Here is a 54,910-nt window from a genome sequence, read left to right on the forward strand (position 1 = left end):
GCTGGAGCGGCTCGGGCAGGGCATGGAGCACGCCCGCCGCGACATCGGGATCGAGCTGGACAAGCAGCACGGCGAGCGCCTGCGGATGTTCGCCCTGCACCAGTGGAACCAGCGCATGCGGTGTGAGCCAGCGTGCGAGTTCAAGGCTGGAGCCGGGGCGCGGCGCATCGGGGGCGATGCGCTGCATGAGGTTGTCCGCCTTGAAATCGCCGACAGCGCTGGTCATCAGCTGGCGCACCTGATTGACGCGATCAGTGGCGCCGATGGTGACGGCAGCAGCATTGTCGACGAAGCCCTGCAGTGCCTGCGTGATCGCATCGGCGTCGATCTCGCCGATCTCGCACATCTTCGCGCCGAGCAGCCGCAGCTCGGCGGGTTCGAGCTGGGAAAGCAGCGTGGTGGCGAGCTGATCATCGAGCAGCATCATCATGACTGCGGCACGAGTGGGGCCGCTGATCTCGGGTGGGGCCTCGGTGGTCATTCCAGTCCCTCGGGCGCGGGTTCGTTGAGGAGCTGGCGCAGCGCGTTGAGCGCCGAATCCGGCTGTTCGACGACGATGCGCTGGGCGACACCGACCTGGCGGCTGAGCGCATCGGGATCGATTTCGCCGGTTTCGGGATCAATGATCGGCTCGATCTGCTGGATCTTCTTGCGGCGGCGGCGGACGGGGGTTTCCTCGCCGTTCTCGTCGATCTCGCCTGCTTCGCCGGCCTGGTTCTCCGCAGTCTCCTCAGTGTCCTTGACGACAACGGGGGCCGGGTCGCGCTTCAGTGCCTTGATCAGCGGGCGCACGCCGAGCAGCAGGGTCAGCAGCACCGCGAGCAGCGCGACGACATTGCGCACGATCATCGCGAACCACGGCGTTTCCCAGAAGGCGGGCGGGGTGACCGCGACCGGGCTGAAATTGCGGACGACCACCGCGACCTGATCACCGCGGGCGGTATCCGCGCCCACCGCGGCGGCGACGAGCTGCTTGATCTGGTCGATCTCGGCGGGCTTGGCCTTGGCCATGATCGCGCCTGACAGCGCGACGGCGACGGAGAGGCGCTTGATCTTGCCGGGCGTCTGGTTGGTGACGGCGACTTCGCGGCCGAGTTCATAGGTGCGCGCGGAGGAGCTTTCGCCGGCGGCTGGCGTGGCACTCGGGGACGGAGTCGGAGCGGGCGTGGGCTGCGCGCCGGGGGCGCCGGGCTGGGCGGTGGTCGGCGGCGGCGGCGTATTGGAGAGCACGCCGGGGACGCCCACGGCGGACGCCGCACCTCCACCCTGCGAGGCTGACTGCGTTTCCGAGCGGACCACGCCCTGCTTGTCATAGCTTTCGCGCGCGGAGGTCAGCTGGTCCATGTCGAGATCGACCTGGATCTCGCTGGAGAAGTTGCCTTCGCCGAGCATGGGGGTGAGCAGTTGCGAGACTTGCGTGCGCAGCTTTTCTTCCATGCGCGATTGGAGGTCGAGCCGGTCGGTATCGCCGTCCGTGCCAGAGGACAGCAGGCGTCCGTGCTGGTCGATCACCTTGACGGCATCGACCGAGAGGGAGGGCACCGAACCGGCAACGAGATTGACGATGGCGCTGACCTGGCTGTCCGCAAGCTGCCGCCCACGTGCGAGCTTGACCATCACGGACGCGGTGGGCGCGGCATTGTCGCGCACGAATACGGACCTTTCGGGCTCGGCGAGGTGGACGCGGACTGCCTCGACGCCATCGATCTGCATGATCGTGAGCTCAAGCTCGCGTTCGCGCGCGGCGAGCAGGCGCTCGCCTTCCAGGGTGCGGCTCGCGCCCATCGGCAGCTTGTCGAGCATTTGCGGGCCGGTTTCGGGCGTCGCGATCGCGCCATCGGACGCGGCGACCATGCGTGCCTTGTAGAGATCGTTCTCGCCAACCGAGACGGCACCGGTCGAATTGTCGATGGAGTACGCGATCGAGGCCTTGTCGAGCGCGGCGACGACTTGCGCGCGCTCGCTGTCGCTGAGATCGCTGTAGAGCACGCGCTGGGGCGCGGGAGCCATCGTCATGTAGAGCAGCGCGGTCAGGCCCGCGGCGGAAACACCGGCGAACCACGGCAGCGCACGGCGCACCGGCGGCTGGCCGATGAACGCGCCGGCACGCGCCATCATGCTGCCGCCCGCCGGATCGGTGAGCGGGGCGAAGACAGACAGACTGGGGCTAGCTGGATCGGCCATTTATCAGACCCCCATCCTCATGATGTCCTGATAGGCGGTGAGCAGCTTGTTGCGCACCTGCAGCGTGGCTTCGAACGCGACGCCGGCTTCCTGCCGCGCGAGCATGACCTTGGCGATGTCGGTGACTTCGCCCTTGTCGTAGCCTTCGCTCAGCTTCGAGGCGTTCTCCTGAACCGCGTTGACGTTGTCGAGCGCGGATTTGAGCGCCGAGGTGAAGCCATTTGCTGGGGCTTCAGGAACCGCTTCGGCCGCGCCCGAGGCAGGCGTACGGACTTGCTGGAGGAGCTGCGAGCGATCGATGATCTGCTGGCGCAGCGCCATGATCTGCTGGAGCCCTCCGGCTCCTCCGCCAATCCCCCCAACTCCGCTCATCGCCGGCTACCTGCCACGGCGATGCCATTCTCGCGGAATTCGGCGAGGCGGTAGCGCAAGGTGCGCTCGGAAATGCCGAGCTTGCGCGCGGCGGCGACACGGCTGCCGCCGCAGCTGTCGAGCGCGGCGAGGATCGCGCGGGTTTCCGAGAGCTGGACGATGTTGGAAAGCTTGCCGCCGGGGATGGTGCCGGCATTCAGCGGCACGACATCGGCAGGGGTGCTCTCACCGGCAGCGCGCACCGGGCGATCGAACACCACGTGCTGCAGGCTGATTTCGGCTGCATCGCCCGCCAGCAGCAGCGCACGGCGCATGACGTTCTCGAGCTCGCGAACGTTGCCGGGCCAGGCGTGGGCTTCGAGCATGGCCAGCGCGGCCTCGCCGATCCACGGCACCGGGCGGCCCTGAGGGACATGGCGCAGCACCATCGCGAAGGCGAGCGGGGCGATATCGGCCGGGCGGTCACGCAGTGCGCTGAGCTCGAGCGGGAAGACGTTGAGGCGGTAGTAGAGATCGGCGCGGAAGCGGCCTTCCTCGACTTCGCTGGGCAGATCGCGGTTGGCGCAGGCAATCACGCGGACGTCGACCTTGACCGGCTTGGTCGCGCCGATGGGAACGACTTCGCCTTCCTGCAGCACGCGCAGCAGCTTGGCCTGCAGCGCCAGCGGCATCTCGGCGATCTCGTCGAGCAGCAAGGTGCCGCCGTGGGCAGCGCGGAAGAAGCCTTCCGAGGCGGCGTTGGCGCCGGTGAACGCCCCCTTCTGGTGGCCGAACAGCATGGTCTCGAGCATGGTCTCGGGCATCGCGGCGCAGTTGATCGCGATGAAGGGGGCAGCGGCGCGGGGCGAGCGCATGTGGATGAAGCGGCTCAGCACTTCCTTGCCGGTCCCGGTCGGGCCGTTGATGAGGACCGGGATCTCGGCTCCGGCAAGGCGTTCGGCCAGCGCGAGGACCGAGAGCGTTTCGGGATCGGCGGCGACGGGGCTGCCGGCAGGAGCGGCGCAGGCGATCAGCGCGGCAAGCACGGCGGGATCGGCGCTGTCGGCATAGGCCAGATCATGGCGTCCACCATGCCCGCGGGTAATGGCATTCACAGTGCTGCGCGAAAGCAGCACGGTGCGATCGAACAGGCCGGGGGCGGCCGGCTCTTCCGCACCGCGCAGGGCGCAGCTTCCGGCGGGCGTGAAGCTGTCCAGCACCGAACGGGCCCGTGCCAGCAAGGCGGCATGCGGCGAAGATTGGGTGGCGGCGCTTCCTCCTGCCGTGCGCACTGCCTGATCCGTGTTCATGAATATCAGCCCTGTCTTAACCATCGTGACGGGCTGTTTTTCGCGCGAAAACGTCAAGCCGACCGAAACTTTAAGCTCCGCGCCTGCCCTAAGGGCTACTACTTGGATGCGGCAGATCGCTGCCGACTGCCCCCTTAAACCCGGCAGCTTCTTGCCGGTCTTTGCCGTGGCTGCCGCGTCGATCCCCGACCGGCGTCAACCGGGGAACGACCCCTCTCATACGGAGACAGACCATGGCGGTTATCAATACCAACATCGGCGCCATCAAGGCGGCCAACGCTTCCAACTCGGCGGCCAAGATGGCCGGCACGGCAATGGAACGCCTCTCGACCGGCAAGCGCATCAACGGCGCGAAGGACGACGCGGCGGGCCTCGCCATCGCCACCACGATGACCTCGCAGATCAAGGGCATGAGCCAGGGCGTGCGCAACGCCAACGACGGCATCAGCCTTGCGCAGACCGCGGAAGGTGCGCTCAACGAAGTGACCAACATGCTGCAGCGCGTCCGCGAACTGGCCGTCCAGTCGAAGTCGGGCACCTACCAGCAGTCGGACCGCGACGCGATGCAGTCGGAAGTCGGCAATCTCAACGCCCAGATCTCGGACGTGCTCAACAACACCAAGTTCAACGGCAACAACGTGTTTGCGGTGGTCGGCGCGACGCCGGCGGCGACCGATGACGTCACGTTCTCGATCCAGACCGGTGCGAACACCACCGACACGGTCGACATCGTCTCGAAGGCCTTCGACGGCACCAAGCTGTTCGGCGGCACCGACACGGCCTATGACGCCGCTTCGACCACGCAGGCGCTCGACGTGACCGACGCTGCCAAGGCTTCGACCACGATCAACAACGTCGACGACGCGCTCGCCAACGTCAACTCGACCCGTGCGACGCTCGGTGCCGGCCAGAACCGTTTGGAATCGGCCGTCAACAACCTGAACGACAACATCACCAACCTGTCGGACGCCCGTTCGCGTATTCAGGACACCGACTACTCGGCTGAAACGACCGCGATGGCCAAGGCCCAGATCCTGAGCCAGGCTTCGACCGCGATGATCGCGCAGGCCAACCAGAGCCAGCAGAACGTCCTCTCGCTGCTGCGCTAAGTCCCAGCTCCCCCCTGCAAGCCCGTTCTCCACCGGGCTGGCACCTTCGCCCGGCGATCCCTCCACGGATCGCCGGGCTTTTTCCTGTTCAGAGCGGCTTTAATACGCGGGGCAGGGTTGCGCCGAGCACGGCGAGCATTTCAGGAGCATAGGCGCTGGAATTGGCCTCGAACTCGGCCTGGGTGATCCGGTCCGCACCCTGCGCGCCGAACAGCACGACTTCATCGTCGAGCGAGACATCGCGGTGCTCGGTCACGTCGACCATCAGCGTGTTCATGGTGACCCGGCCGACAATGGGCGCGCGGCGCCCACGGATCAGGACCTCGGTGTGGTTCTTGCTTTCGGCCGGAAATTCGGGCCGGTTGGCATGGCTGAAGCCGCGCCGCACGCCATCCGAATAGCCGATCGGCACATTGGCCAGCCAGCTTTCGCGCTCCAGCCGGAACGTGCGGTCGTAGGCCACCGTCTGTCCGGCGGGGTAGTGGTTCACGGCGGCCACGCGCGACTTGATCGTGGGGACGGGAATGAAGGCGCTGGTCTTGACCGAGCCGGGATCGCCATAGAGCGCGCCGCCGACGCGGACCATGTCGAGCCAGGTATCGGGCTGGGTAAGCGTGGCGAAAGTGTTGGCGGTGTGGCGGGTGAAGGCATCGGCTTTGAGGCCTTCACCCTGCAGCCACGCCAGATCCGCTTTGTAGCGCGCCAGCTGGCCGAGGATGTCGGGCGCTTCTTCGCTCGGGTAATGCGTCATCGCGCCGGCAATTCGCAGCCCCTTGAGCGCCAGCAGGGCGTGGGCATCCGCCTTGCCGTAGTCGGTCGAAAGCTCGACTCCGTTGCGCGACATGCCGCCCGCGTTGAGCGCGAGATGGACCGGCAGCGGGAACCGCGCCCGGCGCTTCAGCCAGATCGCCTCGAGCCGCGCAGCCGCTTCGGGATTGCCGATCAGCTCGACCAGGCCGAGGCCCAGCGCGTCCTCCATCTCCTCCGGATGCGCGAGGCGGATGCGGTAAAGCCGCCCGCGATAGCCGAGCTGGCGGGCAACGCGGGCCTCGTCGTTCGAGGTGATCGCGACGTCGGTGATGCCGGCCCTGATCACCGAGGGGATCAGCAGCGCGATGCCGTTTCCGTAAGCGTCGGCCTTCATCACCGCGCAGATGCGGGAGGGGGCGACGAGCTTGCGCAGCGTCTCGATGTTCGCCTCGAACGCGGCGGCATCGACTTCGATCCAGCCGTTGCGGCGCTGGGCCGCTGCGAGAGTGAGACCAAAATTGGTGGCCGAGAGGATCGGCGCGGCGGCGGCGCGGGTCGCGGCGAGGGCTGCGCTTGCCGCGCTACCCGCCAGAAATGCGCGCCGTCCGATCATCCTTGTGCCCCCTGCCGCTTCGTGAGGGAAGCATAGGCAAGGTGCCCAGCGGAGGTCCAGCCCCGGCTCAGTTCATCAGCAGGATGCTCATCCGCCGGTTGCGCGGATCGGTGGGTTTGTCCGCTATCAGCGGTTCCTGATCGGCAACGCCTTCGATGCGGCGGAAGCGGGCCTCGGCGACGCCGCTTTTCATCAGGGCCTGGCGCGTGGTTTCGGCGCGGCCGGCGCTGAGGGACCAGTTGTTCGCCGGGTCTCCAGGCTTCCATTGCAGCGCATCGGTGTGGCCGCGCACGGTGAGGGCGGAATTGTCCTGCCCGAGCGCCTGCCCGATCGCGCGGACCAGTTCGGCGGCATCAGGCGTGAGGATCGTCGTGCCGAGGCGGAACATCGAGAACTTGGCATCGTCCATCAGATCGAGCCGGATGCCCTCGGGCGTCTGCGAGACGTGGACCTGCTTGGCGAGCTTGCGCAGGTTGGCGCTCGCCGCCAGCTTCTGCTGCAGGCGCTGCTGGAGGCTGGCGGTGCGCTTGGCCTTGGTGCCGCCATCCTTGGGGCCGCCGGTCGCATCGCGCGGGATCGTCAACGTCTTGGTCCCGGTCTGCCCGGCGCGGTACTGGTAGCTGTCGGTATCGGTGAGCGAGGAGCCGCCGAGCAGGCCATAGGACCCGGCGCTGCCTTCCTTCATCTTGACGAGCGTGGGCGTGAAATAGTCGGCGATGCCCTTGCGCTGCTTTTCGGTGGTCGCGCCGAGCAGCCACATGAGCAGGAAGAACGCCATCATCGCGGTCACGAAGTCCGCATAGGCAACCTTCCACGCGCCGCCGTGGTGACCGCCTTCGACGACGGTGACTTTCTTGACGATGATCGGGCGAACCGGCTCGTTCTTGCCCTTGGGTGGCTTGGCCATGGCTAACCGCCGCCCCTCTTAACGACCGCGCAATGCGTCGAGCAGTTCGGAAAGGCCCGGGCGGAACGAATGGCCAAGGCCCGAACGCGCGCTTTCGACAACGAGGGGCTGCGGCCAACCGTGGAGGCTAGCGATGATCACCTGCTTGACGGCCTGGAAGATCATCTCGTCCTGATCGAGCACCTGCTTGAGGCGTCCTGCAAGCGGGGCGACGATGCCATAGGCGAGCAGCACGCCCATGAACGTCCCGACCAGCGCCGATCCGATCATCGCGCCGAGGATCGAGGGCGGCTTGTCGATCGAGCCCATCGTTTTCACCACGCCGAGCACCGCCGCGACAATGCCCAATGCGGGCAGTGCGTCGGCGAGGTTCTGCAAGGCGTGCTGCGGCTCGCTCATTTCGTGAAAGTGCGTCTTCATCGAATGGTCCATCACGTCCTCGACGGCGTGGACCTCGAGCGTGCCGGAGGACACGACGATCAGCGTGAGCGTGTCGCAGATCAGCGCGACGAGCGGCTTGTTGGCGAGGATCTTGGGAAACTCGGCAAAGATCGGCGAGTTGGCGGGGTCGGTCACGTGACTTTCAAGCGCGACCGGGCCGTCGCTGCGCAGGATCTTCATCAGACGCGTGCAGAGCACGATGGCATCGACGTGGTCCTGCTTGCTGTGCCGGGGGCCCTTGAACACCTTGCCGAGGCCGCCGCCGATCGCCTTGATCTCATGGAGCGAATTGCCGGTGACGACCGCGCCCAGCGCGGCGCCGCCGATGATCAGCATTTCGTGCGGAATGGCTTCCATCACCGGCCCGAGCGCGCCGCCAGTGATGGCGAAGCCACCGAACACCATGACGAGGAGAATGACGATACCGATGGCTGCATACATGGCTTGGGTGGTCCCGGTCGGATCAGCGCAGGAAGTCGAACAGCGATAGGTTGGCGAGCTTGGTGAAGCTGGCCTGGCTCGCTTCGAGCACGGTGGAAAGCTGCTGCAGGCGGGCGAGCGCGGAGCCCAGCTCAGGCGTGCCGATATCCTCCTGCTGCGAGGCTCGGGCCTCGCTCATCGCCTGCTGACGCTCGGTCGAAAGATCGATCCAGCTGAGCCGCGAGCCGACGACGGTCTGCGCGGTGGTGATCGCATCGAGGCCATTGGCGAGCGAACCCAGCGCCGCCTGTGCCGTGGCGGCGGTGCTGGCGCCGCCCCCGGCAAGCGCGTCGGAGAGCGACTTGATCACCGTCATCAGATCGGTCTGGTTGCCCGCCGGATCCTTGAACGAGAGGAACTCGGGGCCGGTCAGGCTACGGCTGACGGTCTGGCCGTCGCCCAGCGAAAGCTGCCCGGCGCTGCCGCTGCCGATGTATTGCGCCTGGCCGGCGGCGTTGATCTGGTAGGCATCGCCGGGGCTGTCTCCACCGAACAGCGCGTGCCCGGCGCTATCGCGCGTGTTGGCGAGGCCGACGAGGCCCTTGTGGATCTGGGCGAGTTCCGAAGCGATGCTGGCGCGCTGCGCGGCGGGGAGCAGCGTGGAGGCCGCCTGCGTCGCCAGTTCCTGCGCGCGGGAAACGTACGTCGCGAACTGGTTGAGCGCGGTGTCGGTCAGGTTGAGATCGACCGTGGCGCGGTTGGTCGCCGCGGTGTCGATCGTGCCGATGCTTTCGGCGCGGGCCAGCGCGCGCAACTGCGAGGCCGCGAGCGGATCGTCGGACGAGCGGGTGATCTTGCTGTTCGAGCTGATCTGGTTCTGCAGTTCCTCGGCCTGCCCGCGCAGCGCGGACAGGTTCTGCGTCGAGCGGTCGAAGAAGGCAGCGGTGCTGGTGGCGAAGATGCTCATGCGCGTTCTACCGGATCTGGAGCAGCGAATCGAAGATCGATGCCGCGACCTGCATCACCCGGCCCGAAGCCTGGAATGCCTGCTGGTAGCGGACGAGATTGACGCCCTCGGCATCGAGATCGACCCCGGTCTGGGCGGCCAGCGCAGTCTTGGCGGCATCCGAAATCGTCGCGAGCGCATCGCGCGTGACGGTGCGGCCCGAGACACTGGCCGAGATATCGAACAGGATCGCATCCATCTTGCCCGCCGGATCGGCGGTGGAAAGCGCGCTGCGCAAGGCATCGAGATTGCTCGCATCGCGGCTGTTCTTGGGCGCGCCGGACGGGGCGGTAGCGATCTTGGCCGGATCACCCGTTGCCAGCGTGATGGTTGCGGCAGTGCTGCCGGAAAGCAGGTTTGCGCCCGGATTGCCGTCGCGGTCGGTGCCGCTGCCCTGCGCACTGTTGACGGTGGTGACGATGGACGCAGCAAGGCCGTCCAGATCGCCGCGCAGCTGCGCCAGCTTGTCCAGCGCGAGCTGCTGCCCCGCGAGCGATCCGCCGGCGAGCGTGAGCGCGCTGCCGCCAAGCGCATAGTCCACGGTGCCATCGGCGGCGGTGGTCAGCGCGAGCGCGGTGGTGCTGCCGCCGCTGACCAGCGTCGTGGCTGGCGAGGTGCTGCCGAGCGTGACGGTGACGCTGCCGTCCTGCGCCAAGGTGGTGCCGATATCGCCGTACTGGCTGAGGTCGGCGAGCAGCTTGTCGCGCTGGTCGAGGAGCGCGGTCTGGTCCGAGCTCGCATCGGCGGCGCGGGCGAGGCGCAAGTTGGTGCGCGCAAGCTCGCCCGCGATGCGGTTGACCTGGGTGACGCCGTCGGCCGCCTCGAACTGCAGGCCCTTGCCCACCGCGTCCATTTCCTTCGACGCGATCTGGAACGTGGCGGTCATCGTCCGCGCAGCCTCGATCACCGAGGCGCGCAGCGATGTATCGACCGGGTCTTCCTTCAGCTTCTGCAGCGCGGATTCGAAGCCGGTGATGGCGGGGTAGACGCCGGACTGTTCGAGCGCGGATTCGATATTGCCGAGGCCCTTGACCTCGGCATCGGCGCGCGCGGTGTCGGCACCGGTGCGGCGGACCTCGCTCTGGCGGAAGGCGTCGGCATTGCGCACGATCTTCTCGACGCGCACGCCCGACAGCGAGACATCACGCACGTTCTGGTTGTAGCCGGTCGAGGCGACTTCGGTGAGGCCGATGGTGCGGCGCACATAGCCGTCCGTCGCCGCGTTCGAGATGTTCTGCGCGGTAACATCGAGCCCGATCTTGGCCGCTTTAGCGCCGGAGAGGCCGATCGAAAGGAGGTCTGAGGCCATGGCCGCTTACTCCGCTTTCGCCGGGGGCAGCAGGCGCGCGAACTGCGCTTCGAGCTGCCCGGCGAGGCCGAAGGTGCCGGCCTGTGCCGCGATGTCCGCGAAGCGCTCGTCGCGCATCTGCGTGAAGGTTTCCTGCGCCTGACCGCCGAAGATCGGATCGTCGCCGGCAAGGCTGGCCGCGCGCGCGGCGGCGAGCATCTGGCGCACGAAAATGGCCTCGAAGCCTTGCGCCGCCTTCTTGAGCGCGGCGCGGTCGGCAGCGGAGGGGCCTGCGGGTGCGGTGATGGGGGCGATCTGGGTCATATGATTTCCATCTCCGCCCGCAGCGCGCCCGCCTGCTTGAGCGCCTCGAGGATCGCGACGAGATCGGACGGGGTGACGCCGAGCTTGTTGAGCGCATCGACTAGGCTGGAAAGCGAGGCACCAGGCTTGAACAGCGCAACATGGGCCTCGCTTTCCTCGGCGCTGATCTGGCTCGACGGGGTGACAGCCGTCTGCCCGCGGCTGAACGGTGCGGGCTGCGAGACTTGCGGCTTCTCGTCGATCTTCACGACGAGCTTGCCGTGGCTGATCGCGGCGGGCGAAAGGCGCACCGCGCTGTTGATCACGACCGTGCCGCTGCGGCTGTTGACGATGACCTTGGCGGCCTTCTCGGCCGGGTTCACTTCGATCATCTCGATCGCGGCCATCATCGTCGCGCGGGTGTCGGTCGCCTGCGGCAGGCGGATGGCGAGGGTGATGCCGTCCTCCACCGTCGCCGCGCCGGGAAAGCGCGCGTTGACTGCATCGCGGACGCGGCTGGCGGTGAGGAAATCGGCGGTGAACAGGTTCCAGCGCAGCACATCGCCGCTGTCGAAGCCGGTCGCGACCGCGCGCTCGACGCTGGCGCCTTCGGCAATACGGCCAACGGTGGGGACGTTGACCGTGAGCTGGCTGCCATCCTTGCCGGTGATGCCAAGGCCGCCGACGGCGAGGTTGCCCTGCGCCATCGCATAGATCTGCCCGTCCGCGCCGTAGAGCGGAGCAAGGATCAGCGCGCCGCCGCGCAAGCTCTTGGCCTTGCCGATGGTCGAGACCGTCACGTCGATGCGCTGGCCGGGCTTGGCGAAGGCGGGGAGATCGGCGGTGATGAGCACGGCGGCGGCGTTCTTGAGACCGGGCGAGATGCCCTGCGGCAGCTGCACGCCGAGGCGGCCCGAAACGCCGCGCATCGCCTGCGTGATGTATTCGAGGTTGTCGTCACCCGTGCCAGGAAGGCCGACAACGACGCCATAACCCGTCAACTGGTTGGTCCGCACGCCCTGAAACGCGCCGAGATCGCGCACGCGGTCCGCATATGCGGGCGTTTGGGCGAGCATGAGCGCCGCAACAAGGGCCAAAAGGCCGCGAAAGAGGGGGGAAAACGCCATCATCAGAACGGCGTGATCACGCTGAAGAACTTCGACAGCCAGCCCTCGCGGCTGGCGCGGCCGATAGAGCCGTTGCCGGTGTAATTCACCCGCGCATCAGCAACTTGCGTCGAGCGCAAGCGGTTGTCCGCATCGATGTCGCCGAGGCGGACGATGCCGGAAAACTGCACCCATTCCTGGCCCTGGCTCAGCAGCAAGCGCTTTTCTCCTACGACCAGCGCCGTACCATTGGGGCGCACTTCGGCGATGGTGACGGAAACCTCGCCGCCGAGCGTGCTCGTCTGCGTGGCATTCCCCTGCCCGTTGAACGACGATCCGCCCGAAGCTTTAAGGGCGTTGGGATCGAGGAAGGACAGCGGCCCGGCGCTGGGAGGCACGATGTTGAAGGCGCCGTTCTTCTGGGTTTTCGAAGCGGCGGTTTTCGAGGAATTGAGGTTTTCGGTGAGGATGATGGTCAGCGGATCACCTACCGCATGCGCGCGGCGCCCTTCGGCGAGGCCGGTGTAGCCCGCCGCAACATTGAAGATCGCGCCGTCCGCCGGGCGCGGCGCGGGGGCCTGCGGCAGCACGGCGCCAAAGCCTTCGGCGGGGCGGGTCGGCTTGCCGTGTGCGTGATCTGGCGCGATAGCGGCGAGCACCACGGCGGGCGGCACGAGGAGGCATACAAGAAGCTTCATGCCAAGGGGCTTGCCATCGACAGTAGCGCGGAAGGCGGCTTCGAAGGGGGAGTCCATCATGGGCTGCGGGTCCGTCACAGGGTCTGGTTGGCGTTCTTGAGCATTTCGTCGACCGCCGAGATCATCTTGGAATTGACCTCGTAGGCGCGCTGGGTCTCGATCATGTCGACCAGTTCCTCGACGACGTTGACGTTGGAGCTTTCGAGGAAGCCCTGGCGGATGCGCCCGCGCCCGACTTCGCCTGCGATACCGATCTGCGCGGCGCCGCTGGCCGCGGTCTCGGTCAGGAAGTTGTCCCCGCCCGCCGCAAGGCCGGCCGGATTGGCGAAGCTGGCGATAGTGATCTGTCCAAGCTGTGAAGGTTCGGCAGTCGCAGGAAGCGTGGCAGAAACAGTTCCATCAGGCGCGATCGTGATCGAAGTCGCACCTTCCGGGATCGTTATGGGGGGCTGCACGACAAAGCCTTGCGCTGTCACAAGCTGGCCTTCTGCGGAACGGCTGAAATTGCCCGCGCGGGTATAGGCGAGCTGGCCGCCCGGCAGCGTGACCTGGAAATAGCCGTCGCCATCGAGTGCGAGATCGAGTGCGTTGCCGGTTGTCTGCGTCGGCCCCTGCGTGGTGATCCGCGTGGTCGACTGGATGCCTACCCCGGTGCCGAGATTGAGCCCTGTGGCATAGGCCGTTTCACCCGAAGACTGCTGCCCGGCGGTGCGCGCGTCCTGATAGGCCATCGTCGCGAAATTGGCACGGTCGCGCTTGAAGCCGGTGGTGCCGACGTTGGCGAGGTTGTTCGCGATCACGCGCATCCGCGTGTCCTGCGCTTCGAGACCGGTGCGGGCGACGTGAAGGGCGGAGGAGGGCATGGGGCTTAAGTCCTTGGCTGGATGGGGTCAGATCAGGTGAGGCGCATCAGGCCGGAGCCGCCTTCATCAAGCTCCTTCGCGGTGGAAATGAGCTTGGTGCGCATGTCGAACAGGCGCTGTGCCTCAACCATTTCAACGAGAACGCGGGTCGGCTCGACGTTGGATTGCTCGAGACTGCCGGGCTGGAGCTTCGCTTCCTCGTCCGCGGGGAGCGCGCCGCCACCCTGCACTCGGAAGAGCCCATCAAGGCCCTTCTCGATAGCCGAGCCGGCGGTGCTGACGAGCTTGATGCGGCCGACTTCCTGCGGGGGCTGGTCCGGATTCTCCGGCGCGGCGGCCAGCACGCGGCCGTCGGGCGCGATGCTGATGCGCGCGCCGGGCGGCACCGTCACGGGCCCGGCATCGCCCACCACGGGGCGACCATCGCCATTGGTGAGGACGCCGGTCGCATCGACCGAGAGATCGCCGCGCCGGGTATAGGCTTCCTCGCCGTCCGCGCCCTGTACCGCGAGCATGGTGCGTCCGGTGAGCGCGACGTCGAGCGGGTTGCCCGTCTCGATCAGCGTGCCCTGCTTCATGTTGGCGCCCCGCACTTCGCCGCGGGTCATCGCGCGCGCCTCGATGCTGGGGCCTTTCAGCGTCATCGGATCGGCGTTGAGCATTTCGGCGCGAAAGCCGACGGTCTGCGCGTTGGCCATGTTGCTGGCGATCACCTGCTGGGTGACCATCGAGCCGGCCAGGCCGGAGTAGGCGGTGTAGATCAGGCGGTCCATGGCGGGATGTCAGCCTCAGGTGCGCAGGTTGATGATGGTCTGCGAGATCTGGGTGGCGGTATCGATCGCTTTGGCATTGGCCTGGAAATTGCGCTGCGCGGTGATCAGGCCGACCATTTCCTCGGAGAGATCGACGTTCGAGCGCTCAAGTGCGCCCGACGTGATCCCGCCGTAGAAGCCTTCGTCAGGCTGGCCATAGGTGGCGGCGCCGGAGATGCCGGTGGCGCTCCAGTTGGCCGCACCTTCCTGGCGCAGGCCGCCGGGCGAAATGAATGTCGCGAGCGCGACCATGCCGATCGCGGTGTTGGTGCCATCCGCATAGGAGGCGGTGATTACGCCGTTTTTCCCGACCGCGACTCCCGCAAACTGCGCCCCTGCGGCGTTGACCGCCGGGACCTGCACCGATTGCAGCGCTGTGCCGGTCACCGCGCCAGCCGGATCGGTCGGGAAGACCTGCAGCCGGTTGCCGCCGCGCAGCAGATAGCCGTTCTCGTCGATCTCGAAGGCGCCATTGCGGGTGTAGAGCGTATCGCCGGTGATCGCGGAGCGGGTGGTGAAGAAGCCGTCGCCGTTGACGACGAGATCGAGCGCGTTGCCTGTCTGCTCGACCGGGCCCTGCTTGAAGTTCTGGTTGATCGCCTCGACCGTCGCGCCGATGCCGATCAGCAGCTTGGGGTTGGTGAAGGCGCTGCCCGCGACGATGTCCGAGAAAGCCACAGTGCTCTTCTTGAACCCGTTGGTTTCGGCGTTGGCAATGTTGTTGCTGATCACGCCGAGATCGGTCTGGGCGTTCTTGAGGCCGTTGAGCGAGGTGTAAAAAGACATATGCGGGGGTCCTTTCTCAGATCTTCTGGCCGGTGAGCTTGTCGAGCTTGGCTTCGATCGATTTCAGCGTGTCGGACGTGCTGTTCGCCGCGGAGAGGCTGGAGAACTGGGCAAGCTGGGCGATCATCTGGCTGTTGTCGACCGGCGCGGTGGGGTCCTGGTTCTGCAGCTGCGCGGTGAGCAGCTTGATGAAGTCGTTGGCTCCCAGGGAACCCCACGCGCTTTTTGCGGTGCTGACAGCAGCCTTGGCGGCGCCGGTGGCGGTGGAGGCGGCGACTGCCGCGGTGTAGGGATTGATCGGGATCATCACTTCATCCTCATCGTTTCGAGCATCAGTTGCTTGGCGGTCTGCATGGCCTCGACCACGTTCTGGTACTGGCGGGCGCTTTCCATCATCTCGACCAGCTCGGCGTTCTCATCGACCGGTGCCTCCCAGATGTCGCCATTGACATCTGCGAGCGGGTGATCGGGATCATGCATGCGCACCGGTGCGGCATCGCTGCGGTAGACCCCGGTGACGCGCACGGTGGCGAGGCCGCTGGAGCGATCGAGCTCTTCGGCGAAGACGGGGCGCAAGGGGCGGTAGGCCGCGTCCTTGCTGGCGGCGACATTGCCCGCATTGGCGAGGTTGGAGGCGGAGGCGTTCATGCGCACGAGCTGCGCCGACATGGCGCGCGCGGTGACATCGAACAACGAGAGGGGCTGGCCATTGCTTGCCATTGTCATTCGCCCTTGATGGCGCGGGTGAGCGTCTCGACCCGGCCGCGGATGAAGGAAAGCGTGGCGGAATAGCCGACGGCGTTCTCGGCGAAGGCGGTCTGCTCGGTCGCCATCTCGACGGTGTTCCCATCAAGGCTGGGCATCACCGGCATGCGGTAGCGCGTAGCGGCAGACATCGCCTCTGCCTCGCTTGCGCCGCCGGTGCGAGCCTTGAGCGCAGCAGCGAAGTCGATGTCCTTCGCCTTGTAGCCGGGGGTCCCGGCGTTCGCGAGGTTGGATGCGAGGAGGCCCATGCGCTGCGAACGCAATTCGAGCGCTGCGCCGTGGATACCGAAAAGAGTGTCGCTCATGGATCGTGCCTTGGGGACGGTTTTTCCTGTCAGGTGATCAGCAAAGGCCGTGCCAAGCGCCAAAATGCGGGGTTTCGTGCGCAGTCGGCGCGGCGAACCGGCAAGCGCTTGCCGGGTGTCGGCAAATTGCTTCCGGCGCCCCTGAAGGTTGTCCGCCTTCCGCCGTTCTTGGGAGAAGCAAGAGCGAGGCAGGACAGCAATGGACTTGGCGCATATGTTCGATCCCGTCGCGGCGGGGATTGTCATCGGCGGAACGCTGGGCGCGACGGTGCTGCGCAGCGGGCTGGCGGATTGCCGCGCGGCCATCCGTGCCGTGCGCGCCTTGTTCGAACCAAAGTTTCAGGACGACATCGTGCGCGGTGCGCTGGCGCCGATGGTCGCGCAGGCAGAGCGCGAGGGACTCATGCGGCTCTCCCTCAGGCCCTGCGGCGAAGCCTCGATCGATGCCGCGCTGACGGCGCTGGTCCAGACGCGCAGCCTGGCCGCCTTTGCCAACTGTGACGATAGCGCGCGCGAGATCCGCGTCGCGCATGCGCTGCGCGCGGTGCGTACGCTGGCACTGGGGGCGGAACTCTCCCCCGTGTTCGGCCTCGCCGGGACGCTCGTCTCGCTCAGCCAACTGCCGGCCGAGGGCCTTGCACGCGGGGCGTTCATGGGTGCGATCTCGATGGCTGTTCTGACGACGCTCTATGGCCTGCTGCTCGGCAATCTGCTGCTGGCGCCGCTTTCGCGCGCCGTCGAGCGCCGGGTGGAAAGCGAGGAAGCCGCGCGGCGCGACATCACCAACTGGCTCATCGCCAAGCTCGCGCCCGTTTGCCCACCGGTGCAAAGCGGCAGCGGCGCGGCTCGCCGCGCCTATCTGCGCGAGGCGGGATGAGCGCGCCGCCCCACGGCCTCTATGGCGCGCCGATCGCGATGCCGTGGCAGACGATCCTCGCCGACCTTGCGCTGATCCTGTTCATGATGACCGCCGCCGCGCTTGCCAGTGCGCCAGATACGCCTTTGCTGCCGAAAGCGCCGGCACCCGCGCCTTCCGTGCGGGGCGAACCGGTCGGTGTGTGGCGTGAAGGACCCGGCATGCCGACGCTGGCCGACTGGCTGGCGCAGCAGGCTCGTGATCCCCGGCTCAGGGTCTCGATTCTGGTGCGCCATCTTGCTGGCCACGAACAGGCCGCGCTCGTCCGGGCGCAAGCGCTGGTAACGGCAGCTGGCGCGCGTGGCGCTTCGGCGCGGATCGTGATCGAACCGGGCCGCGAGGATGCCGCGAGCGTCGTCCTGGCCTATGACGCCGAGTGAAGGTGGCACGATGATTGCACAGCTGCGGGCATTGCCTCCTGTCACGAAAGCGCTCTGCCATGCCTGCTGTTCGCCGTGCTCTTCCCCTCGCGCTGATGTTTGCGCCGCTGCCAGCCGTGGCCGCGCCGCTGACCGACCTTGCCGCCATCGACCGGGCAGTCGCGGCCTTTACCGGACAGCAGATCGGTGTGCCCGGCGGCGCCGCGCAGCCAGTGGACCGGCGGCTGCGGCTGGCGGCTTGTTCGGCGCCGCTGGCGCTCTCGTGGTATGGCAATGCGCAGACAAGCGTGCTGGTCCGTTGCCCGGATGCAGGCGGCTGGCGCGTCTTCGTGCCGGTGAGCGCGGAGCGGGCGGCGCCCACGATTGCTCCTGCCGTGATGGCCGTGATGCGCGGCGAGGGCGTGACAGTGACCGTGGCGGGCGATGGCTTCTCGGTCTCGCAGCCTGGCGAAGCGCTGGACGCGGGCGCGGTGGGCGCGTGGATCCGGGTGAAGACCGCAGCCAAGGCCGATCCGCTGCGCGCCCGCGTGGTGCGCCCGGGCCTGGTCGAACTGCCGGTGGATTGAGCCGCCAGACGGCAACAACCTGCGCACCGCTGCCGCCTGCGGCAAATTTTTTCCGCCCCCGCTTAAATTCCCTCTGCAACACCCGTTCTGGTTTGCAGGAAACGCGAGGAGCGGACCATGTCATCCTTTGAAATCGGTGCATCGCGCCCGGTCAGCGCGGTGCAGGTCACGAATGTTGGGACCGGCGGCAAGCCTGTCCAGACCGAAGCCACGTCTGAAACGGCAAAGGCGCCGACCCCGGCGGCAACCGCTGCACCGCAGGTGGAAACCAGCGATGCGGTGAAGGCGGGAGCCGCTCCGGTCGATCAGGAGCGGGTGCAGACGATCCGCCATGCCATCGAAACCGGCACATACCCCGTGCTCCCGACCAAGATCGCCGATGCGATGATCGCGGCCGGGATGCTGCTGAGGAGCCCGAAGTGAGCCTAGCTGTCGATACTGTCGAGCCGATCCGCCGCCCCACCCAGCTGCGCGATACCTTGCGGCAGATGCTGGCCGTTCTGGAAGACGAACGGCAGGCGCTTGCCGGGCTCGACGTCGACGCGATCATGGGCTGCGCGGTGGACAAGAATGCGCTCTGCGGCCGTCTCGACACCACTGCCCCCGAAGCGATCGACGAGGAATGCCGCGGTCTGCTGGAGGCTGCGCGCCGCGTGAACGAGGCAAACCGCCGCGTTCGCAACCTGATTGCAGCCAATGTTTCGGCGCGGCTTGATGCGCTGACCGGCCAGCCGGCGCTCTATCGCGCGCAGGCCGCCCATGCCCGGATCGGCCGCGCGCGCTGATTTGGCACGCTGCTTGCTGATGCCCTTCCGACCGCCCCGAACCGGCGGTCTGGAAAGGGACCCAAGTGAGCGAGCCTACCCCAATTGCTGCTGGGATGCCGCGCCCCGCGCCAGACGTGAAGGGCGCGATCGCGCGTGCGGCAGCAGCGACCGGCACCGACTTCTCCTACCTCATGGCGCAGGCGCGGCTGGAATCCGGACTCAACCCGAATGCGCGCGCAGCCACTTCGAGCGCGGCGGGGCTCTACCAGTTCACCGGGCAGACCTGGCTTTCGATGCTCGACAAGCATGGCGCGGCCTATGGGCTGCCTGGTGCAAGCGATGCCGCCTCGCGCGGGCAGCTGCTGGCCATGCGGTCCGATCCGGAACTTTCCGCGCTCATGGCCGGCGAACTGGCGAACGACAACCGCGATTTCCTCTCCGGCATTCTGGGCCGCGAACCCGATCCGAGCGAGCTCTACCTGGCGCACTTTCTCGGCGCAGAGGGGGCAGGGCGCTTCCTCGGCGCGCTGGGCAGCAACCCGGCACAGAGCGCGGCGGCTCTGCTCCCCGCTGCAGCGGCGGCCAATCGCGCGATCTTCTTCGGCCCCTCCGGCGCGCGCTCGGTGAATGAGGTCATGAGCCTTCTGCGCGGCCGCATGGCGAGCGCCATGAATGCGCCCGATGCGCCGCTGCCGTCCTACACGGCGGAGGCGCCGCGGGGAGGGCCGATCCAGCAAGCCTTCCATGCCGCCGCCACTTCGCCAGATGCGCCGCCCGCGCGCTCGATGGCCGATACTCTGCGCGATGCCTTTGCCCTGGCGCAGCCCGGTTCTGCCCCCGCCCATGTCCGCGCGGCCTATGGCCAGCTGCGCAGCCTGGGGATCTGACCGGCCATGCTGAAACGCTTTGGTTCTCCCGGCGCGCTGGCGCTGCCCGGCGGCATCCTGATCCTGATCGCGCTGATGATCATGCCGATCCCCTCGTTCCTGCTCGACGCGTTCTTCGTGCTCAACATCGCGCTCTCCGTCGCGATCCTGATGGCAGCGATGAACGCGCTGAAGCCGCTCGATTTCTCCTCGTTCCCTTCGGTGCTGCTGTTCGCCACGCTGCTGCGGCTGGCGCTGAATGTGGCGTCCACGCGCATCGTGCTGGTCAAGGGCCACGAAGGCGGCGCGGCGGCGGGGCATGTGATCGAAAGCTTCGGCGAATTCCTCATCGGCGGCAATTTCGCGGTCGGGCTGTTCGTGTTCATGATCCTGATGATCATCAACCTGATGGTCGTGACCAAGGGCGCGGGCCGCGTCTCGGAAGTTTCCGCGCGCTTCACCCTTGATGCCTTGCCCGGCAAGCAGATGGCCATCGACGCGGACCTCGCGGCAGGCCTGCTGACGGCGGATGAAGCCAAGGCGCGGCGGCGCGAAGTGGCGACCGAGGCCGATTTCTATGGCTCGATGGACGGTGCGAGCAAGTTCGTGAAGGGCGACGCCGTCGCCGCGCTGCTGATCCTTGGCGTCAATATCATCGCCGGTTTCTGCCTTGGCATGTTGAGCCATGGGCTGACCGCGCAGGAATCGGCCAGCCGCTATATCACGCTGGCGGTGGGCGATGCGCTGGTGGCGCAAGTGCCCTCGCTGCTGCTTTCCATCGCCGCCGCCGTGATCGTGACGCGCGTTTCCGATACCCGCGATCTTGCCGGCCAGATCGGCGGCCAGTTTGCCGCCCCCGGCACGTGGCTACCGGTTGCCGTCATTCTCGGCGTGATCGGGATGATCCCGGCGATGCCGCAGATGGTGTTCCTGCCTGCCGCCGCCATGGCCGGGTGGATCTGGTGGAGCCTGAGGAAGCGCGAGGCGCGCCTTGCCGTGCCGCCGCCGGTGGTGGTGGAGCAGGTGGACCCCGCCAAGATCACGCTGGAAGAAGTTTCCGACCACACGCTCGTCACCATCGAACTGGGCTACGGCCTCGTTCATCTGGTCGACGAGAAGCGCGGCGCGCCGCTCGTTGCCCGCATCACGGGGGTGCGCAAGCAGCTTTCGCAGAGCTTTGGCTTCGTGGTGCCGCAATTCCGCGTGCGCGACAGTCTGGACCTCCTGCCCGATGCCTATCGCATCGTGCTGGGCGGCGTCGCGCTGGGCGGAGCGAGCATCAAGGCCGAGAAGGTGCTCGCCATTGATGCGGGCGAGGCCAATCCCGATCACAGCCTGCGCGGCGAGGCGACCGTGGACCCCAGCTTCGGCTGCCCCGCGCTGTGGATCGAGCCTGGCCAGCGCGATCATGCGATTGCCGAGGGGTTCCTGACCGTCGATGCCTCCACGGTTGTCGCGACGCATCTCAACCAGGTGCTGGGCGAGCGGCCGCAGGCGCTGCTCGGGCCGGATGAAGTCCGCGCGATCCTTGAAGGCGTGCGGGATCGCGCGCCGGGGCTGGTCGAGACGGTACACCCTGCGCCGATCACGCTGGGGGCGATGACCCGGCTGTTCCACGCGCTTCTGGAAGACGGCGTGAGCATCGCGCACCCGCTGCCGATCCTGTCTGCGTTGGCCGAAGCGGTGCTGCAGACGACCGACCACGACAAGCTCGTCGATCTCGTCCGCGCGGCGCTGGGTGGCCTCCTCGTCTCGCGCATCTGCGGACCCTCCGAGCGGCTGGCGGTGCTGACGCTCGATGGCGGGCTCGAGCAGATGATCGTGGGCGGGATGCACGATCCCGTCACCGGGCAGCCGGTGATCGAGCCCGATCTGGCGCGCTCTATCGGCGAGCGGATTGCCACGATCATCGCTGAACGCGGGCCTGCCGCGCCGCCGGTTGCGCTCATCGTCCAGCCCCGCGCCCGCCGCGCGCTCGCCGCGCTGCTGCGCCAGCGCGCGCCGCAATGCGCGGTGCTTTCGATTTCCGAACTGCCGCCCAGCCAGCCGATCGAAGTGATCGAGGTGGTGGGCGCCGCTGAAGACCCAATTGCAATGCCTCCACAGGACCTTGCCGCATGAACCATGACCACCGCAGCTTTGCCGCCGCGCGCGCCTATCAGGGCGGGACGGCGGACCGCATCCGCCGCTTCCTGCCGATGGTGCGCCGCCTTGCCTGGCACGTCCACGGCTCGGGCCGGGCAGGGATCGAGATCGAGGATCTGGTGCAGGCCGGGCTCGTTGCCCTCACCGAATGCGCGCAGAAGCACAGCGGGCCGACCGAGGACGGCTTTGCCGCCTATGCCAAGCTGCGCGTGCGCGGCGCGATGGTCGATCTGGTGCGGCGCTCCACGCCCCTTTCCCGCGCGGCGAGCGACCGGCGGCGCCTGCTGGCCGGCGCGGCGCAGGCGCTAACGACCACGCTGGGCCGCGTCCCCACAGAGGACGAACTCGCCGAAGCGATGGGCATGACCACCGCCGCGCTCGGCGAACTGCGCGCCGCGAGCGAGCCGATGCGCTTCGAGCCCATCGACGACACCTATTCCGACAGCGACATGGCCTTCGCCGACGACCGGCCGGACAGCTTCGAACTGCTGGCCGACGAGCAATCCCGCGCGGCGGTGGTGGCGGCGATTTCCGGTCTGCCGGAGCGGCTGCAGATGGTGATCCAGCTCTATTTCGTGGAGGAACTGAACCTCGCGGAAATCGCGGAAGTCCTCTCCGTCAGCGTGCCGCGTGTGCACCAGCTGAAGGCCCAGGCGCTCGACAAGCTGCGTGCGGCGCTGGGGGATGAGTTTGATGTGCTTTAGGGGGGTGAGCCTGTAAATTATCATATAGACGTACCGTCACCCTGAACTTGTTTCAGGGTCCATCTATCTATGTGCGTTGAGGCTTGCATTGCTGGCACAGGTGGGGCGCGTTGCGGGTACAAGCATCGGGGTGGGCGTTTGGGGATTAATGGACGTGTCGCCGCAGATTCAGAACTAACCCAGAACTTCCATATCCCCAGAACTTCGCCGAGCCACGGGCTGCTGGCCTGCACGTGGTGACCACAACGACTGCCTGTGGCAGTATGCACCAATGGCGATCTTCAAATACTTCAGCGAGGAAGCGCACGCACTTGCTCTCATCAACAAGGGCGAGTTGATGATGCAACCTCTCTCTCATTTCCGGGGCCGAGAGGCAGATGGTGTTCGCGGCGATCCAAAGGACGGCGTTCTGACTTATGCACCCAAGGACGGGCTGGTGATGAACATGGAAGACGGTCGTGTCATCACCCTCGAAGGAGGCAGCTTTCATTCGTCGGTAAAGCAGAACGACATTTTCGTCTATTGCATGAGCAATCAGCTATCCGAGGCCCTCGCAGAAAAGTTTGGTCGGTTCTGCGTCGAGATACCCGACCCTGAAGTGCTGGTGCGGCGGATCGGCGCGCGCGCTCATCACGGCTCGAAACTCGACTACGGAAAGATCGTTTGCGGCAAAGTCGACTACCGCGAGCATAGCAGAGAACCGGGGGCCGACTGGGCACTTCCCGAGCGGCTGGTGCTTATCAAGCCTGTGGACTTTGCGTGGCAAGACGAGTTTCGGATTGCAGTCGGTACTCGCGATGCCATGAACGTGGAGAACGTTGGCCTAGTGATTCACACCGGACTAGCGGCTCCCGTATTCGAACCAGTGCCAGCGCCCATCTTTCTACGCGTCGGCAAACTGCGCGACTTAGTTACACTTCACCACTTCTGAGCTGACGCCAGCTAGCGTTGTTAGCACTTGTGGCACTTGCACCGTCTCCCACTCCTGCTTAATCGCGCGGTTAAAGGAGAACGATGCCATGAAGATCGAACAGGGTATGGCTGCCGTCGTGACCGGCGCGGCTTCGGGTCTGGGGCGGGCAACTGCCTATGCGCTGGCGGCGGCGGGGGCGAAGGTTGCCATTTTCGATGTGAACGACGAGGCCGGCGAGGAAGTGGCCAAGGCGATTGGCGGGCTGTTCTGCCATGTCGATATCACCAGCGAAGAGTCGGTTGTCGAAGGCTTTGCCAAGGCGCGCGCGGCGCATGGGCAGGAGCGGATCACCGTCCACTGCGCGGTGGTGCACCGCAAGGGCAAGACCGTGGGCCGCAACAAGGAAACCGGTGAGTTCACCCGCCTTTCGACCGAGGACTATGCCTTCGCCGCGAACGGCGTGCTGATCGCCAGCTACCGTGTGGCGAGCCTTTCGGCGCTGGGCATGGCGCATGCCGAGCCGCTCGAAGGCGATGGCGAGCGCGGGACGATCATCCTCACGGGTTCGGTCGCGGCGCAGGATGCGCAGATCGGGCAGGTGGCCTATGGCTCGCTCAAGGCGGGCGTGGTCGGCCTCGTGCTGCCAATGGCGCGCGATCTCATGGACCTTGGCATTCGCGTAAACGCGATCCTGCCGGGCATCTTCGATACGCCGCTTCTGGGCCGCGTGCCGGAGAAGGTGCGCGCAGGCCTCAATGCCTCGGTGCCGTTCCCCAAGCGGCTTGGTCTGCCGGAAGAGTTTGCCAGCCTTGCGATGGAACTGGTGCGCAATTCCTACTTCAACGCGCAGGCGATCCGGCTGGATGGTGGCATCCGGATGGCGCCGCGTTGATGCGCTGATCTTGCCCTTCCACCACCCCGTCGGCCCGTGCTTGACACGGGCCTTGGCTTTCCTTTTCGGGCGCGGCGCTGGGAGAAAAGCCCAGCCCCGTGTCAAGCACGGGGCGACGGTGAGGGGTGTTGTGGCCTAGCCTGATTTGATCGCGAGGAACGAGGCGGCGACGCCGAGCATCACCACGGCAAAGCCCCGGCGCACCCACTTGGTGCGTGCGGGGTCCGCCAGCCACGCTTGCGCATGGCTGCCCGCGAGCACGATGGCGAGGTGGATGGCGGTGGCGATGGCGGTGCTGACCACGGCGAGCGTGAGCGCCTCGGAAAGGCCCAACGTCCGCCCGCCGAGAAATTCCGGCGCGACGACCACGAAGAACAGGTAGGCCTTCGGGTTGAGCAGATTGAGCAGGGCGCCGGTGGCGAAGGCGCGGCGCGTGGCGGTGGGCGGCGGCGCCTTCTCCGCACCGCGCCATGCCTCGATGGCGAGCCAGACCATCATCGCCGCACCCGCGATCCGCAAGGTATGGAGCAGCGCGGGCATGGCGGTTAGCAGCGTGGCGAGGCCGAGCGCGGCAAGTGCGCCATTCGCCAGCAGCCCCAGCGCGATACCGGCGACGGCAGAAAGGCCACTGCGCTTGCCTTCGGTTGCGGCAAGGCCCGCCAGCCATGCCATGTTGGGCCCCGGCGTCAGCTCGATCAGCAGGACGGCGGCCGCGAACCCGGCAATATCGAGCGTTCCGGGCACCTAGACGGTGGTCCCCACCAAGCGGCCGATCCCGGCGGTGATCGCCATGGCCAGCGCGCCCCAGACGACGACGCGCAGCACCGGTTTGCCCATGGCCGCGCCTCCCGCGCGTGCGCCGAACGCGCCGAGGAGCGCGAGGAAGAGGATCGAGCCGCCTGCGGTGCCGGTGACCATCAGCCCCATCGGCAGGATCGCGGCGAGCAGCAGTGGCAGGAAGGCGCCGCCGGTGAACATCAGCGCTGAGGCCATCGCGGCCAGCACCGGCTGCGCGGCGGTCGTCTCGTTGAGGTGCAGTTCGTCGCGCGCGTGGGCACCGAGCGCATCCTTGGCCATCATCTGGCGGGCGACTTCCCTGGCCGTCACCGGATCGACGCCGCGCCCTTCATAGATCGCGGCAAGCTCTGCGGCTTCATGGACAGGATCGGCAGCCAATTCGGCGCGTTCGCGGGCCAGATCGGCGGCTTCGGTATCGGCCTGGCTGGAGACCGAGACATATTCGCCCGCCGCCATCGACATCGCGCCCGCGACCAGCCCTGCCGCGCCCGCGACAAGCAAGGCCTGCCGTTCCGCGCCCGAGGCGGCGACACCGAGGATCAGGCTGGCGGTGGAGACGATCCCGTCATTGGCGCCGAGCACGGCAGCACGCAGCCAGCCGATGCGGCTGATGAGGTGGCGTTCATCGTGGGGTCGCACGCGGTCCTCTCCTTGCGCCGTTCATGCGCCTCATGGCACGGCAAGGACAGGCGAAAAACGATCTATATCAATCCTGCCGCGCGAGGACGGTCTGGCCCGTCGGCGCAGGCGCCGCGTTCTCGATGATCGGCTGGCCGACGCCGAGGCGCTTGCCATCGGTGATGATCACCTTGTCGCCAAGGCTGGCGACGCCGAACAGGCGCTTGGCGAAGCCGTCGGGCACGCCGATGCAGCCATTGGTGGCATAGCCGCGCTCGACCTTGCTGCCGTGGATCGAGACGCCGTCGTTGGTGAGGCGCAGCATGTACGGCATCGGCGCGTCGTAGATGTTGGAGACGTGGTCGGCGTCTTTCTCGCTGATCGGGAACACGCCTGTGGGGGTGGGCTTGCTACCATAGCCTTTGAGGATGGCGGCGGCGCCGATCTCGTGCCCGTCGCGGAAGACCGAGATCGTGCGGGCCTCGAGATCGACCGTCACGACGATGGGCCCGGCGGTTGCAGCGCTTTCGTCCCAGAAATACTGGCCGAACTTGATCGGCTCATCGATCTTGAGGATCGACTTGACCACAAACGCGCTGTTCACCGGCGCTGAGGCGGGGGTGAGCGTGATCGGCTTGGCGAGCGGCTTGGTGGCAGGGACAGCAGCGACATGGGCTTCGGCCTGTGAACCGCCGAACAGGACTTGCGCGACATCCTTGCCGACATTGAACGCGAGCAGCGAGGCGAGCGACATGGCCACGAAACCCAGCGGCGCGCTGACCCAGCGGGAGCGGACGAGATCGAGGGGGGACTTCAGGCCGGACATGACGAATCTGCGCGCTCCTTTCGCGTTGCAAAATAGCGTAAACGCGAGCCCGCGCGAGCCTCATTGCAAGGCCGTCCCGCCTAGGGACGGCGGGTGTTTCGGGGCTTAACGGGCATGGTTAAGCGGGGTTCGATCCGGGCCTCCGCAATTGGCGCAATGGTGCAGCAAGGTTCGCTCGGCTAGGATTTGCAGCATGACGCAGATCTACACCTGGCTGGAACGTGAAGCGCCCTGGCTGGGGCATCTTTCGCCGCTGTTTGCCGCCACTTGCGCGGCGCTGCTGCTGGTGGCGGTCGGCGGGGCCGTGGCTTCGCGCGGGGTGCGGATCGGCGGCGCGGTGCGGTTTGCGGGCAACTTGCTCATGCTGGCCGTCTTCGCGCTCGCGGTCATGCGCTTCGTGCGGATGGACCCCAGCTTCGATGCGGTGCTGCACAGCGTGGGTGCTCCGGCGCAGACCGTATCGGGCGGGGAGACGCGCATTCCGCTCAGCGCTGACGGGCACTACTGGATCAAGGCGAAGCTCAATGGTGTGCCGCTGCGGCTGATGGTCGATACCGGCGCGACCGTGACGGCGCTCTCGGGCGATGTGGCCGAGGCGGCAGGAGTCGAGCCGGACCGGTTGCGCCCGGATGCCGTGGTCGAGACCGCGAATGGTACGGTCCCGGCCGCTCCGGCGCGCATCGACGAACTGCGGTTCGGCTCGGTGGTGGCGCGCGATCTCGATGCCATCGTGATGCCGGGCGAGGGCGGGCCGAACGTGATCGGCATGAACGTCCTGACCCGGCTCAAGGGTTGGCGTGTGGAGGACGGCGTGCTGATCCTTACACCGCACCGTCCGCAGGTGGAATCGTCGGCGAGCGGGGAACCCCCAGCCAGGTAAGCTTGCGCCATAGGGCTTCCAGCGGCCCCTGCCCGAAGCGCGCCAGCCACCACTGCGGCCAGGCCAGCATCAGCGCCCAACCGCCAAGAACCACCACCGGCAAGGTGCCGCGGGGCAGCACACCGCCGAGGCCGAGGCCCCAACCAGCAAAGAGTGCGCACATCACGAAGGTGGTGCCGAGGTAGTTGGTGAAGGCGCAGCGGCCCGCCGCGACGAGGCGCTGGCCGACAGGGGTATCTTTCAGGCGCGGGTACAGCAGGAGCAGGACAGCGAGATAACCCAGCGTCATCGCAAGGTGCGGGATCGCGGCGAGCGACCCCATCAGCGCGAACATCATCGCGGGCGGGAACCCCCGTGTGGCTGCCCAGCCGATGAGCGCCGCGCTGATCGAGCCGCCCATGCCGATCCCGAACAGGGCCATGCGGCGCAGACTGCCGCCCTCCCATTCGCCGGTGAACAGGCCGAGCCGGAGTAGCGCCATGCCCAGCAGCATCAGCGGAAAGGTCTCGAAGAACGTCGCGCCGAGATTGGCGAGGGGGAGGGCGGGTGCAGTCGTCAGGCGGATGCGGACGGCGTCGAGGAAGGAAGCGTGGAGGACTTGCATGTCCGCCGTGATCGAGGCGGCGATGCGGCCCATCATCGCGGCCTGATCGGCCACTTCGGCGGGCGCGCCGTGGCCCGCAAGCACGCGGTTCTCCGCCGCGATGGAGGCCAGATCGCCAACCATCTCCAGGCCATGGCTCGCAAGGAAAAGCAGCAATGCGGCGGCTGCCAGCGGCTCTGGCGCGAGGCGGCGCAGGCTGAAGGCGAGCATGCCGCATACGGCGTAGGGCAGCAGGATATCGCCCCACCACAGCAGCGCGAAATGCGCATAGCCGAAGGCCATGAGCAGCAGCAGACGGCGGACCTGCATGAGGTCGGGATTGGACCCGCGCCGCTCGGCCGCATCGGCAAACAGCATCATGCTCGCCCCGAACAGCAGCGTGAACAGGCCGCGCATCTTGCCTTCGAACAGGACATAGGCAGCGGCGAACCAGACTGCGCCGCCGGGTTCGAGGCTGGGCATCGCCGGGCTGAACGTGGCGAGCAGCGGTCCCCACAAACCGGTCACGTTGATCGCGAGGATGCCGAGCACGGCAACCCCGCGCACGAAATCAAGCGCGCCGATCCTTTCCGGCATTGGGCGTCAGGGCGCCACCACGAGGCATGCAAGACCTCCGGCCTTGAGCGCCGCACAAGCCCGATTGGCGCCATCCTGCGAGTAGCCGGTGGCGAGCAGGCGGGTCACCGTGCCGGGAATATCCTGTCGCGCATGGCCGGAAAGTTCGGGTCGTCCGCGCACCCGCGTCCACAGCGCATCGGCATTGGTCTTCACTCCGAAGGCTCCGAGCTGGATGCGGTAGGTGCCGCTGCTGGACATCGGGGCCGGAGCTGGCGCCGCAACCCTGACCGGAGCCGGCTTCGGCGGTGCAGGTTTGGCCGGGGCGGGCTTCGGTGGCGCCGGCTTCGGCTGGGGAGCAGGTTCCATCGGCGGGGGCAGATAGGAAGCCACCGGCTCCGCAGGCGTCGAAGGCGGCAGATCGACCGTCTCGATGGCGCCAGGGGGAGCCTTTGATGCCGGTGTGGCAGGCACATTGCTGCCGAGGTCTGCCGCCGCAAGTTCCCGTCCGCGCGCCTCGGCGGCCTTCTGGTCGAGTTCGTTGGCGAGACTGACGCCCATCTGGCGCTGCGCCAGCGGGATCGTCTGGTTCATCGTGGCAAGGCTGCCGGTCGCCTGCGGCAGGCCGGCGGCGGCGGCGCGGGTGATCAGCGCATAGGCGCGGACCCAGTCCTTGGGCGCGTAGTCACCATTGTAGGAGGCAATGCCCAGCACATACATCGCGCGCGGCTCGCCCCGGTCAGCGGCGGACTGCAGCCAGGGCATCGCGGCTTGCTGGCGGTTGGTCTGGAACAGCAGGATGCCGTAGTTGTCGGAGGCCGAGATGTGCCCGAGCCTTGCGGCCTTGCCGTAATAGCCTTCAGCCTTGGCGAGGTCCTTGTCCACGCCCCGCCCCAGCTTGTAGGCTTGGCCGAGGTTGAACAGCGCGTCCGCATCGCCCTTGGCGGCAGGTGCCTGCCACGCCTTCACCGCCGCTTCATAGTTCCCGGCCGACCACGCATCCACGCCGGCACGCACCGCAGCAGCGGTTGCAGCATCGGGCGGTGCGGGCAGTGTGCGGGGCGGTTCCTGCGCCGAAACTGCAGCCGCGAGGCCCGAACAGCCCAGCATCGCTGCTGCAAGGAGAGCAAATCCGCGCATGTCCGGTCGAATCTCCCCAAATGCAAAAGTGCCTGAAAAGCAGAGTTAACGATGCCGTGCTGCACTGCGGTGTGCAAGGGCAACTACGCATCGCACAGGTGCGCATTCTTATTCCGAGTTGTTAGCGCAAATGGTTAATACTGAAAAGACAGCGGGTTGAAACTCCTTCAAGCGGCCGCTTGCGCAGAATCACCTGCTCCCGAGACGCCGATGTTAACCAAAATTTGAGGGTCTTCTGCGATCCCCCACCAAGAGACCAAGCTGTCTTTTCGTTTTGCCCATAGGGGGGTTACTTTGCGCGTACTGGCTTTGGCATCGCAGAAGGGAGGGTCTGGCAAGACCACCTTGTCCGGTCACCTTGCCGTCCAGGCGCAGCGCGCAGGGGCTGGTCCGGTCGTTCTGATCGACATTGATCCGCAAGGTTCGCTGTCCGATTGGTGGAACGAGCGCGAGGCGGAGTACCCCGCATTTGCCCAGACCACCGTTGCCCGCCTTGCCAGCGATCTTGCCGTGCTGCGCCAGCAAGGCTTCAAGCTTGCGGTGATCGATACGCCGCCTGCCATCACCATGGCGATCCAGTCAGTGATCTCGGTCGCCGAACTGATCGTCGTGCCGACTCGCCCCAGCCCGCATGACCTGCGCGCCGTGGGTGCCACCGTCGATCTGTGCGAACGCGCGGGCAAGCCGCTGATCTTCGTCGTCAACGCAGCGACGCCCAAGGCGCGCATCACCTCGGAAGCCGCCGTCGCGCTCTCCCAGCACGGCACCGTTGCGCCGATCACGTTGCACCACCGCACCGATTTCGCCGCCTCGATGATCGATGGCCGCACCGTCATGGAAGTCGATCCATCGAGCAAGTCGGCGGCAGAAGTCGCGCAGCTGTGGACTTATGTCTCCGAGCGGCTCGAGAAGAACTTCCGCCGCACCGTGTTCGCGGTCCCGCAGCCCGGCCACCCCATCTCCGCCATGCCCGGCGCCGCCCGTCCCGCCGGTGGTTTCGGCCGCCGCGTGATCGGCTCGTGAGCGAAGGACGCGCCAGCATGAGCGAACCCAAGCCTTTCGCCTCGCTGAGCCCGAGCCTGCTCGCCCGCAAGGGCGCGGCACGCCCGGCGATGCGCCCCCAACTTCTGCCGCTGACTGCACAGGATCGGCAGTGGATGGGCTTCGGCGACGCGGTTGCCACTGCCGAAGCACCTGCGTTCGATGCGGACGATCTCGGCTGGAACGATCACGGCGAAGACCTCGCCCCCGCCGCCGCGGTGGTCCCGATCGCCGCTGACCCGCTGCCCGAGCCTTCGCAGCCCGAAGTGCTGCGGCGGATCGAATCCCTTGCCGATGTGCTGAGCGTTCCGGCGGCTGCCGCGTCCGCCAACCGCCGCGAGCGTGGCACTGCGCTCAAGGAAGGGCGCAAGGCCGCTTTCACGCTGCGTCTCGATGCAGCCCGCCATCTTCGCCTGCGCCTTGCTTGCACGCTCGACAATCGCAGTGCCCAGCAACTCGTGGTCGAAGCCCTCGACCGTTTCCTCGAAGCCAAGCCGGGTCTCGACGACCTTGCCCGCCGCGCCCTCCGCTCCTGAAGCCGCATACCAACCGGGACATCACGCCATGACCATCGCCCATGACAGCAAGACCGACCGGAAGGCCACTTTGAGGCTCGCCCGGATCTGCGTGACCACCGCCTTGGCGGCTGGTCTTCTCTCCGGTTGCGCTGCAGCCGGGCCTACCCATGCCAAGTTTGCCTCCGGCGCCGAGACCGCGCTGGGCAAGGGCAGCCTGGAGAAAGCGATCGCGCTGGCCGAACAGGCCGTGCTCGCCGATCCGCGCAACGCTTCCTATCGTACGCTGCTGGGCTCGGCCTATCTGCGCGCGGGGCGGTTCGAAGCCGCGCGTCAGGCCTTTGACGAAGCGATGCAGCTTGGTGAAGACAGCGGCAAGGCCGCACTGAGCCTTGCGCTGGCCGATGTGGCGCTGGGTCGCGGCAACGAAGCCGTCGATACGCTCAACACCTATCGCGACAGCATTCCGGCTGCGGACTACGGCCTTGCCATGGCGATGGCCGGGCAGACCCAGACGGGCATCGCCACGCTGACCGAAGCACTGCGTGCCGGCGAAAACACGCCCAAGGTGCGCCAGAACCTTGCTTATGCCTATGCGCTTGATGGCAGCTGGAGCGAAGCCAAACTCATGGCCCAGCAGGATGTGCCGGCGGACAAGCTTGCCGAACGTCTGCAAACCTGGGCGTTCATGGCGCGACCGGAAGACACCCGCCGCCGCGTCGCCACGCTGCTCGGCGCTCCGGCCACCGCCGAAGGCGGTCAGCCGACCGCGCTGGCGCTGGCCAACTTCCCGGCGCCGCAACAGCTCGCCGAAGAGGCTGTGGCCATGGCCGCAACCGACAAGGCCGCGAATGGTGACGGTGCTGAACTCGCCAAGGCCGCTGCGACCGCCATGCCTGCGCCGCAGGCCGATAGTGCCGCCCCCGCCGTGGCGGATGCGTCGAGCGCGCCGACCGAAGCCAAGATTGCGGCGATCGACGTCGCACCCTCGGCAGCCGCGCCCGCGCCCGTCCAGCAAGTGGTCTCGCAGCCGGTGGTCCAGCCTGTCCGCGGTGCCCGCACCCTCCACGCATCGGCGCCGGCTGTTGCTCCGGCGCACGGCAGCCATGTCGTCCAGCTCGGTTCATTCTCCTCGGCCGAAGGCGCACAGCGGGCATGGAAACACTTCACCACCCGCAATCGCAGCTTGGCCGGCTATCACAGCCAGACGACGCTGGTCACCGTGAACGGCCGGCAGTTCTGGCGCGTCCAGGCTGTCGGCTTCAACGGCTTCGCTTCGGCCCGGCAGATGTGCCAGTCGGTCAAGGCCAAGGGCGGTGTGTGCCTCGTGATGGCCGATCCGGCGATGGTGACCCCGCAGGGCCGACCGGCCACGACGCGGATGGCGCAGCGCTGAACCTCAGCGTTTCATGATCAAGGCCGGCCCGCTCCCAGCAAGGGGACGCGGGCCGGTTTTGTTTCAGGCGACGCGATTTCCGCCCTTGAACAGCGCGGTGACGCGCCCTTCGACCGGACGGCGGTCGAACGGAGTGTTGCCGGCGGTGGCCGCCATCTTGCTGCGGTCGACGATCCACGGCCGCTCGGGCTCGACCAGCGCGAGATCGGCTTCGAGACCTGCTTCGAGCTTGCCGGCCTTGACGCCGAGCAGCGCGGCGGGATTGCCCGCGAGCAGCGCGAAGGTGCGCGCCATGTCGATGTGGCCATCCCGGACGAGCGTGAGCGTGAGTGGCAGCAGCGTTTCGGCGCCAGCCATGCCGGGTTCGGCATCGGCGAAAGGCAGGCGCTTGTCTTCCGCGCCGCGCGGATCGTGGCCCGAGGCGATGACGTCGATCGTGCCGTCGGCAATGGCGGAGATCACCGCCTGCCGGTCCGCATCGCTGCGCAGCGGGGGCGAGAGGCGACAGAACGTGCGGAAATTCGCCAGTTCGAGATCGGACAGCATGAAATGTGCGGGCGTGACCCCTGCGGTCACTTTCACCCCCCGTGCCTTGGCTGCGCGCACCAGATCAAGCGCGGCAGTGGTCGTGACTTGCCGGAAATGCAGGCGGCAGCCGGTGAGTTCGGCGAGCGCGAGATCGCGGGCAACGGCGAGCGATTCTGCTTCGGCAGGCGCGGCAGGCAAGCCCAGTCGGGTCGCCATTTCTCCGGCGGTTGCAACGGCAGTCCCTGCAATCCCGGCATCCTCGGCATGCGTGACGAGCACGAGGCCCAGCATCGCGCAGTAGCTCATCAGGCGCAGCATCACGCCCGAATCGGCGATCCAGCGGCGGCCGGTCGCGACGGCCTTGGCGCCCGCATCGCGCATCAGCGCAATCTCGGCGAGTTCGACGCCTTCGAGGCCGCGCGTCGCGGCGCCGAGCGGGTGGACCCACATGTCGGGCTTGCCTGATTGCGCGGCGAAGCGGACGCGTGCGGGGTGATCGAGCGGCGGGCCCTGATCGGGCATCAGTGCGGCGCGGGTGATCCCGCCGAAGTGGAACGCGGGCTTGTCGATGGCGAAGACGCCGAGGTCGACGAGACCCGGCGTGATCAGCGCGCCCTTGGCATCGAGCACGTCGTCGCCGGGTTCGGCGCTGATTTCCCCGAGCGCGACGATGCGGCCATCAGCGACCCGCACAGCGCCCGGCTGCGGTGCGCCAGTGGGGAGAACCAGCCTGCCGCCGGTGATGGTGAGCGGACGGGGGGTCATGCCGCAGCTCCTTCTGCAGCGGCCCAGCCGGGAACACCTCTGGCGCGGCGGGTCAGCACGTCGAGGCAGGCCATGCGGATCGCGACGCCGCTTTCCACCTGCCGTGTGATCAGGCTCCGCGTGGGGTGGTCGGCAACCTGGCTGTCGATCTCGATCCCCCGGTTCATCGGCCCCGGATGCATGACGAACACGCTCGGCGGCAGCTTGCCGAAGCGTTCCAGCGTCAGACCGTAAAGATGGCGGTATTCGCGGGGGGAGGGGATGAACTGGCCCGACATGCGCTCCAGCTGGAGCCGCAGCATCATCACCACGTCGGCGCCTTGCAACGCCGCGTCGAAATCATGGCTGGGCGTCACGCCCATCGCCTCGATCTCCGCGGGCATCAGCGCGGGCGGCGCGCAGACGGTGACGTCGGCGCCCAGCGCGGTCAGCGAGAGAATGTTCGAACGGGCGACGCGGCTGTGCAGGATATCGCCGCAGATCGTCACCTTGAGTCCATTGAGGTCGCTCCCCGGCGCAAGGCCCAGCGCATGACGGATGGTGAGCGCATCGAGCAGTGCCTGCGTCGGGTGCTCATGGCTGCCGTCGCCCGCGTTGAGCACCGGGCAATCGACCTTGTCGGCTATCAGTTGCACCGCGCCCGAACTCGCGTGGCGGATGACGATGGCATCAGCGCGCATCGCATTCAGCGTCATCGCGGTATCGATCAGCGTCTCGCCCTTCTTCACGCTGCTGGTGGCGGCATGCATGTTGACGACGTCCGCGCCGAGGCGCTTGCCCGCAATCTCGAACGACAGCAGCGTGCGGGTCGAATTCTCGAAGAAGGCGTTGATGATGGTGAGGCCCGAGAGCACTTCGGCCCGCTTGTGGCGCTGGCGATTGAGCGCGAGCCACTGCTCCGCCTCGTCGAGCAGGTAGAGGATCTCGTGCCGCGCGAGGTGCGAAATGCCGGTGAGATCGCGGTGCGGGAAGGCGAGGCCGCCTTCGGGGTACCGGCTCTGGGCTGGAAAGTTCGATTCCGTCATCGAAGACCACCCCCTATGGCACCTCATTAGGGCACTCAAGTGTTTCGGCTGGTATCCGTCCCTCGCGAGACCTAGATATCCCCCATGAAATTCGCCCGCTCGGTCTGGAAGATCCTCGTCGCCATCAAGGACGGCCTCGTGCTGCTCCTGCTCCTGCTGTTCTTCGCCGGGCTTTATGGCTTGCTCACGCTAAGGCCAACGCCGGGCTCGGTGCAAACGGGCGCGCTCTACATCGCGCTCAATGGGCCGGTGGTGGAGGAGCGCGCGAAGCTGCGGCCCTCGCAGCTGCTGTCCGGCGGCGCGCAGACGAAGTCCCTGCAGGAGCGAGATATTGTCCACGCGCTGGAAGCGGCGGCGGGTGATGACCGCATCAAGGCCGTCGTGCTCGATCTCGAAAGCTTCGGCGGTGGCAGCCAGGTGGCAATGACCAATGTCGGCGCGGCGATGGACAAGGTGCGCGCCGCGAAGAAACCGGTGCTGGTCCGTGGCGGGCTCTACACCGACGACGGCGTGCAGATCGCGGCCCATGCCAGCGAGGCCTGGGTCGATCCGCTGGGCGGCGCGGTGGTCGCAGGCCCGGGAGGCACCAGCCTCTACTTCAAAGCGCTGCTCGACCGGCTCAAGATCAAGGCGCACGTGTTCAAGGTGGGCACCTACAAGAGCGCGGTGGAGCCGTTCACGCGAGAAGACGCTTCGCCGGAATCGAAGGAAGCGCTGAAGGCGGTCTATGCCGCGCTGTGGGATGCCTGGCAGGCGGACGTGAAGAAGGCGCGGCCCAAGGCGGACCTCGCGCTGGTGACGGGCGATCCAGTCAAGTGGATCGCGGCTTCGGGCGGCGATGCGGCGAAGGCGGCGGTCGCGGCGGGGCTGGTCGACCGCGTGGGTGACAAGATCGCGTTCGGCAAGCGCGTCGCCGAGATTGTCGGCAAGGACCCTGCCGGCGGCGAAGGCGATTTCAAGGGCACCTCGCTCGATACCTATCTCGCTGACCGCGCGCCTTCGACGGATGGCAAGGCGATCGCGGTGGTTACGGTGGCCGGCGAGATCGTCGACGGCGATGCCGGACCGGGCAGGGCGGGCGGCGACCGCATTGCTGATCTCGTCGACAAGGCTTCGGCCAGCGGGGACTATTCGGCGCTCGTGGTCAGGGTCGATTCGCCCGGCGGCTCGGTGACGGGGGCGGAGCGCATCCGCGCTGCCATCGCGCGGATGAAGGCCAAGAAGATCCCGGTCGTGGTTTCGATGGCGGGACTTGCGGCTAGCGGCGGCTACTGGGTCTCGACCCCAGCAGACCACATCTTCGCCGAACCAGCCACAATAACCGGTTCGATCGGCATCTTCGCGATCATCCCCAGCTTCGAGGAAGCGCTCGGCAAGATCGGTGTGGGCACCGACGGCGTGAAGACGACGCCGCTTTCGGGTGAGCCTGATGTGTTCGGCGGCTTTTCGCCCACGGCGGAGGCGCTGATCCAGCAGCAGATCGACTCGGGCTATGCGCGTTTCCTCGGCCTCGTGGCGGCCTCGCGGCACAAGAGCCCGGCGGAGATCGACAAGATCGCGCAAGGGCGCATCTGGGACGGCGGCACGGCACGGCAACTGGGGCTCGTCGACGAGTTCGGTGGAATCGACGCTGCGCTCGCGTGGGCGGCGAAGGCGGCGGGCGCGCAGAGCTGGCATCCGGTCTATCTGGGCGGGGACGCCGATCCGTTCAGTGCGCTGCTGGCCAAGATTGCGGACAGCCAAAGCGATGCCGGTGAGGCGCATGTGCTTGGCGGGAAAGGCCTTGGCACCGATTTCGCAGCGCTCGCGGCGCAGCGGCAGGGCGCTTTGGCGCAGCAGCTGATGGGCGATCTGTCGCGCCTGCTGGGGGGCGAGGGCGCTCAGGTTTATTGCCTTGAATGCGCTGGCCTTGCGCCATCACCGGCGGCTACTCCAGCAGCACCGCAAAGCACCTGGCTGACTCTGCTGGCGCGGCTTGCCGGATAGGGACAGGCGACCGCGACATACCCCATCGGCAACACTTGCCCTTTGCCCGGCGCTGCGATAGGGGCGGCGCTCGTTTTTCGCCGGATGCGGGCGTGGCGGAACTGGTAGACGCGCTGGATTTAGGTTCCAGTATCGCAAGATGTGGGGGTTCGAGTCCCTTCGCCCGCACCAGAACCGTCCCGCTTGAGCCGGCAGTGTGGCCTCGCCATTTTCGGATCGGCGGGGCCTGAACAGTTTATGACGCTCCATGGATTGCGTGGGGTCGTACAAGAAGGTTGGATCACAGATGCAGATCGTCGAAACCAGCAACGAGGGCCTGAAGCGCGCCTACGCCCTGACCATCGCCGCGAACGATATTGCCGCGCTTGTCGAGGGTGAGGTCAAGAAGATCACCCCGCAGGTCCGCATGCCCGGCTTCCGCCCCGGCAAGGTGCCCGCGAACCTCGTGCGCAAGATGCATGGTCCGGCACTACACCAGCAGGCGCTGGAAACCTCGATCCGCAACGCGATGGACAAGCTCGTCGCCGAGAAGGGCCTGCGCCCCGCGACGCAGCCCGACGTCTCGCTCGCCGAGGGCTATGCGGAAGGCAAGGACGCCGAGCTGACCGTGGCGCTGGAAGTCCTGCCCGAAATCACCGCCCCCGCCATCGACGGCCTCAAGCTCGAGCGCCTGATCGTCGAGGTGAGCGACGAAGAGATCGACGAAGCGGTCGGCCGCATCGCGCAGGGCCAGAAGCGCTTCAACGATGCGCCGGAAGGCACTGTTGCCGCTGATGGCGACCAGCTGATCATCGATTTCGCCGGTTCGATCGACGGCGTCGCCTTCGATGGCGGCACGGCCGAAGACCAGCCGCTCGAGCTGGGCTCCGGCCGCTTCATCCCCGGCTTCGAGGAACAGCTCGTCGGTGTGAAGGTGGGTGACGAGCGCACGATCAACGTGACGTTCCCCGCCGACTATCCCGCTGAAAACCTTGCCGGCAAGGACGCCCAGTTTGCCTGCACCGTCAAGGCGGTCAAGCAGGCTGCGGAATTCACTGCGGACGACGAGTTCGCCAAGTCGCTCGGCCTTGAGAGCATCGAGCAGCTGCGCGGCCTGATCAAGGGCCAGATCGAGCAGGAAAACGGAGGCCTCACCCGCACGGCGATGAAGCGCTCGCTGCTTGATCAGCTCGCCGCCGGCCATGACTTTGCCGTGCCGCTGTCGATGGTCGATGCCGAGTTCGAGCAGATCTGGCAGCAGCTGACCACCGAAGCAGCCAAGGAAGCAGATCCCGCCGCCGCGCTCGCCGAGATCGAGGGCGAGAAGGACGATTACCGCAAGATCGCCGAGCGCCGCGTCCGCCTCGGTCTGCTCCTCTCGGAAATCGGCCAGGCCAACGGCGTCGTCGTGACCGCGCAGGAAATGGAAATGTTGATGCGCCAGGCCGCGCAGCAGTACCGCGAGCAGGACCGCCAGCGCTTCATCGACTACATCCGCTCGGACGCGCTCGCCGCCGCCCAGCTGCGCGCGCCGCTCTATGAGGACAAGGTCGTCGACTTCCTGTTCGACAAGGCCGAAGTCACCGAGCGCAGCGTGACCCGCGAGGAACTGCAGGCGGTGATCGAAGCCGACGAGAGCGGCAAGCCGGCTGAAGCCGCGCCTGCCAAGGCGGCGCCGAAGAAGGCGGCCAAGAAGGCCCCAAAGGCTGAGGCTGCAGAGGAAGCTCCGGCTGAGGAAGCGGCTCCGGCTGAAGAAGCGGCTGCTCCGAAGAAGAAGGCCCCGGCCAAGAAGAAGGCTGCCGAGGCTCCGGCCGAAGAAGCCGCTTCTGCCGAGGAAGCTGCTGCTCCGAAGAAGAAGGCCGCGCCCAAGAAGAAGGCCGCTGACGCCTGATTTTCGCCGCAAGACATTGAAAAATCAAAGGGGCGCTCCGGCAACGGGGCGCCCCTTTTGGTATGCGCGCGGCATCCGTAATCGCCCGCAATTGACCCTACGAATCGGCGCATGAGAGATTCGGGCAGGATCGGCTCCTGGGAGGGACCCCCGATGCATACCGTTCGCAATCGCCTCGCTTCGCGGCCCCCGGTCGCAGTGCCTTCAGCATGCGTTTCCAAACTGCCAGCCCCCGCCGCCAAGCGCCACGAACCGGTGCCTGTTCTGCGCGGCTCGATGGCAATCCCGCTGGTCGTGCCCGACGAAAGCGGCCTGATTGAGCAGCGCCCACCGAAGCGCCGCAACGCCAAGGGCAAGAAGGCCCGCAAGGCCGCTGCGAAGCTGGCGGCAGCGCGGGAGGCGCAGGTTCTGGAACCGGCCGATTGCGCGGTGATCGAAAAACCTCGGCGCGCAAAGGCCGCCGCGAAAAAGGGCAAGGCGCGCGGTAAACCTCGCAAGGCGGTCAGGCCTGAACAGCTCCCGGCTATCCCGGCAGCGAAGGTTGTTCTGGGGACCTACAGCCCCCCGGCCCAAGTCATTGCACCACCTGGGCTGACCCTGCCGGTTCGACCTGAACCGCTGGTAGAGGCGGTGGAGGTGCCCCAGACGGCGCTGCAGCTTCCAGCACCTGAGCCGCTTCCCGATGAACAAATTGAACCTGCCGAGCCCCGGGTCGCACCACAGCCGGAACCAGAGCCAGAACCCGCCATCGCGCTTGCCGACGCACCCTTGCCCCGCGCCCGCGCGCTGGTCCCGGCGCGGCGGCAGGGGCTGGTCGACATGATCGCTTTCTTCTTGCGCGATTCCGGAAGGCGGCTCGCCCGCTGGTCGGCCCTCCGCCACAAGACCCGCGAGGAGCAAGCGGCCCTGCGCCGGGCCGAGGCACAGCAGGTCAACCTGCAGCGCGAGCTTGAAGCGCTCGATATGCTGCGCCGGAACCGGGGGTGATTACTCCCCCCAGCGCTTCAGCGAGGGTTTGGGCACAGGCACCGTCCGTGCGCGTTCATAGGCGGCTCCGGCTTCCAGCACGCGCTTGTCGTCCCACTTGGTGCCCATGAACGAAAGCCCCATCGGCAGGCCTTCGACGGCCCCCATCGGCACGGAGAGGTGCGGATAACCCGCGATCGCGGCAAGGCTGCCCATGCCGACGTCGATCGAATGGTCGCCTGTCACCAGATCGATCGCCCACGCGGGCGGGGCGGTCGGGGCGACGAGGAACGAGACACGATTGTCCGCCAGCAGCTTGTCGATGCCTTCCACCCCGGCCAGCCGCAGCGAATTCTCGCGCGCCTTCTTGTAGGCGGCCGTGTCGGTCGTTGCTTCGGCTTCCTCGAATTCGTTCTGCCCGAACCAGCGGAGCTCCTTGGGTTGCGCCTTGTTGAAGTCGATGACATCCGCCAGTGTCCGGGCCGGCGGCGTATCCTTGAAGGAAGTGGCGGGCACCGACTGAAGGTAGGCCGCGAGATCGGTGCGCAACTCGTAGAGCAGCACAGTGTATTCATCGCGGCCCATTTCTTCAGGCGGCGTGTAATCGATATCGACCAGCTCGGCGCCCGCCGCCTTGAGGTCGGCCAGCGCCTTGTCGAACAGCGCGATCACCTTGGGGTTGCTCCCCACCGCCTTGCGCAGGACGCCGAGCCGCACACCCTTGAGGCTGGAGGTGGCAAGGCCGGCGGCAAAGTCGGTCTTGTGCGCATTGGCTTCGGCGGTGGCGGGATCCGCCGGATCGCTGCCCGCCATCGCGGTAAGCATCAGCGCCGCATCGCGCACGCTGGTGGTCATCGGGCCGACGGTATCCTGGCTGTGGCTGATCGGCACGACATGGGTGCGTGTGATCATGCCGACCGTGGGCTTGAACCCGACGATGCCATTCACCGAGGCCGGGCAGGTGATCGAACCATCGGTCTCGCTGCCGATGGCGCCCCACGCCAGTCCCGCCGCAATCGCCGCGCCGCTGCCGGAAGAGGAGCCGCAGGGCGAGCGATCAAGCGCATGGGGGTTGCGCGTCTGTCCGCCGACCGCGCTCCACCCGCTGGAGGACTGGCCGGAGCGCATGTTGGCCCATTCGGAGAGGTTGGTCTTGCCCAGCACGACCACGCCCGCCGCGCGCAGGCCCACCATGAAGGGTGCATCGCGGCCCGCGTAGTTGTCCTTGAGGAGCAGGCTGCCGGCCGTCGTCGGCATCCGGTCGGCGGTCTCGATGTTATCCTTGACGAGGATGACCTTGCCGGCGAGCGGTCCGGTCACTGTTTTGGCCGCTGCCTCGGCCTTGGCGGCATCCGGATTGAGCGCGATCACGGCATTGATCTTCGGCCCTGCCTTGTCGATCGCCTTGATGCGGGCAAGGTAGGCGGCAACGCTGTGCGGCGCGTGGGTTTCGGTTGCACGCTTGTGCCTCGCATTTTCGATCGCCTTGATCCGGGCAAGGTAGGTGACAAGGCTGTGCTGTGCGTAGGTTTTCGCTTCTCCGGGAGTGGCGGCGGCGGCGAGCAGGACGGCAGAGATGGTCGCGGCGGCAAGTCTGGACATCGAACACCCTTTGCTGTTTTGCGAGGCATCTGGTGCCAACGATGCGCCGGCGCAATGGACTCGAAGGACATTGCTGGCCGATTTTGCCGATCTTGCACCACTTTTCATGGCTGATAGCGCGGATGCGCGGTTAACGCCCTTGAACATCCCGCCGTGGCACGCGACATAGGCACGGCTTAGCAAAGAGGACTCCATGCTCGATCTTTACGGCGCCCACGGCGCATCGGTTTACGGCAATCAGGGACGTTTCACCCAGGATCCCATCACCGGGGCGCTCGTGCCAGTGGTGGTCGAGCAGACCAGCCGCGGCGAACGCAGCTTCGATATCTTCTCGCGCCTGCTGCGCGAACGCATCGTTTTCGTGACGGGCGAGATCGAGGACAACATGGCCTCGCTGATCGTGGCGCAGCTGCTGTTCCTTGAAAGCGAGAACCCCTCGAAGGACATCGCGATGTACATCAACTCGCCGGGCGGCGTGGTGACGGCGGGCCTCGCGATCTACGACACCATGCAGTACATCCGCCCGCGCGTTTCGACCGTGTGCATCGGCCAGGCCGCCTCGATGGGCAGCTTCCTGCTGGCAGCGGGTGAGCCGGGCATGCGCATCGCGCTTCCCAACGCGCGCATCATGGTCCACCAGCCCTCGGGCGGCGCGCGCGGCATGGCCTCGGATATCGAGATCCAGGCGCGCGAAATCCTGCGCATGAAGGCGCGGATGAACGACCTCTACGTGAAGTTCACGGGTCGTTCACTCGAAGAGATCGAAAAGGCGATGGATCGCGACACGTTCCTCGAAGCCGACGAAGCGCTGAAGTTCGGACTCGTCGACAAGGTGTACGAATCGCGGCCGGCGTCCGACCAGATCGGAGTCGAGGATGGTTCGGGCGGTGCGCCCTCTGCATGATTAAGGCCTGATTCCAGTATTTTGCATAATAATGACAGGATGCTGGATCAGGGATTGTTCGCTATTTTCGTGTCCGGTTGATTAATGCCCTCCGGGTAGTAGGATAATCGGGCCCGCCCCTCGTGGAGGGGCGTCTGGGATACAGGAATGACCAAGCTTTCCGGATCGGATACCAAGAGCACGCTGTACTGCAGTTTCTGCGGCAAGTCGCAGCACGAAGTGCGCAAGCTCATCGCCGGCCCCACCGTGTTCATCTGCGATGAATGCGTCGAGCTGTGCAACGACATCATCCGCGAGGAGACCAAGGCCGGTCTTGCCGGAAAGAAGGATGGCGGCGTCCCCACCCCGCGCGACATCTTCGTCACGCTGAACGACTATGTGATCGGACAGGACCGCGCCAAGCGCGTGCTCTCGGTCGCGGTGCACAACCACTACAAGCGCCTCAAGCACAGCGGCAAGGGTGGCGATGTCGAGCTGTCGAAGTCGAACATCCTGCTCGTCGGGCCGACCGGTTCGGGCAAGACGCTGCTGGCGCAGACGCTGGCCAAGACCTTCGACGTGCCCTTCACCATGGCCGACGCGACGACGCTGACCGAAGCAGGCTATGTGGGCGAGGACGTCGAGAACATCATTCTCAAGCTGCTGCAGGCCAGCGACTACAATGTCGAGAAGGCGCAGCACGGCATCGTCTACATCGACGAGATCGACAAGATCAGCCGCAAGGCCGAGAATCCCTCGATCACGCGCGACGTGTCCGGCGAAGGCGTGCAGCAGGCGCTGCTCAAGCTGATGGAAGGTACGACCGCCTCCGTGCCGCCGCAGGGCGGGCGCAAGCATCCGCAGCAGGAGTTCCTGCAGGTGGATACGACCAACATCCTGTTCATCTGCGGCGGCGCCTTTGCGGGTCTCGAAAAGATCATCTCCGACCGCCTGCAGAAGCGGTCGATCGGCTTCGGCGCGCATGTCGCCGATCCGGACAAGCGCAAGGTGGGCGAACTGCTCCAGAAGGCGGAGCCGGAGGACCTTCTCAAGTTCGGCCTGATCCCCGAATTCGTCGGCCGCCTGCCGGTTATCGCAACGCTCAACGACCTCGACATCGAGGCGCTGGTCAAGATCCTGCGCGAGCCCAAGAACGCGCTGATCAAGCAGTACCAGAAGCTGTTCGACCTTGAGGACGTGCAGCTGACCTTCACCGACGAGGCACTCGAGGCGATCGCCAAGAAGGCCATCGAACGCAAGACCGGCGCGCGCGGTCTGCGCTCGATCGTCGAAGGCTTGCTGCTCGATACGATGTTCGACCTGCCGACGCTGGAAGGCGTGACCGAAGTGGTGGTCGACCGCGATGTGGTCGATGGCCGCAAGGAGCCGGTCCAGGTGCACAAGGGCAAGGAAGAAGCGGCCTAATCAGCCGCGCCAGCTAACTGGATCTTGATCCCCCGCTGGTGAAAGCCAGCGGGGGATCTGCTTTTGGATCTAGGATGCGGCAACCTTCGCAAACCTCGCATCCGCCGCGCCCCACGTCGCGGCAGCCATGAAGGTATCGACATAGGCCGCCGCTTTCGCGCCGTAGTCCATGGCGTAGGCGTGTTCGTACATGTCCATGGCGAGGATCGGCACGCCGCCTGCCAGTGTCTGGGTGTGGTCGCTCGCCCACTGGTTGGTGAGGCGGCCGTCGTGCGGGGACCATTGCAGGAGGACCCAGCCCGAGCCGCCGCCGAGCGCCTTGCCCATGGCGGAAAACTCTGCCGCCCAGCGCGTGAAGCTGCCGAAGTCGCGTTCGATCGCCGCACCGAGCTTGGCGCCGGGCTTGCCGCCGGTTCCGAGGCACGAGAAGTAGACTTCGTGGAGGATCATCGAATTCCACGCGATGAGTTCCTCGCGCTTCAGGCCGTTGAGCATGAAGCCGGGCACGGTCGCCATGTCGAGCTTAGCGAGTTCGCCCTTGATGGCGCCGATGCGTTTTACCGCGCTGACATAGTTGTTGTCGTGGTGGCTGGTGAGAAGCTTGGCGGACAGGCCGGGGATCGTGGCTGGATCGAACGGCAGCGGGGCCGGAGTAGGCGCGAAGACCGGGCCTGAGGGGGCAGCGGCGGTCGTCTGGGCCGCGGCAGGAAGCGCGCTGGCGGCAGCGGCGGTGAGAGCGGCGGTCAGGGCGGTGCGGCGATCTAAGGACATGGGGAGGCTCCTTCCAAGGGCGTGGACAGGAGAGTATCGGTCCGCGCTGGCTTGTCCAGCGGCCTCCTAAGCCACCTTGGTGCGCGGCTGGCAGGCCGGGGCGCAGGCATGCCCGGCGTGGTCGGTCGTCTCGATCTGCACGGTTGCGTGGCAGATGCCGAAGTCATGTTCCAGCGTATGGGCGAGGCTGGTCAGAAAGGCGTCGCCCGGGTGGCCTGCGGGCATCACGAGATGCGCGGTCATCGCGGTTTCGGTCGTGCTCATCGGCCAGATGTGAAGATCGTGGACGGCGCTGACGCCGGGCAGGGCTTCGAGATGATGCTCGACCGCATGGCCATCGACCGAGGCGGGCACGCCGTGAAGGCCCATCTTCAGCGAATCCTTGGCAAGGCCCCACGTGCCCCAGGCGATCACGCCGACGATGACAAGGCTGGTGACGGGATCGATCCACCACGCGCCGGTTACCGAAATCAGCGCGCCAGCGGCCACCACACCGGCGGACACCGCAGCATCCGAGGCCATGTGCAGATAGGCGCCGCGGATGTTGATGTCGTGTTCGCGCCCGCGCAGGAACAGCAGCGCGGTGGCGGTGTTGATTGCGATGCCGATGGCGGCGACGACCATGACTGGCCCGGCAGCGACTGGTTGCGGTGCGATCAGGCGGTGGATCGTCTCGACCAGAATCGCCCCGAGCGCGATCATCAGCAGTGCGGCATTGAACAGCGCGGCGAGGATCGAGCTCGACTTGTAGCCGTAGGTAAAGCGTGCCGAGGGCGGGCGCGTCGCGAGGACGCTGGCGGCCCAGGCGACGGCGAGGCTGAGCACATCGGAAAGGTTGTGCCCCGCATCGGCAACGAGCGCCATCGAGCCCGCTAGCACACCGTAGACCGCCTCGACCGCCACGAAGGCGGTGTTGAGCGCAATCCCGATGGCAAAGGCGCGGCCGAAGCTTGGGGGAGCGTGATGGTGGTGTCCGTGGCCACGCCCGTGCCCGTGATCATGGTCATGATGATGATGGTGCGCGCCGGACATGCGCCGCTTCCTAGCGGTTCACGCCGCGGTAGGAAAACGGTTTGATCACATACAGGTACTTGCCAGGGGGCCTGTAAGCCGGGTTCTGTGGCGCGGACGGTATCGCACAAGTCGACCGTATCCCCGCCGGCAGCCATTCCTCTAGGCGGCCCGTTGCCGGGCGCGCTCAAGCGACCAACCCGGACTGCCGGCCCGAAACAGGCCTGCCCTTTTGGGGCGCGCAGTCCCTATTCGGTCTTGCTCCGGGTGGGGTTTGCCATGCCGCTCCTGTTGCCAGTCGCGCGGTGCGCTCTTGCCGCACCCTTTCACCCTTGCTGCCCCGGACCTGGATCCGGGGTTAGCGGTCTGCTCTCTGTGGCACTTTCCCTGACCCCGGATCGAGTCCGGGGCCGGCGGGCGTTACCCGCCACCTTTGTTTCGTGGAGCCCGGACTTTCCTCGGGATCTTGCGATCACGCGGCTGCCCGGCCCCCTGGCGAGAGGTTATCTAGCACGCCCGACGTCGCGTTCCAACAGCAGCTCGAACAGCAGCGCACCGATCTGGCCATCCACCTCGCCATCGATGCGCGAGGGGCGCCAGCGGCGCTGGAAGGCGCGGACGGCGGCGCTGGGATCGGTGATGTCATATCCGAAGCGTTCGAGCGCGAGGTAGAAGGCGCCGGGGTTGTCGAACACCAACTGGATGGCAAGCTTGGGCTTGGCGAGGGCCAACCGGTAGCGGGCAAGCAGATCCCACGGGAACAGCTCGCCCGGATCCTCCTTGCGCGCCGGGGCCACATCGGAGTGGCCGACCACGTTGGCGCGGGGGATGTCGTGCCGCTTCACGATATCGGCGAGGAGCGGGATCAGCGCTTCCATCTGCGCTTCGGGAAACGGGCGATAGCCGAATTCGTGGCCGGGATTGACGAGCTCGATGCCGATGCTCGCCGAGTTCACGTCGGTGATCCCGCGCCATGATGAGCGGCCGGCATGCCAGGCGCGCTTCTCTTCGGCGACGAGGCGGATGACGGTGCCGTCCTCGTCGATCATGTAGTGCGCCGAGACTTCCGCCGCCGGATCGCACAGCCGCTCCAGCGCTTCGTCCGCCGTGCGCATGCCGGTGTAATGCAGGACCACCATGGAAACGGGCAATTTGCGCTCGTTCCAGTTGGGCGAGGGGACCTCGCGGTGGACCAGCCAGCGGTTCATTGGCGATCAGGCTGCGACGGGCAGCATGGCCCCCATGACAAGGGCTTCGGGCGCGGCGTGGTACTGGAGCGTGCCGCCGAGCATATCTACCAGTCCGCGCAGCATGGCGGCGGGCGCGGTGCGGCTGGAGAGTTCCTCCGCCGGCAATTGGCCTTCGAGCGCGAGGCCGATAGTGCGATCGAACACCACGCGGGCGCCGGTCGCGCGGATCACGATCTCGCTGCTGGGCCTGGCGCCATCCGTGCGCAGTTCCGCCGCGATATCGAGCGTGCCGCCGCGCACCAGCGCCTCGATCCCGATGAGCGCGAGGTTGAGCAGGGTCTTGACCGCGGGCTTGGGCAGGCTGTCACCGGCAAGCGCCCAGTTGGCCTGGATGCGCCCGTTGTTGCCGACCAGCGCGTCGATCAGCTGGCGCGCTTCGGCGAGTGGCACCATGTCGCCAAAGCCGCCCGCCGCGCCGAAGGCGAGGCGGAAGAAGCGCAGCTTGTCCGCCGAGATGCGCGCGCTTTGCTCCAGCAGTTCGAAGCACTTCTGGCGCATCTCGGGGTCCTTCTCGTCGGCGAGGAGTTCAAGACCATTGGTAAGTGCGCCGACGGGGGAGAGCATGTCATGGCACAGCCGCGAGCAGAGCAGGCTGGCGAGTTCGAGCGAATCGGGGGTCATGTTCAGAATTCAGGCCTTTTCGCTGAAGAGGTTGACACGGTTGACACAGTCCTGAGCGAAATGCGCGAGGTCCCGGTCAGAGCCGTCTGGAAGCCATCACGAAGCACGGAGGGATGGAGCAGGCGTGACATCACTTACCAGCCTTAACCCTCCTTGATGCGGTAGGAAAGCGCTTCGAACCCGGATGGGGCATCGCGCCACAGGCTGACATCTCCCGCTGCCGCAATTGCCCAGATGCGGCCATCGCCGGAAGCCATGGCGGCATCGGTCGCGGAGGGGCAGGCAAGGCCATTGGGGTGCGAATGGAAGTAGCCGATCAGCTCTGGTCCACCGTCGCGCGCGGCCTTGTGGGCGGCGATCAGCGCGGCAGGATCGATCTCGAAATGGCGGGCGGGTTCCGGGTGCACGTTGGCGGTGGGCTCGGCGGCGATGATGTGGCTGGCAGTGCCGAACAGCAGGCCGCAGGCTTCTTCTGGATGGGCCTGCACGGCGGCATGCAGGATCGCGCTGTGGGCTTGTGGTGATAGGGTGGTTTGCACTGGCGCTGAAGTTTTGTTCGACTGTTCGCCCTTTGACAAGCTCAGGATGACCTCATCAAGAGCGGATCTTTCTTCCCCCAAGGATACATCCCCACCCCGCTCATCCTGAGCTTGTCGAAGGATGGTGGCGCCACCTTGCCGATTACGGGCAAGCTCTGAAACCAATGCCCAATCTCCCGCAATCAGTGCTTCCTTCTTGGCTCGGCTCCAGCCTTTGATCTTCCGCTCCGCTGCAAAAGCATCATCGCGGCTGTCGAAACGTTCGCACCACACCAAAACCACAGGCCGGCGGCGCGCAGTATAGCCGGCGGTCACGCCGGTCTGGTGCTGTCCGATGCGCTGTTCGAGGTTGTCGGTATGACCGGCGTAGTATGAACCATCGGCGTAACGCAGCAGGTAGGTGTGAAAGTCCATGCTGCTGGGCTAGCGTTGTGAATGGTGCTTCGACAAGCTCAGCACGAGCGGTTTTGGTTGGAACCGGGATGGGATAGCATCCGCTTGTCCTGAGCCTATCGAAGGATGCTACCTGTCCATCAGCCGCCCAGCCGCTTCCAGAGGACGATCTTGTCGTTACCGTCCTCGTAGAAGTCGCGGATGCGCGCTTCGCGGGTGAAGCCGAGCGCGGCATAGAACGCCTGCGTCGCCGTGTAGCCCTCGAGGCTGGACGTCTCCACGATCAGCACCCGGTTGCCTGCTGAGGCAAGCCGTGTGGTCAGTTCGGCGATGAGGGCGGTGCCCACCCCCTCATTCTGCCGCGCGGGATCGACCGCGATGCCGGGTCTGGTCGGGAACCGCTCCCCGCAAGCGGGGGAGCGCGCATCAGAGGGTCATCTAATCACCATCGCCGGGCCGTTGCCCGACGTCGGAGGGCTGATGTGGGGGGGCAAGCGGCGGTCAATCGTTCCACCCTGAGGGCTGACATAAAACGGTATCAATCCGCTGGAATGGTCAAAATTGGTTGTGGTCCGGGGGAAATGTCATGGCGGTGTACAATAGTCTCGGGACCACGTGGTCCAACAACGACCCCTTGGCGACCGAGCAGCAAACCATGATCGGGCGGCTTTCGGGCGGCCGGTATGTGGTGGTGTGGGTCGATGGAAACAGCGGCGCGAACAATATTCTCGCGCAGGTTTTCAATGCCAACGGCACTACCGCAGGCGGGCAGTTCTTGGTCAATGACCCGCCCAATCCCGCCGAGCAGCGCTTCAAGTTCAACCCCAGCGTAACGGCGCTGGACGACGGCAAGTTCGTGATTGCGTGGGAGGAGAGCGGCAGGGGCACGAATGGCAGCGGCATCGTCGCGCATGCCTATGACGAGGATGGTACGTCGCTCGGCGATCCCTTCCTTGCGGGAAGTTATTCGAGCGCGCTCATTTCCGGTGCTGCGGCTCCGCGGATCGTCGCGGCCGGGGGCGATCAGTTCTATGTGCTGTCGCGGACGTCGTTGCCCAACGAAAACATCAATGTCTTTGCGCAACTGGTCGATTCCTCCGGGACGATCCTGAGCGGGTTCACACAGATCAGCACGACGCCGACAAGCCAGTCGCAAATCATTGCTTTTGACGCTGCTCGGCTCATCAGCGGGTCCTTTGCCCTTTCCTATCTGAAGTTTGATGGCCCGCCAGCGTCCCCCACCGCGTCAATCGTCGTCCGGATTGCCGACGCGGCGCTGCAGGTGCTCGGTCCCGAAATCGTGGTCGATGGATCTGCGTCTTACGCCCTCGGCACGGCCAGGGAATCCGTATCGATCGCCGCGCTTGCCGATGGCGGCTTCGCGGTGAACTGGGTGGAGAATTCCGCGCGAGCCGGCTTTGCGACCGATGTCTGGGTGCAACTTTATGGCAGTTCCGGCACTGCAGCGGGCGCGCCGATCCTCGTGCAATCCGTTCCTGGCGGTTACATCAACTCGGATGTCGCCGCGCTCGACGACGGCAACTTTCTGGTTACGTGGCAAAACAGCGCTTCGAGCAACGGAGCCGGCTTGTATGGTCAGGTCTTTGACGGGACCGGAACCAGAGCCGGCCTGACGTTCCAGCTTGACCCGGGTTCCCACACCTCGGTGCAGATAACCGGCGTCGATGGCGGCGGGTTTGCGGCAACCGCGCTCGACTCCCGGACGAGCAGCGGCTCCGCCATCGCCCGACTGTTCAGCACAGGCAGCGTGCAGGCGACGAGCGGCAAAGATATCATCGTGGTGCGTCCGGATCATGTCGGTGCGATCTCCGGCCTTGGCGGCGATGACCTGATCTATGGTGACGACACCGACAATATCCTGCGCGGCGGCGCGGGCGACGACACGCTGGTGGGCGGACAAGGCAACGACATTCTGGATGGCGGCGCAAACAATGACACCGCGGTGTTCGGCGGAGCGGCCAGCAACTACCAGATCGTGCAGACCGGCACCGCCCAGTTTGAGGTGAGCCTGCGCAATGGCGGTTATACGGGCGTGCGGACGGTGATCAATGTCGAGCATCTGCGCTTTGCCGACAAGACCATCGATCTGATTTCGGCCGGTGCCGGCACCGGCACCGCGGGCAATGATGTGCTGACAGGCGGCACGGGCGATGATGTGCTGCGCGGGCTCGGCGGCAATGACCAGCTGATCGGGCTGGGCGGCAACGACAGGCTCGATGGCGGGACCGGCAACGACACCATGACCGGCGGCAGCGGCGATGACACCTATGTGGTGGACAGTGCCACCGACAGGGTGATCGAGCTGGCCAATGAGGGAACCGATACGGTGCAGACCGCGCTCGCGACCTACCGGCTGGGCAGCTTCGTCGAGAACCTGACCTTCACCTATGCCGATGCCGGCACCTACAGCGGCTACGGCAACACGCTGGATAACGTGATAACCGGCGCTGCGGGAACGGACTCGCTGTTCGGCGTGGACGGCAATGACGTGCTGAAGGGGCTTGGCGGTGCCGACACGCTCAACGGCGGCGCCGGAAATGACACGCTGGATGGCGGCACAGGCATCGATACGCTGATCGGCGGCACGGGTGATGATCGCTACATCGTCGACAACAGCCTTGATATCGTGCGCGAGGGCGTGGCTGCCGGGACCGATACGGTCGAAGCGTCGGCCAGTTTCACGCTCGCGATCAATGTCGAGAACCTGATCCTGACCGGCACCGCCGCGATCGACGGAACCGGTAACAAGGACGCCAACGTGCTGACCGGCAACGCGGGCAACAATGTCCTGTCCGGTCTGGGCGGTGCGGACACCATCGACGGTGGCGCGGGCAACGATATGCTGGACGGTGGCACCGGGCAGGACCGGCTGACGGGCGGGCTGGGCAGCGATACCTTCGTCTTTTCGACGCTTTCGAGCACGACCCTTGGCAGCTCTCTCGATATCGTGACCGACTTCACGGCCAGCGACGGCGACAAGCTCGCCTTCAGCAAGACGGTGTTCACGGCGCTGGGCGCAGTTGGTGCGCTGGGTGCCGACGCGTTCTATGCGGGTACGGCGGCGCACGATGCGACGGACCGGATCATCTACAATCAGGCCACCGGGAACGTGTTCTACGATCCCGATGGCACCGGCAGCAGGGCCGCCGTGCTGATCACGACGCTCGGCGATACGGTGCGCCCGGCGTTGTCGTTCTCTGACATTCTGATTGTTGCCTGAAGGCTGGCGCGCGTCCGGTTCAGGCGGCGAGGCGGTCCAGCCCGACGAGGCGGCGGCCTTCTGCGGTCTTGATCGAGAAGTCGGTGCCGAGGAATGGGTCTGCCGCCGGGGTGCAGAGCCACGCTACGGCTTCGGCAGCCGCTTCGGCCGAAATATAGGCGCTGTCGGCAAGGCGGCTGACCGGATTGAGGCCGGATGCGCGGATCGCTGCCTGCATCTCGCCCGCGACCGGACCCGGCGAGAGGCCGATCGAGCGCAGGCCCTGCTCGCCATACTCCTTGTGGAGGTGGCGGGTGAGCATCTGCACCGCCGCCTTGGTCGCGCAGTAGTGGCTCCAGCCTTCCATCGGGGCATTGGCGGCGCCCGAGTTCATCGCGAGGAATGTGCCCCCGCTTTCAAGCAGCGCGGCGAGCGCGGCGCGCGCGGTGTTGTAGACGCCCTTGAGGTTGACGTCGACGACCGCGCTCCACGCGGCGGGATCGCTGTCACCCAGCCTTGCAATGGGTTCGATCGAGCCGGCATTGGCGATCACGATATCGAGACGGCCATGGCGAGCCAGAGTGGCTGCAATCGCGGCCTCGACAGCCGTGTAGTCAGTGACGTCGATGGCGAGCGCATCGGCGCTGCCACCAGCGGCGCGGAACGTGGTGGCGGTGGCTTCGGCGGCTGCGAGGCTGCGCGCGGTGGCGACAACGTGGGCACCAGCTGCAGCAAGACGGGCGGCGATTGCGGCGCCGATGCCGCGATTGGCGCCGGTGATGAGGGCGACGCGGCCTGTGAGATCGATGGGGTTCATGGGGAGGGCCTTTGCTGGAGTGGATGACTCGGAAGTATTATCAGTCTCGAATTTGAAAAAGGCGGGCGCTAGAGATATACTTTTGCGCAATACGCAAAGGTAGGCGCATGGACATCGAGACGCTGCGGATACTCGCCGAGGTGGCGCACCGGGGGAGCTTCTCCGAAGTCGCGCGCAACAGGGGTACTGAGCCATCGTCGATCTCTCGCGCGGTGGGGGTGATCGAGGCGGAGCTGGGCGAGCGCCTGTTTCACCGCACCACGCGCAAGCTTTCGCTGACCGAGGCGGGCGCGCTTTATCTCGCGCGGATCGAGCCGCTGGTGGCGCAGCTGGAGGAGGCCGGGGCGGAAGCGCGGGCGATCGGGCGGGGACCGGTGGGGACGCTGCGGCTTTCGGTCTCGGTCGCCTATGGGATGGTGCGCGTGATGCCGATGCTGGCGCGCTTCCGCGCGCGGTACCCGGAGCTGACGGTCGAGCTGCTGATGAGCGACACGCAGGTCGATCTGGTGCGCGAGGGGATCGATCTGGCGGTGCGACTGGCCCCGGCGCAGGAAGCGAACCTTATCGCGACACGGCTGGTGCCGACGCGCTACCGGGTGGTGGCGGCGCCGGAATGGCTGGCTGCGCATCCGCTTGCAGCTCCGGCCGATCTGGCGGCTTGCGAGGCGCTGCGGTTCACGTTGGCGGGCTTTCGCGACCGCTGGATCTTCCGCGATGGGGGAGGTACCGAAGAAGTGGTGCCGGTCGGCGGGCGGCTGCTGATCTCAAGCGCGCTGGGGCTGCGCGAGGCGGCGCTGGCGGGGATGGGACCGGCGTTGCTGGCGGACTGGATGATTGCGGACGATCTGGCTTCGGGCCGACTGGTCGATTGCTTTCCGGCTTACGATGTGGCGGCGACCGACTTCGACACCGGCGTCTGGGCGATCTATCCGAGCCGGAATTTCCTTCCGGGCAAAGTGCGCGCGATGCTCGATTTCCTGCGGGCGGAGCTGCCGAAGCCGCAGGTTCTTGCGAGGCGCTGACACGCTTCCCATATCGGACGAACCATGGGGGTATGCGAGACGATCATCGAGGGGACCATTCCCGCCGGCGGGCTGCGGCTCGACCGGGCGCTGGCCGATGTCTCGGGCCTTTCGCGCGAGCGGATCAAGACGCTGATGGACGAGGGGCGGGTTGCGCTGGCGGGCAAGACGGCGGCGCAGGCCTCGCTCAAGCCCGCCGAAGGGACGCCGTTCTCGATCCGCGTGCCTGAAGCCACACCGGCCGAGGCGGCGGCGCAGGATATTCCGCTGAGCGTGGTTTACGAGGACGCGCACCTCATCGTCGTCGACAAGCCGGCGGGGCTGGTGGTCCATCCGGCGGCGGGCAATCCCGATGGGACGCTGGTCAACGCGCTTTTGCATCATTGCCGGGGCCAGCTCTCGGGCATCGGCGGGGTGGCCCGACCGGGGATCGTCCACCGGATCGACAAGGATACCTCCGGGCTGCTGGTCGTCGCCAAGACCGATGCGGCGCACGAGGGGCTGGCCACGCAGTTTGCCGACCATTCGATCCACCGCGTCTATCAGGCGGTGACGACCGGGGTGCCGGTGCCGGCGGCGGGCACGGTGCGCGGGGCGATCGGGCGCAGCGAGCGGGATCGCAAGAAGATGGCGCTGGTCTCGGAAGGACGCGGCAAGCACGCGGTGACGCACTACCGCACCATTGAAGTGCTGAGCGGCGCGGCACTGGTCGAATGCCGCCTCGAGACCGGGCGAACCCACCAGGTGCGCGTTCACCTTGCATCAATCGGCCATGCGCTAGTGGGGGATCCGGTCTATGGACGCACCTCTTCCCAGCACAAGCCCCTGCTCGCCCGGCTCGGCTTTCGCCGGCAGGCACTGCACGCCGCCGAGCTTGGCTTCATCCACCCGGCGAGCGGTGACTCGGTGCGCTTCGCCAGCCCGACGCCCGTCGATCTCAGGACGCTCATCGTCGAACTGGGAGGGCAGGGTGGCTGACCATATGGCATGGAACAAAGGTGCAATGCCCCAAAAACGCGCTGTATCGAACGGCGCTACGCGGGCGAATAGTTTTGCTGTGTGGCACGACTCGACCGGCTTGGATATATCGGAACAAGCCGCGAACGTATCGCGACACAGCCTGAGCCGGGTTTGGCTTCAGAGGTTCGCGCCCCCTCCCTCTCCCAGCGGGCGCGGCGAAAGGATGTGTTCTGGTGTCTGAGAAGAAATCGACCGCGCTGGTCCCTGCCCTTGGCGGCGGTGAAGCGGGGCTCAATCGCTATCTCGCCGAGATCCGCAAGTTCCCCGTGCTCACGGCCGAGCAGGAATACATGCTCGCCAAGCGTTATCAGGAGCATGGCGATCCGGAGGCCGCTGCGCAGCTGGTGACCAGCCACCTGCGCCTCGTGGCCAAGATCGCCATGGGCTATCGCGGCTATGGCCTGCCGGTCAGCGAGCTGATCTCCGAAGGCAACATCGGCCTGATGCAGGGCGTCAAGAAGTTCGAGCCCGACCGCGGCTTCCGCCTAGCGACCTATGCGATGTGGTGGATCAAGGCCTCGATCCAGGAGTTCATCCTGCGCTCGTGGAGCCTGGTGAAGATGGGCACCACCGCGGCGCAGAAGAAGCTGTTCTTCAACCTCAGGCGGATGAAGAAGAACCTCGAGGCGTTCGAGGATTCGGACCTGCATCCGGACG

56 protein-coding genes, 1 tRNA gene, 1 other RNA gene and 1 pseudogene (1 of these 59 cut by a window edge) are annotated in these 54,910 nt (G+C 66.5%); 25 read left to right on the forward strand and 34 right to left on the reverse strand.

Annotated elements, in window-relative coordinates; genetic code table 11:
- The 4 genes and pseudogenes from IP83_RS07040 to IP83_RS07055 all read right to left on the reverse strand — a co-directional run.
- A pseudogene (locus IP83_RS07040) lies at positions 1 to 481 on the reverse strand (flagellar motor switch protein FliG); the annotation flags it as partial.
- Complete coding sequence (gene fliF, locus IP83_RS07045) at positions 478 to 2,184, reverse strand: flagellar basal-body MS-ring/collar protein FliF (RefSeq protein WP_054121508.1); 1,707 nt, start codon at positions 2,182 to 2,184, stop codon at positions 478 to 480. The pseudogene IP83_RS07040 and the gene fliF, both read right to left, overlap by 4 nt.
- 3 nt (positions 2,185 to 2,187) lie before the next feature.
- On the reverse strand, positions 2,188 to 2,556 hold the full coding sequence (gene fliE, locus IP83_RS07050; RefSeq protein WP_054121509.1) for a flagellar hook-basal body complex protein FliE: 369 nt from the start codon (positions 2,554 to 2,556) through the stop codon (positions 2,188 to 2,190).
- Positions 2,553 to 3,845 (reverse strand): sigma-54-dependent Fis family transcriptional regulator, encoded by a 1,293-nt coding sequence (locus IP83_RS07055; RefSeq protein WP_082364556.1) that lies wholly within the window; start codon positions 3,843 to 3,845, stop codon positions 2,553 to 2,555. The genes fliE and IP83_RS07055 overlap by 4 nt, the downstream gene beginning before the upstream one ends.
- A gap of 233 nt (positions 3,846 to 4,078) precedes the next feature.
- Here IP83_RS07055 and IP83_RS07060 point away from each other — a divergent pair, with 233 nt between their 5' ends.
- Entirely contained in the window at positions 4,079 to 4,954 is an 876-nt protein-coding gene (locus tag IP83_RS07060; protein WP_054121510.1) for a flagellin, read from the forward strand.
- 88 nt (positions 4,955 to 5,042) lie between these two features.
- On the opposite strand, the gene alr is transcribed toward IP83_RS07060, so the two are convergent.
- The 14 genes from alr to flgB form a co-directional block, all read right to left on the reverse strand.
- Entirely contained in the window at positions 5,043 to 6,317 is a 1,275-nt protein-coding gene (alr, locus tag IP83_RS07065) for an alanine racemase (protein ID WP_082364557.1), read from the reverse strand.
- Between the two features lie 67 nt (positions 6,318 to 6,384).
- On the reverse strand, positions 6,385 to 7,224 hold the full coding sequence (locus IP83_RS07070; RefSeq protein WP_054121511.1) for a flagellar motor protein MotB: 840 nt from the start codon (positions 7,222 to 7,224) through the stop codon (positions 6,385 to 6,387).
- An 18-nt stretch (positions 7,225 to 7,242) separates the two neighbouring features.
- Entirely contained in the window at positions 7,243 to 8,106 is an 864-nt protein-coding gene (gene motA, locus IP83_RS07075; RefSeq protein ID WP_054121512.1) for a flagellar motor stator protein MotA, read from the reverse strand.
- A gap of 22 nt (positions 8,107 to 8,128) precedes the next feature.
- Positions 8,129 to 9,052, reverse strand: coding sequence for a flagellar biosynthesis protein FlgL (locus tag IP83_RS07080; RefSeq protein ID WP_054121513.1), 924 nt, complete (start codon positions 9,050 to 9,052; stop codon positions 8,129 to 8,131).
- Positions 9,053 to 9,059: 7 nt separating this feature from the next.
- Positions 9,060 to 10,400: a flagellar hook-associated protein FlgK gene (gene flgK, locus IP83_RS07085; protein ID WP_054121514.1), complete on the reverse strand. Its 1,341-nt coding sequence runs from the start codon at positions 10,398 to 10,400 to the stop codon at positions 9,060 to 9,062.
- Positions 10,401 to 10,406: 6 nt separating this feature from the next.
- Entirely contained in the window at positions 10,407 to 10,703 is a 297-nt protein-coding gene (locus IP83_RS07090; protein ID WP_054121515.1) for a rod-binding protein, read from the reverse strand.
- Positions 10,700 to 11,758, reverse strand: coding sequence for a flagellar basal body P-ring protein FlgI (locus IP83_RS07095; RefSeq protein WP_231624952.1), 1,059 nt, complete (start codon positions 11,756 to 11,758; stop codon positions 10,700 to 10,702). Before IP83_RS07095 ends, IP83_RS07090 begins: the two co-directional genes overlap by 4 nt.
- A gap of 53 nt (positions 11,759 to 11,811) precedes the next feature.
- Positions 11,812 to 12,546, reverse strand: coding sequence for a flagellar basal body L-ring protein FlgH (locus IP83_RS07100; RefSeq protein ID WP_054121562.1), 735 nt, complete (start codon positions 12,544 to 12,546; stop codon positions 11,812 to 11,814).
- A gap of 14 nt (positions 12,547 to 12,560) precedes the next feature.
- Complete coding sequence (gene flgG / locus IP83_RS07105) at positions 12,561 to 13,349, reverse strand: flagellar basal-body rod protein FlgG (protein ID WP_054121517.1); 789 nt, start codon at positions 13,347 to 13,349, stop codon at positions 12,561 to 12,563.
- A gap of 32 nt (positions 13,350 to 13,381) precedes the next feature.
- Complete coding sequence (locus IP83_RS07110; RefSeq protein WP_054121518.1) at positions 13,382 to 14,122, reverse strand: flagellar basal body rod protein FlgF; 741 nt, start codon at positions 14,120 to 14,122, stop codon at positions 13,382 to 13,384.
- A gap of 15 nt (positions 14,123 to 14,137) precedes the next feature.
- Positions 14,138 to 14,947: a flagellar hook-basal body complex protein gene (locus IP83_RS07115; RefSeq protein WP_054121519.1), complete on the reverse strand. Its 810-nt coding sequence runs from the start codon at positions 14,945 to 14,947 to the stop codon at positions 14,138 to 14,140.
- A 16-nt stretch (positions 14,948 to 14,963) separates the two neighbouring features.
- On the reverse strand, positions 14,964 to 15,254 hold the full coding sequence (locus IP83_RS07120; protein ID WP_054121520.1) for a flagellar hook assembly protein FlgD: 291 nt from the start codon (positions 15,252 to 15,254) through the stop codon (positions 14,964 to 14,966).
- Positions 15,254 to 15,673 (reverse strand): flagellar basal body rod protein FlgC, encoded by a 420-nt coding sequence (gene flgC / locus IP83_RS07125; protein ID WP_369817003.1) that lies wholly within the window; start codon positions 15,671 to 15,673, stop codon positions 15,254 to 15,256. The genes IP83_RS07120 and flgC overlap by 1 nt, the downstream gene beginning before the upstream one ends.
- Complete coding sequence (gene flgB, locus IP83_RS07130; RefSeq protein WP_054121522.1) at positions 15,670 to 16,017, reverse strand: flagellar basal body rod protein FlgB; 348 nt, start codon at positions 16,015 to 16,017, stop codon at positions 15,670 to 15,672. Before flgB ends, flgC begins: the two co-directional genes overlap by 4 nt.
- 199 nt (positions 16,018 to 16,216) lie before the next feature.
- On the opposite strand from flgB, the gene IP83_RS07135 reads away from it, so the two are divergent.
- The 10 genes from IP83_RS07135 to IP83_RS07180 all read left to right on the forward strand — a co-directional run bounded on the left by IP83_RS07135 (position 16,217) and on the right by IP83_RS07180 (position 24,166).
- Positions 16,217 to 16,894 (forward strand): MotA/TolQ/ExbB proton channel family protein, encoded by a 678-nt coding sequence (locus IP83_RS07135; RefSeq protein ID WP_054121523.1) that lies wholly within the window; start codon positions 16,217 to 16,219, stop codon positions 16,892 to 16,894.
- Positions 16,891 to 17,313, forward strand: a complete 423-nt coding sequence (locus IP83_RS07140; protein ID WP_054121524.1) for a hypothetical protein — start codon at positions 16,891 to 16,893, stop codon at positions 17,311 to 17,313. Before IP83_RS07135 ends, IP83_RS07140 begins: the two co-directional genes overlap by 4 nt.
- 59 nt (positions 17,314 to 17,372) lie before the next feature.
- Entirely contained in the window at positions 17,373 to 17,879 is a 507-nt protein-coding gene (locus tag IP83_RS07145) for a flagella basal body P-ring formation protein FlgA (RefSeq protein ID WP_082364558.1), read from the forward strand.
- Between the two features lie 117 nt (positions 17,880 to 17,996).
- Entirely contained in the window at positions 17,997 to 18,302 is a 306-nt protein-coding gene (gene flgM / locus IP83_RS07150) for a flagellar biosynthesis anti-sigma factor FlgM (RefSeq protein WP_054121526.1), read from the forward strand.
- Positions 18,299 to 18,664 (forward strand): hypothetical protein, encoded by a 366-nt coding sequence (locus IP83_RS07155; RefSeq protein ID WP_054121527.1) that lies wholly within the window; start codon positions 18,299 to 18,301, stop codon positions 18,662 to 18,664. Before flgM ends, IP83_RS07155 begins: the two co-directional genes overlap by 4 nt.
- 65 nt (positions 18,665 to 18,729) lie before the next feature.
- Entirely contained in the window at positions 18,730 to 19,533 is an 804-nt protein-coding gene (locus IP83_RS07160) for a lytic transglycosylase domain-containing protein (protein WP_231624953.1), read from the forward strand.
- Positions 19,534 to 19,539: 6 nt separating this feature from the next.
- Entirely contained in the window at positions 19,540 to 21,633 is a 2,094-nt protein-coding gene (locus IP83_RS07165; protein WP_054121529.1) for a flagellar biosynthesis protein FlhA, read from the forward strand.
- Positions 21,630 to 22,361 (forward strand): sigma-70 family RNA polymerase sigma factor, encoded by a 732-nt coding sequence (locus IP83_RS07170; protein ID WP_054121530.1) that lies wholly within the window; start codon positions 21,630 to 21,632, stop codon positions 22,359 to 22,361. Before IP83_RS07165 ends, IP83_RS07170 begins: the two co-directional genes overlap by 4 nt.
- A gap of 271 nt (positions 22,362 to 22,632) precedes the next feature.
- Complete coding sequence (locus IP83_RS07175; protein ID WP_054121531.1) at positions 22,633 to 23,292, forward strand: hypothetical protein; 660 nt, start codon at positions 22,633 to 22,635, stop codon at positions 23,290 to 23,292.
- 88 nt (positions 23,293 to 23,380) lie between these two features.
- Positions 23,381 to 24,166 (forward strand): SDR family oxidoreductase, encoded by a 786-nt coding sequence (locus tag IP83_RS07180; protein ID WP_054121532.1) that lies wholly within the window; start codon positions 23,381 to 23,383, stop codon positions 24,164 to 24,166.
- Positions 24,167 to 24,301: 135 nt separating this feature from the next.
- Here the strand turns inward: IP83_RS07180 and IP83_RS07185 are convergent, their stop codons facing one another.
- The 3 genes from IP83_RS07185 to IP83_RS07195 all read right to left on the reverse strand — a co-directional run bounded on the left by IP83_RS07185 (position 24,302) and on the right by IP83_RS07195 (position 26,408).
- Positions 24,302 to 24,910, reverse strand: coding sequence for a LysE family translocator (locus IP83_RS07185; protein WP_231624954.1), 609 nt, complete (start codon positions 24,908 to 24,910; stop codon positions 24,302 to 24,304).
- Positions 24,911 to 25,603 carry a VIT family protein gene (locus IP83_RS07190; protein WP_054121533.1) on the reverse strand — a complete coding sequence of 231 codons (693 nt, stop codon included), beginning with the start codon at positions 25,601 to 25,603 and terminating at the stop codon, positions 24,911 to 24,913.
- Positions 25,604 to 25,670: 67 nt separating this feature from the next.
- Complete coding sequence (locus IP83_RS07195; protein WP_082364559.1) at positions 25,671 to 26,408, reverse strand: L,D-transpeptidase family protein; 738 nt, start codon at positions 26,406 to 26,408, stop codon at positions 25,671 to 25,673.
- 193 nt (positions 26,409 to 26,601) lie between these two features.
- Here IP83_RS07195 and IP83_RS07200 point away from each other — a divergent pair, with 193 nt between their 5' ends.
- Positions 26,602 to 27,288: a TIGR02281 family clan AA aspartic protease gene (locus IP83_RS07200; RefSeq protein WP_082364560.1), complete on the forward strand. Its 687-nt coding sequence runs from the start codon at positions 26,602 to 26,604 to the stop codon at positions 27,286 to 27,288.
- Here the strand turns inward: IP83_RS07200 and IP83_RS07205 are convergent.
- Positions 27,230 to 28,468 (reverse strand): DUF418 domain-containing protein, encoded by a 1,239-nt coding sequence (locus tag IP83_RS07205; RefSeq protein WP_054121534.1) that lies wholly within the window; start codon positions 28,466 to 28,468, stop codon positions 27,230 to 27,232. The genes IP83_RS07200 and IP83_RS07205 overlap by 59 nt on opposite strands.
- A gap of 6 nt (positions 28,469 to 28,474) precedes the next feature.
- A complete protein-coding gene (locus IP83_RS07210) occupies positions 28,475 to 29,587 on the reverse strand; it encodes an SPOR domain-containing protein (RefSeq protein WP_082364561.1) in 1,113 nt (370 codons plus the stop codon).
- A 294-nt stretch (positions 29,588 to 29,881) separates the two neighbouring features.
- On the opposite strand from IP83_RS07210, the gene IP83_RS07215 reads away from it, so the two are divergent.
- Genes IP83_RS07215 through IP83_RS07225 form a run of 3 tightly spaced genes read left to right on the forward strand, consistent with a single transcriptional unit; the run spans position 29,882 to position 32,539 of the window.
- Entirely contained in the window at positions 29,882 to 30,610 is a 729-nt protein-coding gene (locus tag IP83_RS07215) for a ParA family protein (RefSeq protein WP_054121535.1), read from the forward strand.
- Positions 30,611 to 30,627: 17 nt separating this feature from the next.
- Complete coding sequence (locus tag IP83_RS07220) at positions 30,628 to 31,164, forward strand: hypothetical protein (protein ID WP_054121567.1); 537 nt, start codon at positions 30,628 to 30,630, stop codon at positions 31,162 to 31,164.
- A 28-nt stretch (positions 31,165 to 31,192) separates the two neighbouring features.
- Positions 31,193 to 32,539, forward strand: coding sequence for an SPOR domain-containing protein (locus IP83_RS07225; protein WP_054121536.1), 1,347 nt, complete (start codon positions 31,193 to 31,195; stop codon positions 32,537 to 32,539).
- A gap of 63 nt (positions 32,540 to 32,602) precedes the next feature.
- Here IP83_RS07225 and IP83_RS07230 read toward each other — a convergent pair whose 3' ends face one another.
- Positions 32,603 to 33,832, reverse strand: coding sequence for a dihydroorotase family protein (locus IP83_RS07230; RefSeq protein ID WP_054121537.1), 1,230 nt, complete (start codon positions 33,830 to 33,832; stop codon positions 32,603 to 32,605).
- Positions 33,829 to 34,857 carry an aspartate carbamoyltransferase catalytic subunit gene (locus IP83_RS07235; RefSeq protein WP_054121538.1) on the reverse strand — a complete coding sequence of 343 codons (1,029 nt, stop codon included), beginning with the start codon at positions 34,855 to 34,857 and terminating at the stop codon, positions 33,829 to 33,831. The genes IP83_RS07230 and IP83_RS07235 overlap by 4 nt, the downstream gene beginning before the upstream one ends.
- Before the next feature lie 84 nt (positions 34,858 to 34,941).
- On the opposite strand from IP83_RS07235, the gene sppA reads away from it, so the two are divergent.
- The 4 genes from sppA (at position 34,942) to IP83_RS07255 (ending at position 39,700) form a co-directional block, all read left to right on the forward strand.
- Complete coding sequence (gene sppA / locus IP83_RS07240) at positions 34,942 to 36,843, forward strand: signal peptide peptidase SppA (protein WP_054121539.1); 1,902 nt, start codon at positions 34,942 to 34,944, stop codon at positions 36,841 to 36,843.
- Between the two features lie 86 nt (positions 36,844 to 36,929).
- Positions 36,930 to 37,014: transfer RNA gene (locus tag IP83_RS07245), tRNA-Leu, on the forward strand.
- 115 nt (positions 37,015 to 37,129) lie between these two features.
- Entirely contained in the window at positions 37,130 to 38,713 is a 1,584-nt protein-coding gene (gene tig, locus IP83_RS07250; protein WP_054121540.1) for a trigger factor, read from the forward strand.
- Between the two features lie 276 nt (positions 38,714 to 38,989).
- Positions 38,990 to 39,700, forward strand: a complete 711-nt coding sequence (locus IP83_RS07255) for a hypothetical protein (protein ID WP_156309616.1) — start codon at positions 38,990 to 38,992, stop codon at positions 39,698 to 39,700.
- Here the strand turns inward: IP83_RS07255 and IP83_RS07260 are convergent, their stop codons facing one another.
- Positions 39,701 to 41,281, reverse strand: coding sequence for an amidase (locus IP83_RS07260; protein WP_054121542.1), 1,581 nt, complete (start codon positions 41,279 to 41,281; stop codon positions 39,701 to 39,703). It lies immediately after the preceding gene.
- 193 nt (positions 41,282 to 41,474) lie between these two features.
- On the opposite strand from IP83_RS07260, the gene clpP reads away from it, so the two are divergent.
- Both clpP and clpX read left to right on the forward strand, forming a co-directional pair.
- On the forward strand, positions 41,475 to 42,185 hold the full coding sequence (gene clpP / locus IP83_RS07265; RefSeq protein ID WP_054121543.1) for an ATP-dependent Clp endopeptidase proteolytic subunit ClpP: 711 nt from the start codon (positions 41,475 to 41,477) through the stop codon (positions 42,183 to 42,185).
- 147 nt (positions 42,186 to 42,332) lie between these two features.
- Positions 42,333 to 43,589, forward strand: coding sequence for an ATP-dependent Clp protease ATP-binding subunit ClpX (gene clpX / locus IP83_RS07270; protein ID WP_054121544.1), 1,257 nt, complete (start codon positions 42,333 to 42,335; stop codon positions 43,587 to 43,589).
- A gap of 69 nt (positions 43,590 to 43,658) precedes the next feature.
- Here the strand turns inward: clpX and IP83_RS07275 are convergent, their stop codons facing one another.
- The 7 genes from IP83_RS07275 to IP83_RS07300 form a co-directional block, all read right to left on the reverse strand.
- Positions 43,659 to 44,360 carry a superoxide dismutase gene (locus IP83_RS07275; RefSeq protein ID WP_082364562.1) on the reverse strand — a complete coding sequence of 234 codons (702 nt, stop codon included), beginning with the start codon at positions 44,358 to 44,360 and terminating at the stop codon, positions 43,659 to 43,661.
- A 66-nt stretch (positions 44,361 to 44,426) separates the two neighbouring features.
- On the reverse strand, positions 44,427 to 45,392 hold the full coding sequence (locus IP83_RS07280) for a cation diffusion facilitator family transporter (RefSeq protein ID WP_054121545.1): 966 nt from the start codon (positions 45,390 to 45,392) through the stop codon (positions 44,427 to 44,429).
- A 58-nt stretch (positions 45,393 to 45,450) separates the two neighbouring features.
- Positions 45,451 to 45,867: RNase P RNA component class A (rnpB, locus tag IP83_RS07365), an RNA gene on the reverse strand.
- A gap of 7 nt (positions 45,868 to 45,874) precedes the next feature.
- Positions 45,875 to 46,579 carry an N-acetylmuramoyl-L-alanine amidase gene (locus IP83_RS07285; RefSeq protein ID WP_054121546.1) on the reverse strand — a complete coding sequence of 235 codons (705 nt, stop codon included), beginning with the start codon at positions 46,577 to 46,579 and terminating at the stop codon, positions 45,875 to 45,877.
- Between the two features lie 6 nt (positions 46,580 to 46,585).
- Positions 46,586 to 47,242: a histidine phosphotransferase family protein gene (locus tag IP83_RS07290; RefSeq protein WP_054121547.1), complete on the reverse strand. Its 657-nt coding sequence runs from the start codon at positions 47,240 to 47,242 to the stop codon at positions 46,586 to 46,588.
- A gap of 143 nt (positions 47,243 to 47,385) precedes the next feature.
- Positions 47,386 to 48,195 (reverse strand): Mov34/MPN/PAD-1 family protein, encoded by an 810-nt coding sequence (locus IP83_RS21115; protein WP_369817004.1) that lies wholly within the window; start codon positions 48,193 to 48,195, stop codon positions 47,386 to 47,388.
- A 119-nt stretch (positions 48,196 to 48,314) separates the two neighbouring features.
- Positions 48,315 to 48,554: an N-acetyltransferase gene (locus IP83_RS07300; RefSeq protein ID WP_082364563.1), complete on the reverse strand. Its 240-nt coding sequence runs from the start codon at positions 48,552 to 48,554 to the stop codon at positions 48,315 to 48,317.
- Positions 48,555 to 48,760: 206 nt separating this feature from the next.
- Between IP83_RS07300 and IP83_RS20860 the strand changes: the two genes are divergently transcribed.
- Positions 48,761 to 51,415: a calcium-binding protein gene (locus IP83_RS20860; protein ID WP_054121549.1), complete on the forward strand. Its 2,655-nt coding sequence runs from the start codon at positions 48,761 to 48,763 to the stop codon at positions 51,413 to 51,415.
- A 19-nt stretch (positions 51,416 to 51,434) separates the two neighbouring features.
- Here the strand turns inward: IP83_RS20860 and IP83_RS07310 are convergent, their stop codons facing one another.
- Positions 51,435 to 52,211 (reverse strand): SDR family oxidoreductase, encoded by a 777-nt coding sequence (locus tag IP83_RS07310; protein WP_054121550.1) that lies wholly within the window; start codon positions 52,209 to 52,211, stop codon positions 51,435 to 51,437.
- Positions 52,212 to 52,318: 107 nt separating this feature from the next.
- Between IP83_RS07310 and IP83_RS07315 the strand changes: the two genes are divergently transcribed.
- The 3 genes from IP83_RS07315 to rpoH form a co-directional block, all read left to right on the forward strand.
- Positions 52,319 to 53,233, forward strand: coding sequence for a LysR family transcriptional regulator (locus IP83_RS07315; protein ID WP_054121551.1), 915 nt, complete (start codon positions 52,319 to 52,321; stop codon positions 53,231 to 53,233).
- Positions 53,234 to 53,257: 24 nt separating this feature from the next.
- Positions 53,258 to 54,211, forward strand: a complete 954-nt coding sequence (locus IP83_RS07320) for an RluA family pseudouridine synthase (protein WP_054121552.1) — start codon at positions 53,258 to 53,260, stop codon at positions 54,209 to 54,211.
- 215 nt (positions 54,212 to 54,426) lie between these two features.
- A protein-coding gene (gene rpoH, locus IP83_RS07325) for an RNA polymerase sigma factor RpoH (protein WP_054121553.1) crosses the window boundary here: on the forward strand, positions 54,427 to 54,910 show its 5' portion. Its footprint extends 419 nt past the window's final position; 484 of the gene's 903 nt are visible here — the first part of the coding sequence; its start codon is at positions 54,427 to 54,429; its stop codon lies beyond the right edge, outside the window.

The organism is Novosphingobium sp. AAP93 (genome assembly GCF_001296055.1).
Taxonomy (GTDB): Bacteria; Pseudomonadota; Alphaproteobacteria; order Sphingomonadales; family Sphingomonadaceae; genus Novosphingobium.

Bases quoted from the DNA above. Each gene is read 5' to 3' on its own strand.
- fliF (WP_054121508.1), bottom strand. From the start codon at position 2,184: ATGGCCGATCCAGCTAGCCCCAGTCTGTCTGTCTTCGCCCCGCTCACC.
- fliE (WP_054121509.1), bottom strand. From the start codon at position 2,556: ATGAGCGGAGTTGGGGGGATTGGCGGAGGAGCCGGAGGGCTCCAGCAG.
- IP83_RS07055 (WP_082364556.1), bottom strand. From the start codon at position 3,845: ATGAACACGGATCAGGCAGTGCGCACGGCAGGAGGAAGCGCCGCCACC.
- IP83_RS07060 (WP_054121510.1), top strand. From the start codon at position 4,079: ATGGCGGTTATCAATACCAACATCGGCGCCATCAAGGCGGCCAACGCT.
- alr (WP_082364557.1), bottom strand. From the start codon at position 6,317: ATGATCGGACGGCGCGCATTTCTGGCGGGTAGCGCGGCAAGCGCAGCC.
- IP83_RS07070 (WP_054121511.1), bottom strand. From the start codon at position 7,224: ATGGCCAAGCCACCCAAGGGCAAGAACGAGCCGGTTCGCCCGATCATC.
- motA (WP_054121512.1), bottom strand. From the start codon at position 8,106: ATGTATGCAGCCATCGGTATCGTCATTCTCCTCGTCATGGTGTTCGGT.
- IP83_RS07080 (WP_054121513.1), bottom strand. From the start codon at position 9,052: ATGAGCATCTTCGCCACCAGCACCGCTGCCTTCTTCGACCGCTCGACG.
- flgK (WP_054121514.1), bottom strand. From the start codon at position 10,400: ATGGCCTCAGACCTCCTTTCGATCGGCCTCTCCGGCGCTAAAGCGGCC.
- IP83_RS07090 (WP_054121515.1), bottom strand. From the start codon at position 10,703: ATGACCCAGATCGCCCCCATCACCGCACCCGCAGGCCCCTCCGCTGCC.
- IP83_RS07095 (WP_231624952.1), bottom strand. From the start codon at position 11,758: ATGCTCGCCCAAACGCCCGCATATGCGGACCGCGTGCGCGATCTCGGC.
- IP83_RS07100 (WP_054121562.1), bottom strand. From the start codon at position 12,546: ATGATGGACTCCCCCTTCGAAGCCGCCTTCCGCGCTACTGTCGATGGC.
- flgG (WP_054121517.1), bottom strand. From the start codon at position 13,349: ATGCCCTCCTCCGCCCTTCACGTCGCCCGCACCGGTCTCGAAGCGCAG.
- IP83_RS07110 (WP_054121518.1), bottom strand. From the start codon at position 14,122: ATGGACCGCCTGATCTACACCGCCTACTCCGGCCTGGCCGGCTCGATG.
- IP83_RS07115 (WP_054121519.1), bottom strand. From the start codon at position 14,947: ATGTCTTTTTACACCTCGCTCAACGGCCTCAAGAACGCCCAGACCGAT.
- IP83_RS07120 (WP_054121520.1), bottom strand. From the start codon at position 15,254: ATGATCCCGATCAATCCCTACACCGCGGCAGTCGCCGCCTCCACCGCC.
- flgC (WP_369817003.1), bottom strand. From the start codon at position 15,673: ATGACAATGGCAAGCAATGGCCAGCCCCTCTCGTTGTTCGATGTCACC.
- flgB (WP_054121522.1), bottom strand. From the start codon at position 16,017: ATGAGCGACACTCTTTTCGGTATCCACGGCGCAGCGCTCGAATTGCGT.
- IP83_RS07135 (WP_054121523.1), top strand. From the start codon at position 16,217: ATGGACTTGGCGCATATGTTCGATCCCGTCGCGGCGGGGATTGTCATC.
- IP83_RS07140 (WP_054121524.1), top strand. From the start codon at position 16,891: ATGAGCGCGCCGCCCCACGGCCTCTATGGCGCGCCGATCGCGATGCCG.
- IP83_RS07145 (WP_082364558.1), top strand. From the start codon at position 17,373: ATGCCTGCTGTTCGCCGTGCTCTTCCCCTCGCGCTGATGTTTGCGCCG.
- flgM (WP_054121526.1), top strand. From the start codon at position 17,997: ATGTCATCCTTTGAAATCGGTGCATCGCGCCCGGTCAGCGCGGTGCAG.
- IP83_RS07165 (WP_054121529.1), top strand. From the start codon at position 19,540: ATGCTGAAACGCTTTGGTTCTCCCGGCGCGCTGGCGCTGCCCGGCGGC.
- IP83_RS07170 (WP_054121530.1), top strand. From the start codon at position 21,630: ATGAACCATGACCACCGCAGCTTTGCCGCCGCGCGCGCCTATCAGGGC.
- IP83_RS07175 (WP_054121531.1), top strand. From the start codon at position 22,633: ATGGCGATCTTCAAATACTTCAGCGAGGAAGCGCACGCACTTGCTCTC.
- IP83_RS07180 (WP_054121532.1), top strand. From the start codon at position 23,381: ATGAAGATCGAACAGGGTATGGCTGCCGTCGTGACCGGCGCGGCTTCG.
- IP83_RS07195 (WP_082364559.1), bottom strand. From the start codon at position 26,408: ATGTCCGGCCTGAAGTCCCCCCTCGATCTCGTCCGCTCCCGCTGGGTC.
- IP83_RS07200 (WP_082364560.1), top strand. From the start codon at position 26,602: ATGACGCAGATCTACACCTGGCTGGAACGTGAAGCGCCCTGGCTGGGG.
- IP83_RS07205 (WP_054121534.1), bottom strand. From the start codon at position 28,468: ATGCCGGAAAGGATCGGCGCGCTTGATTTCGTGCGCGGGGTTGCCGTG.
- IP83_RS07210 (WP_082364561.1), bottom strand. From the start codon at position 29,587: ATGCGCGGATTTGCTCTCCTTGCAGCAGCGATGCTGGGCTGTTCGGGC.
- IP83_RS07220 (WP_054121567.1), top strand. From the start codon at position 30,628: ATGAGCGAACCCAAGCCTTTCGCCTCGCTGAGCCCGAGCCTGCTCGCC.
- IP83_RS07225 (WP_054121536.1), top strand. From the start codon at position 31,193: ATGACCATCGCCCATGACAGCAAGACCGACCGGAAGGCCACTTTGAGG.
- IP83_RS07230 (WP_054121537.1), bottom strand. From the start codon at position 33,832: ATGACCCCCCGTCCGCTCACCATCACCGGCGGCAGGCTGGTTCTCCCC.
- IP83_RS07235 (WP_054121538.1), bottom strand. From the start codon at position 34,857: ATGACGGAATCGAACTTTCCAGCCCAGAGCCGGTACCCCGAAGGCGGC.
- sppA (WP_054121539.1), top strand. From the start codon at position 34,942: ATGAAATTCGCCCGCTCGGTCTGGAAGATCCTCGTCGCCATCAAGGAC.
- tig (WP_054121540.1), top strand. From the start codon at position 37,130: ATGCAGATCGTCGAAACCAGCAACGAGGGCCTGAAGCGCGCCTACGCC.
- IP83_RS07255 (WP_156309616.1), top strand. From the start codon at position 38,990: ATGGCAATCCCGCTGGTCGTGCCCGACGAAAGCGGCCTGATTGAGCAG.
- IP83_RS07260 (WP_054121542.1), bottom strand. From the start codon at position 41,281: ATGTCCAGACTTGCCGCCGCGACCATCTCTGCCGTCCTGCTCGCCGCC.
- clpP (WP_054121543.1), top strand. From the start codon at position 41,475: ATGCTCGATCTTTACGGCGCCCACGGCGCATCGGTTTACGGCAATCAG.
- clpX (WP_054121544.1), top strand. From the start codon at position 42,333: ATGACCAAGCTTTCCGGATCGGATACCAAGAGCACGCTGTACTGCAGT.
- IP83_RS07275 (WP_082364562.1), bottom strand. From the start codon at position 44,360: ATGTCCTTAGATCGCCGCACCGCCCTGACCGCCGCTCTCACCGCCGCT.
- IP83_RS07280 (WP_054121545.1), bottom strand. From the start codon at position 45,392: ATGTCCGGCGCGCACCATCATCATCATGACCATGATCACGGGCACGGG.
- IP83_RS07285 (WP_054121546.1), bottom strand. From the start codon at position 46,579: ATGAACCGCTGGCTGGTCCACCGCGAGGTCCCCTCGCCCAACTGGAAC.
- IP83_RS07290 (WP_054121547.1), bottom strand. From the start codon at position 47,242: ATGACCCCCGATTCGCTCGAACTCGCCAGCCTGCTCTGCTCGCGGCTG.
- IP83_RS21115 (WP_369817004.1), bottom strand. From the start codon at position 48,195: ATGGACTTTCACACCTACCTGCTGCGTTACGCCGATGGTTCATACTAC.
- IP83_RS20860 (WP_054121549.1), top strand. From the start codon at position 48,761: ATGGCGGTGTACAATAGTCTCGGGACCACGTGGTCCAACAACGACCCC.
- IP83_RS07310 (WP_054121550.1), bottom strand. From the start codon at position 52,211: ATGAACCCCATCGATCTCACAGGCCGCGTCGCCCTCATCACCGGCGCC.
- IP83_RS07315 (WP_054121551.1), top strand. From the start codon at position 52,319: ATGGACATCGAGACGCTGCGGATACTCGCCGAGGTGGCGCACCGGGGG.
- IP83_RS07320 (WP_054121552.1), top strand. From the start codon at position 53,258: ATGGGGGTATGCGAGACGATCATCGAGGGGACCATTCCCGCCGGCGGG.